The organism is Flavobacterium sp. S87F.05.LMB.W.Kidney.N (assembly GCF_004366435.1).
Taxonomy (GTDB): Bacteria; Bacteroidota; Bacteroidia; order Flavobacteriales; family Flavobacteriaceae; genus Flavobacterium.
Genome location: NZ_SODX01000008.1, coordinates 1 through 57671 on the forward strand (window position 1 = coordinate 1; position 57671 = coordinate 57671).

The window sequence follows — 57671 nt, forward strand, 5'->3', positions numbered from 1 at the left end:
CATAACTAAAAACCTTAAGGTGGTTATTGCGGCGGGGCTCACCTCTTCCCATCCCGAACAGAGTAGTTAAGCCCGCCTGCGCAGATGGTACTGCATCATTGTGGGAGAGTATGTCGCCGCCTTTTTTAAAAAAAAATCCTCATCATTATTTGATGAGGATTTTTTGTTTTATATGCATTTTATTATTCTATCTTTTATTTTCTTTTGTTATTCAATAATTTTTGCATTATCTATCTCTAACTTTGTTTTGTAGGAATTCGCTCTTAAATTGCTTAAAATTTCGATCTAGTAATGGAGTCAATTGATAATGCTTTTTAGATTTTATTGGATGTTAAACTTAAATTAGATTTTAATAAATACTAATTTTGCTCTGCAATTAATTTAAATTGTATTTAAAGCAGTCTCTAGAACGCGATAAAATTATAAACTTCATTAATGATTCCAAAAGAGGGATTATATGAATATCGATTTTAATTTTAGTAAATTAAATTTTTAGGTATTATGACTACTTACAGTGTAAATTCTAAAGTTGATTTTTATTTTGAGAAAGAAGAAAAATGGAAAGCTGAATTGGAACAATTACGTGCTATTGTTTTAGATTGTCATTTGGCAGAAGAGTTAAAATGGGGAGTTCCTTGCTATACTTTTGAAAAAGCAAATATTGTTTTAATCCATACATTCAAGGATTATTGTGCTTTACTGTTTTTTAAAGGTGCTTTGATGAAGGATCCAGATAAGATATTACTTCAACAAACAGAAAATGTTCAAGCAGCACGTCAAGTTCGTTTTACTAATCTTAAAGAAATAGAAAGTAAAAAAGAGGTGCTTAAACAATATATTTATGAAGCTGCTGAAATTGAAAAAGCTGGTTTAAAAGTAGAACTGAAAAAAGTTTCTGAATTTGAGATTGCGCAAGAGTTTCAAGTTAAACTAGATAGCGATCCTGATTTGAAAAAAGCTTTTCATGCTCTAACTCCAGGCAGACAGAGAGCTTATTTGCTCCATTTTTCGCAGCCTAAACAATCTAAAACAAGAGAGGGAAGGGTAGAGAAGAATATCCCAAATATTCTTATTGGAAAAGGTTTAAATGACTAGAGAAAATCTTAAAAAAAATAAAGAGAAACGACCTTGATTAAAAGTGCTTTTTTTTGATTGTCATATGAATTTTAATAAAAATAAAGTGCCCGCGAACTTATAATTGTTTGTGGCTTACTAAATCTTATTTAGATTTGAATGTTAATTTGTAGAATTTGGGATGCTTGACTACTTAATAATTGGGTCTAATACTAATAGCAAAGAATATTATTTTAATGAATGCTGTCAAAACTGACACAGCCATTCTCTAACAACATTTTGAAATTCTTGACGGATCACGAGGAGTAGCTGCATTTGCTGTATGGAATAGTATATATAGATTCTAGTAAGAATTTTATAGGTCATGGTTTTTTAGTGGTAGATTTTTTCTTTTGTCTCTCTGGTTTTGTGATAGACTACGCTTACGATGATCGCATGCTAAAATGGGAATTTTATAAATTTTTTGTATCCAGAATTTTTAGATTATATCCTTTTGTAATTGCAGGTTCTACTATAAAATTTTTAATTCATTTCTTATGTTTTAAAAGCAAAAAGAATTAGTATATTTGAAAGGGTAAAGTGTAGACTATACTCTATACTTTGTTGTTTTCTTTTAAAAAAATAGAACTATGCTTGTAAACGAATTATCAAAAAAAACGGGATTATCAATTCATACTATTAGATACTACGAAAATTTGGGAATGATAAAGGGATTGACTGACGAAAAGGTGACATCTAATAACTATAAACACTACGATGCTAATACTATTGAGCGTTTAGAAATTATCATAGAAGCAAGAGAAGTGGGATTTACTCTAGCAGAAATAAAAAAAATATTGAAAAGCTGGTTCGAAAGCACTGATTCAAAACCAGAAACATTAGAACTTTTTCAAGCCAAAATAAAAGAGATTGATGATAAAATGAAATATTTCAAACAGACTAAAAGTCTTCTCGAAAAAGTATGCGAGAAAATAAAAAGCAATAAAGATTGATGGTTAAAGTTTAAAATGTGTAGAAAACCCCTTAAGAGCTTAAGGAGTTTTTTTTCGGATTTGATTTTTATTGTAAAATGATGAACTACTGTAAAGAGCACCATTTGATTAATTCGGGATACAATTTATCAATCTTATTTTCTTGTTTTTCTTTCTGAGACTTTTTAATTCCGTGTTAAATTCTTTCATTTTAACGAAACCTCTTTCAATCATTACGGCTTCTACTTCATTATTAATGTCCAAAAGTAGTTTATGTCATTCTTATAAATTTCCTCAGCATACAGTATAAAAACGGCAAAAAAAAACTCCTTAATTTCTTAAGGAGTTTCTTGGTGGGCGATGAGGGGTTCGAACCCCCGACCCCCTCGGTGTAAACGAGGTGCTCTGAACCAGCTGAGCTAATCGCCCTATTTTACTAGGTTGCTATCGTTTGTGATTGCGAGTGCAAATATACGCTAGTTTTTGAGTTCTGCAAAGAAAATCGAATAAAAAATAAAACTTTTTTTAAAATAATTTATATCTCGCTGTTTATGAATTTGTTATTAAAATGATTTTTTTGAAGTTGTTTCTAGATTCAAAGTATATTTTAGTTCAAAGGCAATTCGGCAACGACAAAAGTACTTCCGCCAACATAAATAAAATCATTTTCCGAAGCATTTTTTTTGGCTTCCGCGAAAGCGATGGCGACAGAATCATATTTTTCTCCAATCAAATCGTGTTTTTTTGCTTCACTTTGTAAAGTTTCGGCTGGCAAAGCCCGTGACGAATCTGGATGGCAAAAATAATATTGCGCTTCTTTTGGGAAAAGTGGCAAAATAGAATCTAAGTCTTTATCATTTACAACACCGAAAACAATATGAAGCTTTTCAAATGCTTCATTTTTAAGCTGATTCATTACAACTTCTAATCCGTGTTTGTTATGTGCCGTGTCACATATTATTTTCGGGTTTTCTCCCAATTGTTGCCATCTTCCTTGTAAACCAGTATTTTTTACAACATGCAATAGACCTTCTTTTAATTGTTCTATTGAAATTTTAAAATCAGTTTCATTATTAAGAATTGAAATAGTCTGCTGAACCGTTTTCTTATTGTGGAATTGATAATCACCAACTAAATCAGATAAATAAATTTGATCAATCAAATCAGAAGCAAAATAAATCGGAGTATTTTTTTCCTCAGCTTTAGCTAAAAAAACAGGTTTGGTTTCTTCGGTATATTCTCCAATTACAACTGGAACATTCGGTTTAATAATTCCCGCTTTTTCACCTGCAATCGCTTCCAATGTGTTTCCTAAAAACTGCGTGTGATCTAAACCTATATTGGTAATTACCGAAACCAAAGGTGTAATGATATTTGTTGCGTCTAATCTTCCGCCAAGGCCGACTTCAATAATAGCAATATCAACTTTTTCAGCTGCAAAATAATCAAAAGCCAATCCAACCGACATTTCGAAGAAGCTCATATCATTGGCTTCAAAAAAAGATTTGTGCTTTGCAATGAATCCGCAGACAAAATCTTCGGAAATTTCTCTTCCGTTGATTTTAATCCTTTCTCTAAAGTCTTTTAAGTGTGGAGAAGTATACAATCCTACGTTGTAACATGCCTGCTGTAAAACCGAAGAAAGCATATGCGAAGTAGAGCCTTTTCCATTTGTACCCGCAACATGAATGCATTTCAAATGATCCTGAGGGTTGTCGAGATGAGCTGCTAATAACTTAATATTAGTCAAATCTTCTTTGTATGCTGAAGCACCTTGCAATTGGTACATTGGAAGTTGATTAAACATCCACTCGGTAGTCTCTTGATAGTTCATTTATTTTGGATAAAATGGTTGTTGATTGAAATAAATTTCGATTTTTGTAGTTTAATATTACAGCGAAAATTATCTTTATTGCAAATTTCAAATATTTTTTAGAATTAATTATTAAAAACCAGAATTAATATATGTTTAGTTTTATTCAATTACAAACAGATACAATCGCACAGGCTTCAAATGTAGTGATCGAAAAGATCGCACCGCAAAATGAAATTTCAATGTTTGGCTTTATTATGAAAGGAGGAGTCTTCTTGATTCCGATTGCGATTCTATTGTTTTATACTATTTATGTAATCTTTGAACGTTATATGTACATCAGCCGAGCTTCGAAAATTGACGGCAGATTAATGCAGGATGTTGGAGATAAATTGCATTCTGGAAATATTGAATTGGCACGAACAATTGTAGAAAGAAATAATACTGCTGCTGGAAATATTTTAAAAGAAGGAGTTTTGGTAATTGGACGACCAATTGCAGAAATCGAATCTAATATGGACCGCGCCGCAGATATCGAAATTGGTGAAATGGAAAGACGTCTTGGGCATCTTGGACTTATCGCTGGTATTGCGCCAACACTTGGTTTTATCGGAACAATTTCTGGGGTAATTAAAATTTTCTACAGTATTTCGGTTACAGAAAATATTAGTATCGGAAACATTTCTGGAGGTTTATATGAAAAAATGATCAGCTCTGGTTCTGGATTAATTGTGGGGATTATTGCCTATAGTGCATATCACTTATTAAACGGAAAAATTGATGATTTTGCTTTAAAAATTCAAAAGCAGATTTTAGAATTTGTCAACATAATTCAAAGAGCATAAACTATGTCTATTAAACGAAAAAGAAGATTTCACGCCGAAGTAGCGACTTCATCTTTGAGTGACATTATGTTTTTCCTGCTGTTGTTTTTCCTAATTATCTCAACACTGGCAAATCCGAATGTTATTAAGATGACATTGCCAAAAGCGAAAGCGAATGAAAAAACCAATAAACAATTAATTAGTTTGTCGGTTACAGAAGATAAAAAGTTCTACATTGACAAACAAGAGGTTGATTTTGAAAACCTGGAAACAAGTTTAATGTCTAAAATTGGAACAGATAAAGAACAAACAGTTGTCGTTCGAATTCCGTTTAATTTGCAAGTACAAGACTTAGTAGATGTTTTGCAGATAGGAGTAAAGAATAATTTGAAGTTTGTCATTGCAACAAGTCCGAAGTAGATTTACAATTAGGGCGTGACCCCAAAAAAAAAATGGGCAAATCAGCATAACGTTGATTCGCCCATTTTTTTATTGTGGTCGGGCTATCCGCGCTACTTCGGTAGCTTGCTTCTATCCCTCACGCAACACAATATAAATTTTACATAACAATATGTCATCCTGAGCGAAGTCGAAGGATATACAAGTAATTCCTCAAGGAGAATCATCAATCTTTTTCGCGCGTCTTGCGTGTCCTTCGACTTCGCTCAGGATGACAAACTAATCGTAAGTAAATAGATAGAAACTAAAAAAGGCTTTCTAAATTTTCAGAAAGCCTTTTTTTATGTTTAATTATAATTTGTGTAAATCTGTGCAATTCGTGTTTTAATCCAAACTAAAATTATAAATAATTTTCCCCACTTGTTTGGCTGCAGCATTTGCATCTGCAGACCATTTTGTATTTAATGCTGCAATTTTAGCTTGTTCTAATAAACAACTTGCTGTATTGGTTGTTCCTTTTATTCCAGCTGTAGCGCTTATAGTTTTTCCATTTTGGTCAACAGTAACTTCTACAACCACTTTTCCTTCTTCATTGCAAGTATATTTTGGTGCAGGTTTAGATAATGCTTTTCTTCCGTTTAGAGAATATCCAGATCCTCCGCCAGAACCACCGCCACTTCCAGCTCCGTAACCGCTTCCTGTTCCAATACCATTTCCGGTTCCGTTACCGCCTCCCGTTCCTCCGCCAGAACCACCACTTCCATAATAACCGTTAGAGTTTAAGCTTCCGTTGGCTTTTCCTTTATTTCCAGCTGCTTTATCATCTCCGTCACCACCTTTATTTGAACCTTTCATAATGCTTGCTAGTGCATCGTTTGTCGAATTAGAAACTTTTGGTTTTTCAGGAACAGGTTTTTGTATAGGTTTTTCAACTGGGACAGGTTTCTTAGGCTTTTCTTTTGTTGGAATTATGACGTCATTATCTGTAGTTGTATTTTCTTGCGTAATAATAGCTTCTTCTGGAGTTGATTTTGCAGGTGCTTGTTTTATATTGTTTTTAACATCCAGAACTTCACTTTTATAATTAGCACCAGAACCAAGATCACTATCACCAAAATTTACAGTAACGCCACCGCCACCTCCGCCGCCATCTGCAAGTGCTACATTATTTTCTGGATTATAAGGAGGCCAAAAACGTATGAATAAAAGCAATAGAATTAGTACAGCATATATTGCTGTGGTGAGTAGTAATGATTTCTTTTGATCTGAAGAAATAGTGGAACTCATTTTGATTCTGAATTTGAAATGTATTATTTTAAAAACGTTTAAAAGTACTAAAAATTGTTTAGAATGTGCGAGAGAATTTGACCGCAAAGTTCGCAAAGATTTGTGAAAAGAAACGCAAAGTTTCATTTGTCTCAAATTTGAGCAAATCTCCGATTAAGTTCGAAAAGCTAGATTTACACAAAGCTTTGCGAACTTAATATTTAGATATTGCTTGCGCTGTGAATTAAACTATCTTAGCGTGCTTTGCGTTAAAAAAAAGGCTTGTAATTATAACGCAAAGTTCGCAAAGATTTGCGCAAAGAAACGCAAAGTTTCATTTTTCAAATTTGAGCAAATCTCCGATTAAGTTCGCGAAGCTAGATGTACACAAAGCTTCACGAACTTAATATTTAGATATTGCTTGCGCTGTGAATTAAACTATCTTAGCGTGCTTTGCGTTAAAAAAAGCCTTGTAATTATAACGCAAAGTTCGCAAAGGTTTACGCAAAGAAACGCAAAGTTTAATTTATCTCAAATTTGAGCAAATCTCCGATTAAGTTCGCAAAGCTAGATGTACACAAGCTTTACGAACTTAATATTTAGATATTGCTTGCGCTGTGAATTAAACTATCTTAGCGTGCTTTGCGTTAAAAAAAGGTTTGTAATTATAACGCAAGGCTCGCAAAGATTTACGCAAAAAAACGCAAAGTTTAATTTATCTCAAATTTGAGCAAATCTCCGATTAAGTTCGCAAAGCTAGATTTACACTAAGCTTTGCGAACTTAATATTTAGATATTGCTTGCGCTGTGAATTAAACTATTTTAGCGTGCTTTGCGTTAAAAAATCTACGAGAAACAAAAAAAGGACCAAATTTAAATTTGATCCTTTTAATATTATAATAGAAAAACTACACTAATTGTTTCAATGCAATTTCAAAAGCAGTTGCACTAATATTTGTTTTTGACGAATTCAAAGCGTGAGCTTTTACAATCGCATTTTTTATAATTTCAGAAGTATCGTTAAAAATAGCTTCGTCTGTCATTTGAACTTTTTTCTCCATGAAATAAGCAAAAACTCTCGCCATTCCGCAGTTTGAAATAAAATCCGGGATCAAACTTACTTTATGATCTACTTCTTCCATAATAGAACCAAAGAAAATTTCTTTATCAGCAAAAGGAACATTTGCACCGCAAGAAATAACTTCTAATCCATTTGCAATTAAGCTGTCAATTTGAGTTTGAGTTACCAATCTTGAAGCGGCACAAGGAGTGAAGATTTCAGCACCAATAGTCCAGATTTTAGAATTAATCTCTTCAAACGGAATCATATTATCGGCAACTAATTTATTTCCGTCTTTATTTAAAAACAAAGATCTGATTTCTTCAAAAGAAAAACCTTCTTCTTTAATCAATCCGCCGTCGCGGTCAATAATTCCGATAACTTTTGCTCCCATTTCAGCTAAATAAAAAGCTGCTGCAGAACCTACATTTCCAAAACCTTGAACGATTGCTTTTTTACCTTTTATGTCTCCGCCATAAGTCGCGTAAAAATGACGAACCGCTTCTGCAACACCAAAACCAGTAATCATATCTGCTACTGTATATTTTCGTGTAACGTCTGGTGAGAATTTTGGGTTTTCAATAACTTTAATTACACCTTGACGTAATTGACCAATTCTGTTGATTTTATCAGCTTCAGTTGGTTTAAAATGTCCGTTGAAAACACCTTCCTGCGGATGCCAAACACCACATTCTTCTGTCATCGGAATAACTTCGTGAATCTCGTCAACATTTAAATCTCCTCCAGTTCCGTAGTAACTTTTTAATAAAGGAGAAACCGCTTTGTACCAACGCTGCAAAACACCTTTTTTACGCGGATCGTTCGGGTCAAAATTTATTCCAGATTTAGCACCGCCAATTGCAGGGCCGGAAACAGAGAATTTAACTTCCATAGTTTTAGCCAGTGACAAAACTTCGTTCATGTCTAAACCTTTTCTCATTCTTGTTCCTCCACCCGCAGCTCCTCCACGAAGTGAATTAATAACAGTCCACCCTTCGGCTTCTGTTTCTGAATCTTTCCAATTGAAAACAATTTCAGGTGCCTTGTTTTCAAATTGTTGTAATAAATCTTTCATTTTGTTGTGATATGTTTATTTTGCGTAAATGTATAAAATAGAATAATGCGAATAATGTATTTGGATCCAAATTTATAAAACAAAAAAATAAAGCCGAAAACAAATTGCTTTCGGCTTTAATATTATATTCTATTTTGGAAATTACATTCCTAATAAATTCTTTTTCAAAGTTTCATCAACTGGTTTATCAGAAAGCCAGATTCCAAATAATGCTTTTTTGAAATCAAATCCCTGGATTTTTCCCTTTAAAACTTCATTTTTATAAACATTTAAAGTTTGATCAAGCGGATTGTAAGCTAATATAAATACATCTTTTTCTGTAATAGCATCGCTTAAAAATGACTTGAAAGTTTCAATTCGAGGACGAAGTTGGTCAAGATTTGCACCAGCAGATTTTTCAAAACCTGCATTCATGGCTTTTGTTAATTTATTAGAAGAAACCATAGAAGATGTAATTTCAATTCTGATAGCCATTTCTGTGTCGCTGTCAATAATAAATTGAGGATCTTGACTTAGTTGAGATAAATACAGTGCTTGCACGTAAACTTCTAACCACATTTTTGATCTTCCGCCTGCTCCATTAAGTTGTAATGTTTTGCCCTGATATTCTATTTTTCTAGGAACTGTTACACCATTAACATCGATTTGGGTTTGTGCCGAAACGGTCGAAAATTGTAAGCTTAAAAGGAGAGTAAATAATAGTAAAATCTTTTTCATGTTCTGTCAATTTTTTATTTTTTGGGTAAAAATAATGCTAATTTGTCAATTTTTGATGTATGAAGAGAATGTTTTTTTCGAGAAAAGATTTCGTTTGAAATTTGTATAGTATTAAAAATCAAATTAGTAAGAGATATTTTACGTAGTTTTACGTATTTTAAGGATTGTTTAATCTTTCTTTCGGGAAGATTTGTCGATTTTTCCGTTGTTTTTTCGATTTAAATGGTAGAATTTGAATTTTAAATTTTAGAAAATTTGCTGCAATATTAATGCTCATTTGAAAGAAAACCTAAATTATTACGAAAACGTTATCGTTATCTTTGTAGATCTATTAATTTTATATGCGTGCATTGTAAAATTGACTTTTAAAAAGTATCTTTGGAAGCCTTGAATTAAAAATTCAGGCTCCGAAAAACAAAAACAAAACTAACATCATCAACTAAAATGCATTATTTTTTGGTTGAAAAACATTTAAAGTAAACTACTATGGATTTTAATCTTACCGAAGAACATTTAATGATTCAGCAGGCAGCAAGAGATTTTGCTCAAAATGAATTACTGCCAGGAGTTATTGAACGCGACGAAAAACAAATTTTTCCAACAGAGCAAGTAAAGAAAATGGGAGAATTAGGTTTTATGGGAATGATGGTTGATCCTAAATATGGCGGAAGCGGCTTGGATGCTATTTCATACGTTATTGCAATGGAAGAAATTTCTAAAGTTGATGCATCTGCTTCAGTAGTGATGTCAGTAAACAATTCTTTGGTTTGCTGGGGATTGCAGGAATTTGGTACAGAAGAACAAAAACAAAAATATTTGCCAGGTTTGGCATCTGGAGAAATTCACGGGGCTTTTTGTTTGAGTGAGCCAGAAGCAGGAAGTGATGCCACTTCTCAAAAAACAACGGCAATTGATATGGGGGACCATTATTTGGTAAACGGAACTAAAAACTGGATTACAAACGGAAACACAGCATCGGTTTATTTAGTAATTGCACAAACACATCCTGAATTAAAGCATAAAGGAATTAATGCTTTGATTATGACTAAAGATATGCCAGGTTTCTCAGTTGGTCCTAAAGAACAAAAAATGGGAATACGTGGTTCTGATACACATTCGCTAATGTTTTCTGATGTAAAAGTTCCAAAAGAAAATAGAATTGGAGAAGATGGTTTCGGATTTAAATTTGCAATGAAGACTCTCGCGGGAGGTAGAATTGGTATCGCTTCTCAAGCATTAGGAATTGCATCTGGAGCTTATGAATTAGCATTAAAATATTCTAAAGAACGTAAAGCATTTGGAACAGAAATTTGCAATCACCAAGCAATTGCTTTTAAATTGGCAGATATGGCAGTTAATATCGAAGCAGCACGTCATTTATGTATGAAAGCGGCTTGGGATAAAGACCAAAATAAAAATTACGATGTAAGTGGTGCAATGGCAAAATTATTTGCTTCACAAGTTGCAATGGATACAGCCGTAGAAGCAGTTCAAATTCATGGTGGAAACGGATACGTAAAAGAGTATCATGTTGAGCGTATGATGCGTGATGCAAAAATTACCCAGATTTACGAAGGAACTTCAGAAATTCAAAAAATTGTAATTTCAAGAGCAGTTATTGCTGGATAGATTTTCGATAAATATATTTAAATACCCTTTCTGCTTTTAGTTTGAAAGGGTTTTTTTATGATTATTCTTTTAGTTTTCATAAGTTTATGCTTTCAAGTAAATCTCATTCTTTTTCAATACTAATTCAACACCAAAATATTATGAAAAAACTATACTTTCTACTTCCTTTTATTTTTTTAGCTTGTAAAACGAGTACTATAACAACGGTTGAAAAAGGATCTCAGTCAAATTCAAAACCAATTGCGGTTAACTATAAAGTCAGCGAAACTGAAATTTCAGATTTCTTAAAATATCTTTCTTCAGATGAATTGGAGGGACGTGAAACAGGAACTAAAGGAATTGAAAAAGCAGCCGTGTTTTTAGAAGATTTTTTAAAGAAAAATAATGTCAAGCCCTATTTTAAAACCTATCGTGATACGTTGACTAATTTTAAAAGCCCAGCCTTTAATATTGTTGGAGTTATTGAAGGAACAGATCCAGAATTAAAAAAAGAATATGTTGTTTTAAGTGCTCATTACGATCATATTGGTATAGAGAAAAAAGAACAGGCAGATAAAATAAATAATGGAGCTAATGATGATGCTTCGGGTGTGACTTCTGTTGCAGCGATGGCGAAATATTTTAGCGAAACCAAATCTAATAAAAGAAGTATTTTAGTCGTGTTTTTTGCTGGAGAAGAAAAAGGTCTGCTGGGTTCAAAAAGTTTAGTTGAAAAATTAAAAAAACAGAATTTTAATCTTTACACGCAATTAAATATAGAAATGATCGGTGTGCCGATGAAAAGAGATTATCTAGCTTATATTACAGGTTTTGATAAATCGAATATGGCAGATAAAATAAATGAATACACAGGAAAAAAGACAATCGGATTTTTGCCAAAAGAAGCAGAATATCAATTGTTTTATAGATCTGATAATTATTCTTTTTTTCAGGCTTTTGGAAAACCATGCCAATCTATAAGTACCTTCGATTTTGAAAATTTCGATTTTTATCATCATGTTTCAGATGAATTTAAGTTAATGGATATTCCACATATTACTGCATTTACTCAGGAATTATTGCCGGCAGTTACCAAAATAGCAGTTACTCCAACGCAAGAAATAACCATGAATAAATAAGAGGTCATTTTACTGCATTTGATTATTTTTGCTTCATGAAAAATATTATTGTTACCGGAACGAGTAGAGGAATTGGTTATGAACTAGCGTTGCAGTTTGCAAATGCAGGAAATCAGGTTTTGGCCATTTCAAGAAAAATACCAAAAACACTTTTGGAACACCAAAATGTAACTTGTTTGTCGATTGATTTAGCCGATGAAAAAGCTTTAGCAGAAGTAGATCAATTTCTTTCTTCGACTTGGAAAAAAGTAGATGCAGTTGTTCATAATGCAGGAGCTTTACTTTTAAAACCTTTTGCAGAGACTACACAAGCCGATTTTGAAAGCATTTACAAAGTGAATGTTTTCGCAGTTGCTAATCTTACTAGAATATGTCTGCCTTATTTGCAAAAGGGAAGTCACGTTGTCACGATAAGTTCAATTGGCGGCGTGCGCGGAAGCCTTAAATTTGCAGGATTGGCTGCTTACAGTTCAAGTAAAGGAGCTGTAATTACTTTAACAGAATTATTAGCAGAAGAATATAAAGAGCAAGGTATTTCGTTTAATGTACTGGCTCTAGGTTCTGTTCAAACTGAGATGTTAAACGAAGCTTTCCCTGGTTATCAGGCTCCAATTTCTGCTGAAGGAATGGCGACATACATTTATGATTTTACTCTTAACGGAAATAAATACTTTAACGGAAAAGTGCTTGAAGTTTCATCAACAAATCCGTAAATTAAATTCCAAAATAAAAAAAACAAATTCCAATTTTAAAACGTCTAACATCTAACAAATAACATTTAATTTTAAATTGAGCGACACTCTAGCTAAATATATTCCCGAACATGCGGTAAAACCCGTTTTTGATTTGATAGTTGCCAATCAGGTGCACTTGAAAATTGTAAACGAACGTCAGACTCGTCATGGTGATTATAGGAGAGGACCGAGCGGGAAACATGAAATTACAGTTAATGCGAGTTTAAATAAATATAGGTTTTTAATTACGCTGATTCATGAAATTGCACATTTGGTTGCTTTTGAAAAATTTGGGCGAAATATAAAACCTCACGGAAATGAATGGAAATATACGTTTCAGCGCTTAATGGTTCCGTTTATAAGACCAGAAATATTTCCAGGTCACATTTTGCCTTTACTGGCAAGACATTTTAAAAACCCTTCTGCAAGTAGCGATACAGACACCACTTTATCCTTAGCTTTAAAACAGTATGATAAAGAAAATGATAAAAATTACGTTTTCGAAATTCCTTACGGAAGTATTTTTAGAATCAAAAACGGTAAAGTTTTTAAAAAAATAGCTGTTAGAACAAAACGTTTTGAGTGTTTAGAAATCAGTTCTGGGAAAACTTACCTTTTTAATCCAAATGCAGAAGTTGAGTTGATTACTTTAAAATCTCAATAAAAAAAACAAATCCCAATCATAGGGAAGAAATTCCAATAAAAAAATTCCAAATTCCAATACTGATCTACAGTTGGAATTTGGAATTTTAAATAAAGGTTTTAACCCTTCAAATAAGCTTCTCTTACTTTTTTGAATAAGTTTGAAGAATAAACAAACTTCACAATATCTTTATTATCAGTTCTAAAGATTTCCTCTTTTGTTCCCTGCCAGGCTTTTAATCCTTTTTTTAAAAAAACAATATTCTCTCCAATTTCCATTACAGAGTTCATATCGTGAGTATTAATTACGGTTGTAATATTGTATTCTCTCGTAATTTCCTGAATCAAATTATCAATCAAAGTTGATGTATTTGGATCAAGACCTGAGTTTGGCTCATCGCAAAACAAATATTTTGGATTATTTACAATCGCGCGGGCAATAGCCACACGTTTCTGCATACCACCTGAAATTTCAGAAGGCAATTTTTTATGTGCTTCAACTAAGTTTACTCTTTCTAAAACAAAATCAACACGTTCTTTGATTTGTGCCTTAGAGTTATTTGTGAACATTCGCAATGGGAAAGCTACGTTTTCTGCAACTGTCATCGAATCAAACAAAGCACTTCCTTGAAAAACCATTCCAATTTCTGTTCTTAGCGCTCTTTTTTCATCTGGATCCAAGTCAGAATAAACTCTTCCATCGAATTCAATTGTTCCAGAATCTGGTGTATGAATTCCTAGTAGCGTTTTAAGTAAAACCGTTTTTCCAGATCCACTTTGTCCAATAATCAAGTTGGTTTTTCCAGTTTCAAAAACGGTCGAAACGCCTTTTAAAACTTTACTATCACCAAATGATTTTTCTATGTTTTTTACTTCTATCATTATCCTAATAATAATTGAGTTAATATATAATTAAAAAGAATGATACAAACTGATGTCCATACAAACGATACCGTACTTGCTTTACCAACTTCTAATGCGCCACCTTTCATATAATAACCATGAAAAGACGGAATAGTTGCCAATAACATTGCGAAAATTAAAGTTTTAATGAAAGCATAAGTAATATGGAAAGGAATAAATTCCATTTGCGCACCTTGAATGAAATCCTGACTAGTCGAGAATCCTCCGTATGCACAAGCAAGCCATCCTCCAAAAATTCCTAAAAACATACTAATCCCGATTACAAAAGGGTACATTAATAAAGCTACGATTTTAGGGAAAACAAGATAGTTTAATGAATTAACACCCATAACTTCTAAAGCATCAATCTGCTCTGTAACACGCATTGTTCCGATACTTGAAGTAATGTAAGATCCCATTTTTCCAGCCATAATAACCGAAATAAAAGTAGGAGCAAACTCCAAAATTACAGATTGACGTGTAGCAAAACCAATTAAATATTTTGGAATTAATGGATTAGTTAAATTAAGAGCAGTTTGAATGGCTACAACTCCACCAATAAAGAAAGAAATAAAGCAGACAATTCCAAGAGAGTCAATAATTAAATCATCGATTTCTTTGAAAATCAAATTTTTCATAACAGGCCATTTGGTCTGTTTATTGAAAATTTCTTTAAGCATTAAAAAATATCTTCCTATTTGGGATAAATAACGAATTAGCATCATAAGTTTTACAAATATTGGCTAAGGTAAAAAGAAGTTATGAGTTTTGGGTTATGAGTTCAAGTTTTTCGGTCGTTTTAGGGATCAAATTAACTTTTCTTTCATTTTTTGCAAACGATAATTTCTAATAAATTTAGCTTGTTCAGGGTTAACGAGTAAGGGAGTTTTTGCTTTTTTTGCTTTCAAAAAACCTTTAATATAATCTAAAAATAGGAATGGCTTTTTCTTCATCATCGCTAATTTTGCCGATGCAATTGCGGTAATCCAAAAACCATATCCTAAAGTATAAAAAGCTTCGCCTTGTTTATAACGAGCTGTTTTATTGTAATTTGCACCAGTTGGTTTCAAATGTTTTACGTGTAAAGACTGGTCTGTAACAATTTTCCAATTGTAAAATTTGCACAATAATTCATCTACAGTATCCCAGCCCATTGCAGGTTTTAACCCGCCAATTTGCTGAAAAGTTTCTTTTCTGTAGGCTTTCAGCGCGCCGCGAATGTGATCTTTATCGGTAAGGTTTTCTAAAACCCATTCGCCGTTTTTATCGATATAACAAAATCCGCCAACCATTCCGATTTTAGGATCAGACTCGAAATGTTTAATGATAGTTTCGAAATAATTTGGTGGAAAAATTAAATCGCCATCTATTTTTACAATAATATCATAATCCGAATCCAAAGTTTCAAAACCTTTTTGAAAAGCCTGAATGACTTTGCTTCCCGGAAGATGAATCGCATCTGAAGTTTTATTCACAACAGAAATAAACGGATTCTCCTTTGCAAAACTCAATACAACTTCTTCTGTTTTATCCGTAGAATTGTCGTTTACCACAACAACTTTTGACGGTAAAACAGTCTGCGAAACCAAAGATTGTAAAGTCAAGCCAATTAAATCTTGTTCATTATGTGCGGGAATGACGATGTAATACTTCATTTTAAATTCCAATTTTTTTAAATTCCAAATTCCAATTGATGAGAATAATCCCAACTTTCTAAAATTCCAAATTCCAATTTTAACCATGTCGGTAAAATTGGAATTTGGAATTTAATATTGGAATTTTATTTTATTTTTTCAGCAGCAACAATATAATATCTTGGAGTGAAATATCTTAACAGGGGTCTGAATCCAAATTTTTTCACAGGGTGTGTAAATTGCAGACGATCTGTGATTTTCCATCCTGTTTTTTCTAAAAGCCAGTCTAACTGCCAGTCTTCAAACTCATGATAATGTCTGTCCCACATATCTGTTTTAGAGCGATAAGCTGGTGAAAACCATAAACGTAACGGAATTGAAATTAAAAGTTTATCACATTTTACGTTTTGTAAAATTGTATATGGATTTAGCAGATGTTCGAAAATTTCAAATGCTGTAAAAACAGTATATTCTTCTGTTTGTAAAGCCGTTTGATCGTTGTCTAAATCTTCTCCTTTTGTATTTTTTACCGTATATCCATTTTCTTCCATTATTTTAGAAAACGGATTTGGTACGCCAAAATCAAAAATGGTTTCTGATGTGTTAACGTGCTTTTGTAAAAATTCTAAAGTAAGTTTGAATCTTTTATTCGGAAACGTTTTTTCGTACATAGTAATGCGAGGAACGAAACAATCTCTCGTTCTTGATTTTAATTAGGTCGCAAATATACTAAAAAGTCCGCATTTTAAGATGCGGACTTTTTTAAGTTTTCAGTTTTGAGTCGCAGCTTACAGTTTGTCGGACTAATTATTGTGACTGATTACTGTGACTAAATACTAGTATCTATAAACAAATGCATTAACATTCATTCCAGCTCCAACAGAAGCAAAAATAACAACGTCTCCTTTGTTTATTTCGTGATTTTCTATTTTTCCCTGCAGAATCAAATCATATAAAGTTGGAACAGTTGCAACACTGCTGTTTCCTAAATCGTGAATGCTCATTGGCATTATATCTTTAGGAGATGTTTTGTCGTATAATTTGTAAAAACGTTCGATAATAGCTTCGTCCATTTTTTCGTTTGCCTGATGAATCAAGATTTTTTTAACATCGTCAATTCCAATACCGCTTTTGTCTAAACAGCTTTTCATAGCCAATGGAACCTGACTTAATGCAAATTCGTAAATTTTACGACCATACATTTTAATGTATTTGATATCTGGATCTAAGTCTGGATTATACGATTTTCCGAAATAAAGATAATTCGCTTCATCGTTGGCAAAAGTGGCGCTTTCATAAGATAATAAACCAGCTTCATCAGTAGAAGCTTCTAAGATTGAAGCACCAGCACCATCAGAGTAAATCATCGAATCACGATCATGATCGTCTACAACTCTAGATAAAGTTTCGGCTCCAATTACTAAAACTCTTTTTGCCATACCAGATTTGATAAAAGCATTTGCCTGTAGAACACCTTCAATCCAGCCCGGACATCCAAAAAGAATATCATAAGCAACGCATTTAGGATTTTTAATACCTAATTTATTTTTAACACGAGTTGCTAAACTTGGTAAAATATCCGTTTGATGTGTTCCAGTTTTAACATCACCAAAATTATGGGCAAAAATAATATAGTCTAGAGTTTCAGCATCAATTCCTGCACTTGCAATTGCTTTTTCTGCAGCAAAAAAGGCTAAATCAGACGCATTATATTGTGGTTCGGCGTAACGGCGATTTTCAATTCCAGTAATACCTTTAAACTTTTTTATAACAACTTCGTTAGGGTAACCAAATGGAGTTCCATCTTCATTTAAAAAAATATGTTTATCAAAATCTGTATTCTTTACTTCTAAATTAGGAATGTAACTCCCAATACCAATAATTTTTATTTTCATTTCTTTCCTTAAATTATCCGATAAATTTCATGCTAAAGTATAAATAAAAATATGATAACTATCATAAAAAATACTATGCATGCATATAATTATGAATAAATGATTTTTTACAAGATATATTGTTTATTTTTTAATGATTTTTTAATTTTTCCGAGATTTCAAACGATTGAAGGAAAAGTGAGGAAAAAGTTTTTTTGTTTCAAGTTTCAAGTTGCAGTGTAACGTTAAACCTGAAACTTGAAGCAAAATTAAAAAACAAAACCCGATAGTTTTTAAAACGTATCGGGTTTGAATATATTATAGTGAAACTAATTTCTTAGCTCTCCATATAAGCTTCAATAGGAGCACAGCTGCAAATTAAATTTCGGTCACCGTAAGCATCATCTACACGACGAACAGATGGCCAGAATTTATTTTCAGCGATGTAATCCAATGGGTAAGCTGCTTTTTCTCTAGTATAAGGGAAATCCCAAGAATCAGTAGTTAACATTGCTAATGTATGAGGTGCATTTTTCAATACATTATTTTTATCATCAGCAGTTGCAGTTTCAATCTCTTTTCTGATTGAGATAAGAGCATCACAAAAACGATCTAGCTCTGCTAAATCTTCAGATTCAGTAGGTTCAATCATTAAAGTTCCAGCAACTGGGAAAGAAACCGTAGGAGCGTGGAAACCGTAATCCATCAAACGTTTTGCGATATCACCAACTTCAATTCCGTTTTCTTTAAATGCACGACAATCTAAAATCATTTCGTGAGCAGCTCTTCCGCATTCTCCTGTGTAAAGAATTGGGTAGTGACCTTCAAAACGAGATTTCATATAGTTAGCATTCAAAATCGCATGCTCTGTAGCGCTTTTTAATCCTTCAGCACCCATCATTGTGATGTAACCGTAAGAGATTAAACATACTAAAGCAGATCCGTAAGGTGCAGATGAAATTGCTGTAATAGCTTGTTCACCACCTACTTTTAAGATTGGGTTTGTTGGTAAAAATGGAACCAGTTTTTCGTTCACACAAATTGGTCCAACACCAGGTCCGCCGCCACCGTGAGGAATAGCGAATGTTTTGTGTAAATTTAAGTGACAAACGTCAGCGCCAATTGTAGCAGGGTTTGTTAATCCAACTTGCGCGTTCATGTTGGCACCGTCCATATATACTAATCCGCCGTTTTCGTGGATTAATTTTGTGATTTCAATAATTGAAGATTCGAAAACTCCGTGAGTAGAAGGGTACGTTACCATCAAACAAGATAAATCATCTTTATGTTCAATTGCTTTTTCTCTTAAATCTTCAACATCAATGTTTCCTTCAGGAGTAGTTTTAGTAACAATGATTTTCATTCCGGCCATCGCTGCAGAAGCAGGGTTTGTTCCGTGAGCAGATGAAGGAATTAAACATACATTACGGTGACCTTCGTTTCTTGATAAGTGGTAAGCACGAATCGCCATTAAACCAGCATATTCTCCTTGAGCTCCAGAGTTAGGCTGTAAAGTTGTTCCAGCAAAACCTGTAATTACATTTAATTGTTGCTCTAATTTTTTAAGCATCGTGATATAACCTTCAGCTTGCTCAACTGGTGCAAACGGGTGAATGCTATTCCAGTTTGGCATTGAAAGAGGTAACATTTCTGAAGCTGCGTTTAACTTCATCGTACAAGAACCTAATGAAATCATCGAATGATTCAATGATAAATCTTTACGCTCTAATTTTTTGATGTAACGCATCAACTGACTTTCTGAATGATGATTGTTGAAAACATCATGCGTCAAGAAAGAAGATGTTCTTTCTAATGAAGCAGGTAATTGACTTGCAGTCGCTAATTCAGAAACAGTAAAAGTTTCTTTTCCTAAAGCTTCAGCAAAAATGGCAATAATTTGGTTGATGTCAGCAATTGAAGTCGTTTCGTTTAATGAAATCGAAATTGTATCGGCATCAACATAAAAGAAGTTTACTTCGTTTTTCTCCGCAGCAGCTTTTACTTTTTGAGCGTCAGCTTTTACCAAAATAGTATCAAAGAAAGCTGTGTTGGTTTGGAAAACGCCTAATTTATTTAAAGCTTCAGCAGTAGTAACTGCAGATGCGTGAACTTTGTTTGCAATATATTTCAAACCTTGTGGTCCGTGATAAACCGCGTACATTCCAGCCATAACGGCTAATAAAACCTGAGCAGTACAAATGTTAGAAGTAGCTTTTTCACGTTTAATGTGCTGCTCACGAGTTCCTAGCGCCATACGTAAAGCACGGTTCCCGTTTACATCAATAGAAACTCCGATAATACGACCCGGCATTGATCTTTTGTACTCATCTTTAGTTGCAAAAAAAGCAGCGTGAGGACCTCCGTAACCCATTGGTACACCAAAACGTTGTGAAGTTCCAACAACTACTGCAGCTCCCATTTCTCCAGGAGAAGTTAAAGCCGCTAGTGACAAAATATCAGCAGCAAAAGCTACTTTAATTTCGTTTTCTTTTGCTTTAGCAACAAAAGCACTGTAATCATTTACCTGGCCATATTTACCTGGATACTGTAAAATTGCTCCGAAAAACTCATTTGAAAAATCAAATGTTTCGTGATTTCCAACCACTAATTCAATTCCAATTGGAGTTGAACGCGTTTGTAAAACCGATAAAGTTTGAGGTAAAATTTCTTCAGAAACGAAGAATTTATGTGTATTGTTTTTCTTTTGATCTCTTGTACGAACATCAAATAATAAAGCCATAGCTTCTGCCGCCGCCGTTCCTTCATCTAATAAAGAAGCATTTGCGATTTCCATTCCAGATAATTCGATAACCGTAGTTTGGAAATTCAAAATAGCTTCCAAACGACCTTGAGCAATTTCTGCTTGATAAGGCGTGTAAGCCGTATACCATCCCGGATTTTCAAAAATATTTCTTTGAATTGGAGCCGGAACGATAGTAGGGTGATAACCCAATCCAATGTATGATTTGAATGTTCTATTTTTCTTTCCTAAGTCGCGAATATGATTGGCATATTCGAATTCTGTCATTGCAGGATCTAAATTCAAAGGCGCTTTTAAACGAATATCGTCCGGAAGGGTTTCATAAACAAGTTGTTCAATCGAATCAACTCCAATAGTTTTCAGCATGTGCTGAAGATCAGTTTCTCTTGGACCAATGTGTCTTAAAGCAAAAGCATCTGTTTTCATGTAGCTATCTAATGTTTTTAATTTATGTGTTCGTGCACCATTTGCTGTACGAATCACATTTAAAAGTAAATGTGTTGTTTTTTTGTGGCGCAAAATTAAGTATTATTAATAATTTAATGGGTATTTTTAACTTCAATTTTTATCAAATTTCCAACTAAAGAGTTGATTTGTTACCAATTGATTAGATTTGAGGCATGAAACTTTTAAAACAAATTTTCGATTTTTATTTAAACAGCAGTATTCACGTGGCTTTATCGTGTTATGCTTTGGTTCGAATTACTTTTTATTTCTTTCATCTTCAATATGATGAGCCAATGGCTTTGTTCGTTTTTTTTGGAACAATTGTAGGATATAATTTTGTAAAATACGATGCCTTAGTTCGGGTAAAGAAAAAACCAATCGGAAATCAGCTAAAAATTATTGCTGTTTTAAGTTTTATTTCGCTGCTTTTAGTCGGCTATTATTTTTTCCATTTAAAACGAATTACACAAATCGTTTCTGTTGGAATTTTTGCCATAACCGCACTTTATACTCTGCCATTTTTTCCGAATAAAAAAAATGCGCGAAACTGGGCAGGCGTAAAAATTTATATTGTTTCGCTTTGCTGGGTTGGAGCAACTTTGGTTTTGCCCTACATAAATGCCGAAGTTCCTTTTACAGCCAATTTTTTTATAAAATGCCTGCAGCGTTTTGTCTTAGTTTTTGTGCTGATTTTAGTTTTTGAAATATTAGATTTAGCCAACGACGATCCGCATTTGCAAACCGTTCCGCAGACAATAGGCGTAAAACGAACAAAGATTTTAGGATTTTCGCTCCTAGTTCCGTTTTGGGTTTTAGGAATTTTGACTTTTACCCTTCACGATCTCATCATCAACCTCGTTATGGTTGTGACCTTAATGTTGTTTATTCTGTTTGCCAATACAAACCGCTCCAAATATTACACTTCTTTTTGGGTCGAAAGTGTTCCGATTTTTTGGTGGCTGATGATTGCGTTTTTATAAAAAGACGAATAAAAATTTCGTAAATAATTTGGGCGTGCCCCTCCGGGTCGGGCTATCCGCTCCAAGTCCTCGCACTTCCTTCGTCAGGCTGTGGGCTATCCGCTTCTATCCCTCACGCAAACTGTAAAACAAGAAAATTCATTTTCAACACAAAAATATTGAATCAGTTTAATTCTTGAATTGCCTCCAGCTTTAGCTGGAGGTGAAAAATTAGTCTCCAACCTGGCTTTAGCCAAACTTTATCATTTGGCTAAAGCCAAAAATATTCTCTCTCATATTTCATCCTCCAGCTAAAGCTGGAGGCAATTGAAATTAATATTTTAAAATCTGCTTAAATCTGCCAAATCTGCGTGAAAAAACAACTATTGATATTGTTTCAAAATCTAACCAATCTATTTTGTTTTTGCTTAGCAAGAGCTTTCTTTTTAATTCTATTTTTCAGAAACCTGTTTCAGAACTTTATTTCTCTCTAAAAGAAAATTCGTTAAGTGCCTTTTCAGAAATAAAAAATCAAATAATTTCCCGAAAAAACCAAAAGGAGTTTCATATTGCATTTTATCTTTCATGATCGTAATTCCATTTTCTTCTTCAAAAAAATGTTCATGTTTGAACGATTTGAATTTGCCTTGCTCCATTTCATCCACAAAATAATCATACAAATTCATTGTAGTAATTCTGCTTTTGTGCGTGAGATAAAATCCAAAATGTTTGCCTCGCCACGTTACCGTTTCGTTTAAATTTATCAACCCAGAGGTCACGCCGGCAATTGCCTTTTCGTTTGTAGGACTCGTTGATTGTTGATGAATATCGATATTTCTTGAGGCATCAAACACAATTTGTTTGGGAGCATTTATTTTGGTTGTGAGATGAATTGTTGTCATGATTTTATATTATTTTTTACGGAATATCATCGGGATCGAACTTTGTCAAAGTTTTAAACTTTGACAAAGTTGCTAGCGAAGTAAATCTCTAAAAACCTCATCAATATCTCCAAACTTAAACTGAAACCCATTTTCCAAAAGTCGTTTCGGAATCACATTTCTGCTTTTCAAAACCAATTCAGTTTCGGTTCGAATAAAGAAAGATCCAATTTCCAAAAAGAATTGATTCATCGGAATTCCGAAAGGAAAACCAACTGCTTTTTGAAGTTTTTGCATAAAATCAACATTTCGAATGGGTTCAGGAGAAACAATATTGATAACACCAGTGATTTCTTTTTCAATAATAAAATCAACAGCATTCGCAAAATCATCTTCATGAATCCAGCTTATAAACTGATTGCCGCTTCCCTGTTTTCCTCCAAAACCAATTTTCGCCAAAGTCTTTAACGGAATAAAAGCACCGCCATCTTTCCCCAAAACAATTGAAGTTCGCAAAGCCGTTTTTAAAGTCTTTGGCGTTTCAGTTTTAAAGAAGGCTTTTTCCCAAGAAAGCGCCACATTTATCGAAAAATCATTTCCAATTTCGCCGTCAATTTCATCCATTTGTTTGTCTAATGAAAAACGATAAATGGTTGAGGTTGATGAATTCAGCCAATGTTTCGGCGGATTCTGGCAATTTAAAACCGCTTTGTTTATAATTTTGGTACTTTCAATTCGAGATAAAAGAATCTCTTTTTTATTTTCTTTAGTATACCGACAATCAACAGATTTTCCGGCAAGATTTATTAAAACCGCTGCGTTCTCCAATTCCTTTTCCCAGCCGGAAAAAGTTCTGGCATTCCAGTTTACATATTTAATTCCGTTAATTATCTGAGATTTTCCACGGGTCAGAATTACAATTTCTTCAAATTTATTTTTGAAATGATTTACTAAAACCTGTCCTAAAAATCCGGTTCCGGCGGCGATGATAAGTTTACTCATTTTGATAGTTTTTCGGGTTAAACCTAACAGGTTTTTAAAACCTGTTAGGTTTCTGTAGAGAAATTAATTTAAAATAAAAAGCAAAGCAAGAATTCGGTATAAAATCCAGGTGTAAGATAAATAAAAGGGAAGTTTTAAAACTTTTACCCTTCTAAAATGTTCTGCACACATAATGAAAACCGTAATTCCAAACCAACCTAAAACCAACATTTCCGGAAGATTGATAAACTGATTCAGAATCAAAATCGGAACTAAAATCAAAGATCCCATTAAAGAAACAGTCATTAGATTTCCGACATAATTGATTATGGTTTTTCTGTCATAGTTTAAAAGAAATAAACTTTGAAAAACAATTTGTCCCAAAGCCAAAATAATTTCTCTCGCCATATTTGAATTCGGTAAAATCGGAATCAAATTAGAATATCCAAATAAAACCAAACTCGTAATAGTTAATGCGAATCCAATAAAAATAAATCTGTATTTGTAATCGAAATCAGGCGTGCATTCTAATTTATTTTCTTCTTTTACAGTTCCCGGAATAATTACTTTTCTGTTATAAGAAACAAAAGAATACATTTTTTTTAGAACAAAATGAATCGGTTTTACCGTTGCAATTTTTTCTATTATCGGAAAAGAAAATCCAATCACTTTTATTAAACTATCAATTCCGTAAGTGACTGTTTTTGTTTTATTATTAATCAACGCAATTTCATTTGGCGCTCGTTTTAAGTCTACAAAACTTTGTTCTTCATCAGAAAGTTGACAATAAGATTTTCTTCCGTTTTCATCTAGCATTCCGCTTTTTACAAAGCCGGTTGTGTATAAACTGCAAAGCGGACAATCTTCGTCATAAAGTAAGGTTTGGTTTTCGAGCGTTTTCATGATTTTTGGTTTTTAATTGATTAATACATTTCTTCTAAAGCTGGAATTGATTGCAGTTTTCTTTTATTCTTAACTGTAATTTTTGAACCTTTTGCTAAAAAAACTGAAGTTGGTTTTGCATCTTGAAGAAATCCAAAATCGTTTCCATAAATTTTTTCGAAATCAATTTCAATATGGTGATTTAGAACTTCCAATTGTTCCCATCTCAGATGTTGAACTTCGTATTCAAAAGTAGTTTCTTCGTCGATTTTGGTATATCCAAAATAATGTTCCGTAATGAATTCAGCTTCAGAATCGACTTCAATTTCTTTTAAAACATTTGCAGTTTCCAGTTGAATGGTATTCCACTTTTTATCATTTTTCCATTGATAAATAAAAGTGTTGGTGTTTTTATTCTCAATGATTTCATGTCGCATTTTCTGAGTTTCATAATGTTCCTGATACAAAGTATTCGCAATAAATGTGATCGCTTTTTTAGGGACAATTTCTTTAATGAAAACTACACCGCGTTTCCATTCGCCATTTTCAAAACGTTTTACGTAGAATCTCAAATTGACTTCTTCAAAATCGACATGAAATGGCACTTTCAATCCTAAGACTTTGGTGTTTTTAAACATAAAACCAACTAAGCTTACGTAACATTTGTTGTTCCAAATATCAATTTCGGTTCCTGCGGGAAGATATTTTTCTAAAATTTCGGCATCAACTTCATAATTGAAAAGTGCTAAATTTTTCCATTCTGCTTTTAAGAAATTCATTTGTGGGCTTTTTTATAAGTTATAATAGAAAAGAAGATTGCAAGTATGATTGGCATTGTAAATAAGATGAAATAGATCATTTGATAATTTAGAAAAACACCATTAGTAATCCATAGTGCAAAAAAGAAAACAACTCCTTTTATGTAATATTGGAGGTTTTTATCTTGTGGCTCATCTATTAACATTTTTATACCGAAAATTACTTGAAACAAACCTGTTAGTATTAAAAATAAGAATCCGCTACCAGTAATATTTCCTGTACTTTCATTAGTCAATATGCCAATGACAACTAATAAAATTGGCATGCTGACAAAAAAGTAATTGAGGTAATTAATTGCTTTCATAGTTATTGATTGTTTTAAACTTTCAGAAAAAAATGAAAGTTTTAATTAAATTTTTTTATTTCATGATTTTTAAAACAAGCTTACCAAGCCAGTTATCATTAAATTCGGTCATTTTGTCTAACATATTATCTGCTTTTAAAACGAAATCATACAATTTGGTTGTTTGATCTACAAAATGCTTTTCTTCTGCTGAATCTTTTGCTTCGATAGTCGAAACTTCTTTTAAGATTTTAAGCGCAGGTTTAATTTCTCTTTTGCTTCTTTCTCTTGAAATTTTAACTGCTAACTCGTCTAAATCTTTTTCGGCTGTAAAAAATTCTCTTCTTTCTCCGGCTTTGTATTCTTTATAGACAATTCCCCAATCCATTAAAGCTCTCAGGTTCATACTGGCGTTTCCGCGGGAAATTTGTAATTCATCCATAATATCTTCCATAGAAACAGCATCGTTTGAGACCATTAATAAAGCGTGGATTTGTGCCATCGTTTTATTAATTCCCCATTGAGAACCTAACGCTCCCCAGGTTTGTACAAACTTATTTTTTGCTTCTTTGAATTCCATGAAACAAATGTAATTAAAAGTTTTTAAACTTTCAAAAATAAATGAAACTTAATTTTGTAATTATAAAGTTATGTTAATTCAGGTCTTGAAATTTTCGATTAAATAATGAGAAGGATATTTTTGTAAAAATCACATTTATGGAATTATACTACACCTTTTCAGTACTTATCGTGCTGGCATCTTTCTTCGCCTATTTAAATTTAAGATTTTTAAAACTTCCGGGAACGATCGGAATCATGATTATCGCCATGTTGGTTTCCGTTGGAATTCGTCTTTTGGGAGATTCTTATTTTCCTGCAACTACAAAACATTTTTTTGATTTAATCAAAGAATTCGATTTCAACGAAATTTTAATGGGAGCAATGTTGAACTTTCTTTTGTTTGCCGGCGCGCTTCACGTAAACATGTCAGATCTTAAAGAACAAAAAGTTCCTATTATAATTTATTCTACAGTAAGTGTCGTATTGTCGGCATTAATCATTTCTCTGCTGCTTTACTATATAACACCAATTTTAGGAATCAAAATTCCTTATATATTTTGTTTGGTTTTTGGAACCTTAATTTCTCCAACAGATCCAATTGTGGTGTTGGGCGTTTTAAAACAAGCCAAAGTTCCTAAAAGAATAGAAACCAAAATTGTTGGTGAATCATTGTTTAATGATGGAGTAGCAGTTGTGATGTTTGCTGTGGTTTTAAAAATGGCAACCGACCCCACTTTTGATATGAGTTTTGGTTCTATCGCGTGGCTGTTTGCAAAAGAGGGAATCGGCGGACTTTTATTAGGAGCCGTTCTCGGATTTACAGCATCAAGAGTTATGAAGAAAATTGATGATTATAAAGTTTCGGTTTTAATCACACTATCGATTGTTATGGGAGGGTTTTTGATTGCCCAAAGTTTACACGTTTCGAGTCCGTTAGCAATGGTAGTGGCCGGATTAATTATTGGAAATTATGGTAAAAAAGTAGCTATGAGCGAAGTGACTCAAGATTATCTAGGAAAGTTTTGGGAACTTATTGACGAGATTCTGAATGCTATTTTATTTTTGTTTATTGGCTTTGAATTATTATTACTGCCAGATTTAAATAAACAATTGCTGACAGGGTTGGTAGCTATCTTTATAGTACTTTTTTCGAGATTAACATCAATAGTTCTGCCTTGGAAATTTTTCGATATTTTTAAATTTTTCGGAATCAAATCTGCCTACAATAAAGGTTCTTTGATGGTTTTGGTTTGGGGAGGAATTCGTGGAGGAGTTTCTATTGCACTGGTGCTTTCTATGCCTGAGGGAGAATACAAAAACCTTTTACTTGAAGTAACCTATATTGTGGTGTTGTTTTCAATTGTAGTTCAGGGATTGACTGTTGGAAAATTAGCCAAAAGAGTTTTAGAGAAAGAGTAGAAAGAACATAGAACATAGAATAAAGAGTAAAGACTTAAGATTTTTTTTCTTTAGATTATAGACTAAATATTTAAAAAAAACCTGCAAGATGTTCTTGCAGGTTTTTTTTATCGTTTGTCTTCCTTGGAATAATTTGATTCTCCATTAATATTAATTTCTCTGCCTAAAAAGCGAGGTTGTCGATTTCTCAAAACATCAAAAAAAGATTTGAAGATTGAACCATATTCTCTAAAGCAAACATATTTATAGCCAAGATATTCTCCTTTGTTCGCCGAATATCCAACAGATTTAATTCCGAGTTTTTGTCCGATGTAAATAGCGCGGTTTAGATGATATTCCTGAGATATTAAAGTAGCTCTTTTAATTTTAAAAATATGTTTGGCGCGATACATTGTAGAATAGGTATCGAAACCGGCATAATCAATAAATATCTTTGTTGTGTCAACTCCGTGATTAAAACAGTAATTTTTCATAACCGTTAATTCGTCATATTCTTCTCGGCCGTTATCGCCAGAAAGTAAAATTTTATTAATACGTTTTGCTTTCCAAAGCAGAATCCCGGCATCCAGACGGTCTCTTAAATATTTACTTGGCTGATCGCCCTTAATTCCTGCGCCAAAAATAATTCCGACATCATTTTTAGGAAATTTTTTTAAGGAATAATAAATGTGCTTTTTGGTTGTAGATTTTACATAGTAATTTACAGAAACAATGGCAACTAATCCGATGATTGCAAGCAGAAGGAAGATTTTAAAATATTTTTTCAATTTATTTTTTGTAAGATTAAGATTTAAAAATGCTAAGATAACTAAATTTAGTTGCAGACAAAATCAAATAAAAAACCGAAGCAGAAATGCTTCGGTTTTGTCTAATATTCTAAGAAGTCTAAAAATCTAAGAAAGTCTACAAAAGACCTGCTCTCTTCAACAAAGCTTCCGGTTTTGGTTCCTGACCTCGAAAACGTTTGTATAAAGTCATTGGATGTTCTGTTCCTCCTTTTGAAAGTACATTATCTTTGAATTTCTTCGCCACTTCTTCATTAAAGATTCCCTTTTCCTGGAAATATTCAAAAGCATCAGCATCTAAAACTTCTGCCCATTTGTAGCTGTAATATCCAGAAGAATAGCCACCTTGGAAGATATGCGAAAAAGCCGTACTCATTGCATTTTCTTTTACATCTGGATACAATTGTGTGTTGGCAAATTGTTCCGTTTCAAAAGCTTTTAAGTCTGTAATATTAGTTGGATCTTGTCCGTGCCAAGCCATGTCTAAAAGTCCGAAACTTAATTGGCGTAAAGTTGCCAATCCTTCTTGGAAACTAGCACTTTCCTTAATTTTCTGTACATATTCAATCGGAATAATTTCTCCCGTTTCATAATGTTTAGCGAATAAAGCTAAAGCTTCTGGTTCGTAACACCAGTTTTCCATAATCTGACTTGGTAATTCCACAAAATCCCAATAAACAGAAGTTCCTGATAAACTTGGATAAGTGGTGTTGGCTAACATTCCGTGCAAACCGTGTCCAAATTCATGGAATAATGTTGTTACTTCATTAAAAGTCAATAATGAAGGTTTTGTTTCTGTTGGTTTTGTAAAGTTGCAAACGTTCGAAATATGTGGTCGCTCGTTTACGCCGTCTTTTACATATTGTGATTTGAATGAAGTCATCCAAGCGCCGTTTCTTTTTCCTTTTCTTGGGAAGAAATCGGCATAGAAAATCGAAACCAAATTGTTTTCGGCATCTTTAACTTCATAAGTCGTAACTTCTTCGTGATATTTATCAATATCAAAAACCTCGGTAAAAGTTAAACCGTATAATTTTTTGGCAACCGTAAAGGCACCGTCCAATACTTTTTCTGACTGAAAATAGGGTTTCAGTTTTTCATCATCTAAATTAAAAAGCTGTTGCTTTAATTTTTCAGAATAATAAGCGCCGTCCCATTTTTCTAATTGTTCAATCCCGTCTAATTCTTTCGCGAAAGCGGCCAATTCAGCGAATTCTTTTTGAGCTGCAGGTTTTGCTTTTGCCAATAAATCATTTAAGAAAGAGAAAACTTTCTCTGGACTTTCGGCCATTCTTTCTTCCAGAACGAAATGTGCGTGTGTTTTGTATCCTAATAAATTAGCTCTTTCAAAACGTAATTTTGCAATTTTTAGAACATTTTCCTGATTGTCAAATTCATTATTCTGAAACGCTTTTGCACCAAATGCAATTGCCATTTTTTTACGTAATTCGCGATTATCGGCATAAGTCAAAAACGGAACATAACTCGGATGATCTAAAGTAAAAATCCAGCCTTCTTTTTCTTGATTTTTGGCTAATAACCTAGCGGCTTCGATTGTTCCTTCCGGCAAACCAGATAAATCTTTTTCATCTGTTAAATGCAATTCGAAATTATTGGTTTCTGCTAAAACATTTTCGCCAAACTGTAAACTCAGTTTCGATAATTCTTTGTCAATTTCTCTTAATTGATTTTTTTTGTCTTCAGGTAAATTGGCTCCGTTTCTAGAAAAACTTTTATATTTTTTGTCTAATAAAGTTGTTTGCTCTGGGTTGAGGTTCAAATTTTCTTTTTGATCGTAAACTGCTTTTACTCTCGCAAATAAATCGGCATTTAGGCGAATGTCATTTCCGAATTCTGAAAGCAGAGGTGAAACTTCCTGTGCAATTTTCTGCATTTCGTCATTCGTTTCAGCCGAATTCAAATTGAAGAAAATACTCGAAAGACGATCTAAAATATCACCAGAAAAATCCATCGCGACAATTGTGTTTTCAAAAGTCGGCGCGTCGGGATTATTTACGATTGCATCAATTTCGGCTTTAGCCAAAGCAATTCCTTCTTGAAAAGCTGGAACGTAGTCTTCGATTTTAATTTGAGAAAAAGGTGCGGTGTTATGTTTAGTTATAAATTTTGAAAGTAAAATACTCATTATGATATAAATTTTTTTATTAATTGAAGTCGAAATTTTGAATTTCAAAGATAGCAATTTATAAAAGTCTATTCATCTATATAAAATTGATTCTCGGCATAAAATCCTCTTAAATTGTGTTATAGATATGTTATTTATTCCTGCGGACGGTTTTAAAAGCGTAAATTGACAAAATAGGATTTGCATATAAAATGCCAGTCATAATTATAAAAATAAATAGGATGAATTATCAAGTTGTAATAAATAATATAGATACGGTAAATGAAGTAGAAGGATATTGGTCTGATGAAGATTTGATTGCCTTATTAGAAAAATTCAATTATCCTGATGGAGCGACAGCAGATAAATCGAGTCTGCCGGAATTATTAGAAATGGCAATTTCTGATTATGAGCCAAATGAAGCTGCGCAGATTGTTTTAGAATATAAATTAGGTGATCAATTAAGTGAAGGACAGATTGAGCAGATCTCCAATAATATGTTGATTGATAAAGTTTGTGAAGAATATCCAGAAATACACATGCAAGGGACTTTGTTTCATGTCAATCAATTGCTTTTTAAAGCTTACAACGGGAAATTTCCGAATGCAAAAGCTTCGATTGTTCATTTTTCTATGACACCAACTGAGGGCGAAGCGCAAAAGTTAACAGCCGAAAATGTATTGAAATTATTGAACAATGGTTTGTCTGACAGAAATCTTATTAAGAGATTATTTGAGAATCAAATCTCTCAAAATATTCCCTTTCCTGAGGCCGAAAGTATTATTTGGGAATTGAGAACAGAAGATAATACAAATTATGATTTGGTTACTTCAGAAAATTGGATCAATAAAGATGATATAGAGGAATCTGAATTTGAATCTGTTTTGGAAGAAGTTGAAGATGTAGCATAATTTAAGTTTTCAGTCACAGTTTTCAGTTACAGTTTATACTGAAAACTGTGACTGAAAACTAAAAACTACTTCAATCCTTCAGCCGCCTTGTTAACCGCAGCTTTCAATTCTTCTTTATAAGAAATAATAGTATCCAGCACTTTTTTATCATGACTTCCGATGATTTGTGCTGCTAAAATCCCGGCATTTTTTGCTCCGTTCAAAGCAACAGTTGCAACAGGAACTCCGCCTGGCATTTGCAGAATAGATAGAACAGAATCCCAGCCATCAATAGAATTACTAGATTTTACCGGAACTCCAATTACAGGAAGTGGAGACATGGAAGCCACCATTCCAGGTAAATGTGCTGCACCTCCGGCTCCGGCAATAATAACCGAAATTCCGCGCGTATGTGCGTTTTTACTGAAATCGAATAATTTCTCTGGCGTTCTGTGTGCCGAAACAATATCTACTTCAACTTCTACATTAAATTGTTTTAATATGTCGATGGCATCCTGCATAACTGGCATGTCTGAGATGCTTCCCATTATAATGGCTACTTTGCTCATTTTATTTTTTTGTTTATTTTGTTTTGTTTCAAGTTTCAGGTTTCAAGTTTCAAACTGATGACTGCGACTGAAAACTATTGAGAAATCACTCTAATAGTATTCTTAACATCCTCTGCAATTCGTCTTGCTTCAACCACATTTTCATTTACTATCGTTACGTGGCCCATTTTTCTGAAAGGACGAGTTTGTTTTTTACCGTAAATATGCGGAGTAACGCCGTTCCATCCTAAAATGGTTTCGATATTTTCATAAACTACATCTCCAGAAAAACCTTCGGCGCCTACTAAATTTACCATTATTCCGGCCACTTTACTGTCTGTGTTTCCTAACGGAAGATCTAAAATAGCACGTAAATGATTTTCGAATTGCGAAGTGTAACTTGCCTCAATTGAGTAATGTCCAGAATTGTGCGGACGCGGAGCAACTTCATTCACTAAAATCTCATCTTCGTTGGTTTGGAACATTTCAACAGCCAAAAGTCCAACGTGATTGAATTTTTCAGAAACATTTAAAGCAATTGCTCGGGCTTTTTCGGCTACTTTTTCGTCGATTCTCGCAGGGCAGATTACGTATTCAACCTGATTAGCTTCTGGGTGAAATTCCATTTCTACAACGGGATACGTTTTAATTTCTCCAGATGGATTTCTTACCACAATTACCGCCAATTCATTTTTGAACGGAACCATTGTTTCTGCAATACATTCTACATTTGGCAAGTCATCCATATCAGAAATCTGACGAATTACTTTTACACCATTTCCGTCATATCCAAATTCAGTGCATTTCCATACAAACGGAATTGTGATTTCATTGTTTCCAACTGATTTTTGCAAATGCAGTGGACTTTCAAATCGTAAATAAGATGCAGTTGGAATATTACTTTCGGTATAAAAATCTTTTTGAGTTCCTTTATTCTGAATTCCTTTTAAAGTTTTTGGAGACGGATATACTTTTACACCTTCGTTTTCCAATTGCGTTAAAGCTTCAAGATTTACCAATTCGATTTCAAAAGTCAAAACATCGACTTGTTTTCCAAAATTGTAAACCGTTTCATAATCCATCAAATCGCCCTGAAAGAATTTATTGCAGGCAATTTTGCTCGGTGCTTCGTCGCTTGGATCTAAAACATAAGTTTGTATGTCAAATTTTCTGGTGTCAGACAAAAGCATTTTACCTAATTGTCCGCCGCCTAATATTCCTAATTTAAAATCAGAAGAAAAATAATTCATTTTGTGTTGTGTTTTTGCAAAGATACCTTTTAATCTTTTTTAGCCAAAATTTAGTTTTTCCGCCACAGATTAAAAGGATTAAAAAAGATTTTTTTAAGCTGCCACGGATTACACGACTTTATACGAATTGCATTTTGTTAAAAATTTGTGGTGAAAAAAAGAAAGTATAAATCATTCTAATCCTTTTAATCTGTGGCTAAACCTATTTTATTTTTTTCAAAACTTCTTTTGCGACGGCTTTATAAGCGGCAGAATGATCTGCATAATCCTTGTCAATTATAACCTTAAGTTCTGGATGAATCCAGTCGTAGTGATTTCCTAAAATATATAAAGTACGGATTGAGTAGGCTTTTGTAGCAACTTTAACGTCGGTAATTAACCAGTCGAAAGAAGCTTCTATGCAGTCTTGAAGATTTTCTTCAGAAAGTTTAATGCAGTTTTCGTTTTTCTTGTAATGTGATTTTATAAGAAGCTGTACCACTTTTGCAATTGGGCGAAGCGAACTTTCATCTTTTAAAACTTTCAAATTGGAACAGAAAAAATCCAGATGCGGCTGAAGCCAAAGTAATTCTTCGTAAGAAACAAATTCTAAAATCCAGCAGGCTTTATGATTGTTTTTGTCTGATGGCGTAAAACAAATTGAAACCAATTCACCAAAAAGTGATGGGTTTTCTAAAATATCCTGTGCAGCTATGAGACGATTTTCCCGATAAGCATTTACATAATCCAATTTTCTTTGCAATTCAGACGGCATCTTTGTGGTATTAAATACTCTGCTAAAATAAGTAATTTAGTGAGATAATTCCGAAATAATTTATTGGCAATCCTGGATAATAAAATCTTGGCTGTGCATTTCCTACTGCGGTTGCGTTAGTCAGAATCATCGAAGCGTACTTTTCGTTTGTGACATTATTTACGCCAGCATCAATATGAGCTTTTAAACCAGATAAAATTTCGAATTGATAACCTGTTTTTAAATTTAATAAAGAATAAGAATCAGAAAAATCAGCGTTAGAATCATTTAGCGGAATTTTATCGGTAAACTGAAAATCGGCTGTAAAGTAAAATCCTGAACTCGTATTTAAAGTAAAACCAGCACTTGCTGTATTGGCGGGAACTCCAGTTAATTTGTTTCCAGAAAAATCATTTCCATTATCAACAAATTCCTTAAATTCATAATTTCCAATCGATGTTCCGATAAAAGAATTTAGATTAAAAATTCGATTAATTGGCCAATTGTGGTTGAGTGAAATTTCGATTCCTTCATGAAAAGTTTTTCCAGCATTTACACCTTCGTATTGATCGTCGCCAATTCTTTTCGCAACCAGTAAATCTTTAATTTCCATTCGGTAAACGGCAATTTGAGTATATAGTTTTTTGTTGAAGAAATGAAGTTTTCCGCCCAATTCAAAATTGTAACCTGTCTCGGGTTTAATGTTTGGATTGATGTTTCCAGTTGAGGTTAAAGTTTCTTCGGTTGCAGGAAGAGAAAATCCTCGGCTTACAGAAAAGTAAAAAGTTCGAACTTCATTCGGTTTGTATAAAAAAGAAAGCTGCGGTGAAAAAATTCCATCATAACTGTATTTTTCCTTCGGATCATTCGCGGAAGCGGGAAAATCATTTTGAAGTTCAAATTTTGTTTTGTTGTAATTTAATCCTGCTTGAATTTCAAATTGATCGGAAAGTAAAGTTCTAATTTGCGAAAAAATATTGTAAAAATGTCTTTTTTGATCGGTTGCCGTAAGCTGATCGCCTTGTAAACTTCCGTTTCCATTATTTTGCTGATAGAGATTTTCGAAAGTATTACCGCTGTAATTATCGTTGAAATATTCAATTCCGCCAATAAATTGATTTTTAATTTTTCCAATTGTAAAATCACCAGAAAATTGAGTTCTGACACCCGATGCAAAAGTATATTGGCGTAAAATATCAAAAGGACGTGGTTCGTTGCTGTCTTTATAATTGATAAAAACAGAAGTCGAATTGTTGAGGTGATCGTTTATTTTGAAATCATAAGCCAATCCCCCGAGAGTCGATTTGTATTCCTTAAAACCTTTCGAAGCAACCCAAGTTGGTGCGCCCAACTGCGGATTATTTTCAAAAGCCGTTTTGTTGATTGAACTCGGAATAAAAGCTTTTAAATAAGTATAGTTGGAAAAGTACGTCAACTTGCTATTTTTCTTTCGAAACAATTCTCCAGAAAGTGTAATTCCTTCCCGATTATAGGCGCTGTTTTCGCGCCAGCCATCTGTTTTTAAATTGTGATAATTCAGACTTACGGAAGCGTGTTTTTCATTCAAATCAAAACTCACTCTGTTTTTCAGTAATCCAAAAGAACCAAAAACAGAACTTACTTCAGCTTGATACTGCCCATTTTTTAAGGTTTGTGGTGAAATTAAAATCGCACCGCCCAATCCTGCTCCGTAAATACTCGAAAGCGGTCCCTTTATAACTTCAATCTGATTGATGTTTTGAAGATCGATATCGTCAATTACCGTTTCGCTGTTTCCAGATGTCAAAGGAATGCTTCCGTAAAAGGCCCTGATTTTATTTGTTCCGTAAGGAGTTCTGGCGCCAATACCGCGAATCGAAATTCGGGTTGTAGTAATATTTGACGATTGCATAAAAACGCCTGGAATAGTGTTAATGACATTACTGATGTCGGTAGTGTTATTTCGAAGTAATTCTTTTTCAGATAAAATGCCAATAGAAGCAGGGCTGTTTTGTAAATCTCGGTTAATATGAAGCGGACTTATTAAAACTTCATTCAGTTTTTGGGTTTTTACAGAATCAATATTTTGAGCTTCTTTTTCCTGTGCTAAAATGTTTTTAGAAATAAAAAGAATAAAGAAAAAAAGAAGGTATTTTTTGGACGGCATAAATGGAATGGTTAAAATGCAGTTTTATTTAACACATAGAAACATAGGTTTCATTGAGGCAAAAAGTCGTTTCACTTTTCCTAAAGTCACATAGCTATGTGTGAAAACGGGTTTTCTTTTTAATCTTAATCTACGAAACAAAATCTATGTCTCTATGTGTTTAATTTTTATAGTTTGGAATTTGGAATTTGGAATTTGGAATTTGGAATTTTTATTTTTAAAAACTTTATTTATTCGCAGTAACTTTCCAAATGGTATTTCCGCTGTCGTCATTTACCAAAAGCGATCCGTCATTCATAACTGTTACCGCGACCGGGCGTCCGTAAACTTCAGCTTTATTAGAATCAGAAATAAAACCAGTTAAGAAATCTTCTGGTTTTCCTGAAGGTTTTCCATCTTTAAAAGGAACAAAAAGCACTTTATATCCTGAAATTTTAGAACGATTCCAAGAACCGTGCTGACCTACAAAAGCTCCGTTTTTATATTTAGCAGGAAAAGCATTTTTGGTATAAAAAGCCAATCCCAACGAAGCAGTATGAGAACCTACAGGAACATCAGGAACAATTGCTTTTTCAACTAAATCTTTTCTTTCACCTTTCAATCGTGGGTCAGGAATACTTCCAAAATAAGAATACGGCCATCCGTAGAAACCATCTCTTTTTACACTTGTAATATAATCTGGAACTAAGTCGTCGCCTAATTCATCGCGCTCATTTACAGCAGTCCATAATTCTTTGTTGGCTGGATTCCAATCCATTCCAACAGGATTTCGCAATCCCGAAGCATAGATTTTTTCGCCTGTTCCGTCAGGATTAATTTCTAAAATAGCGGCACGACGAACTTCTTTGTCCATTCCGTTTTCGCCCACATTACTTCCAGAACCTACAGAAACATAGATTTTGCTTCCATCAGGACTTGCCAATAAATTTCTAGTCCAGTGGTTGTTGTAACCGCCGGCAGGAAGTTCAAGGATTTTTTCACCTTTTGTTTCCAATTTCAACGGATTGTTTTTATAAGGATAACGGTATAATCCGTCGGTATTTGCAATGTAGAAAAAGTCTTTAAGAACCAGCATTCCAAAAGGTTTGTTTAATCCAGATATAAAAACTTCACGAGTTTCAAATTTTCCGTCTTTATCTTTATCGCGTAAAACCGTAATTTGATTTTTGCTGGATCTTGTTCCGCTTTCGACAACAAAAATATCTTGGTTGGGCGCGATGTAAGTCCATCGCGGATTTTCAAATCCGTCAGCAAATTTAGTTACAGTAAAACCTTCTGGTGCTTTTGGTGTTTTGCCTTCAGACCAGCCTATAACTTTGCTATTGTTCGTTTTAGATTCAGTTGCGTAAGGCGGAGGAAGCGTTAAATCACCAATAGCAGTTTTTACAATAGTATTGGGTTGTTTGGCTAAAACTTCTTTTTCTTCTTTTTTAACTTGTCCGTTGCATGCGGTCATTAGTGCCAGTAATGATATAGAAAATAGTGGTAAGGATTTTTTCATTTGAATTCTTGGAGTTAAATATTTATATCACAACAATTTACTCAAATTAAAAATACCGTCAAAAAATAATTTGTAATTATTAACTGATATTTAACATTCGTAAAAAATATCGATATACAGTTTATTTTGATAGAAGCAGTTAAGTTGTAATTCTGTATCTTTGTGCATTATTTTAAAAAGAAAAATAATGATACAACTTCACGATAAACAATTTGTTCCGTTTATTTCGGCTAAAGAAATTGATTTTGCTTTAACTAAAATAGTGGCTCAGGTAGAGGATGATTTTGGAGATGATACACCAATTTTTATTGGAGTTTTGAATGGCGCTTTTATGGTAGTGTCAGATTTTTTAAAGAAATACAAAAAACCATGCGAGGTTTCATTTATAAAAATGGCATCGTATGAAGGAACTGAAACTACTAATTCGGTTAAGGAATTAATAGGAATTAATCAGGATTTGACTGGAAGAACAGTTATAATTATTGAAGATATTATCGATACTGGAAACACGATCGAAGAATTGAAACGTTTGTTTAAAGAAAAAAATGTCAAGCATTTTAAAATTGCCACTTTATTCTTTAAACCAGAAGCTTATAAAAAAGATATTAAGATAGATTACGTTGGAGTTCGTATTCCAAATAAATTTATTGTAGGTTACGGTTTGGACTACGATGGTTTAGGTAGAAATTTAACCGAAGTCTATAAATTAGCAGAATAAAAAAACACAACTATATATTCATTTAAAAACTTCTGACAAAAATTAGAAGTAACAACACTCATTTCAATTATGATTAACATTGTTTTATTTGGAAAGCCTGGTGCAGGAAAAGGAACTCAGGCAGAATTTTTAAAGGAAAAATATAATTTAACACATCTTTCAACAGGAGATATTTTTCGTTTTAATTTAAAAAATGACACAGAACTAGGTAAAAAAGCAAGAGTTTTTATGGATAATGGAGAATTGGTTCCATGCGAAGTAACAACTGCAATGTTAATTGATGAGGTAAAAAAACATCCTGATACAGCAGGATTTTTGTTCGACGGTTATCCAAGAACAATTAATCAGGCTGAGGCTTTAGATAAATTTTTGCCAACAATTGGGTCAAGCGTAACAGCAACAATTGCTTTAGAAGCAGATGACGAAATTTTGGTAAAACGTTTATTAGAAAGAGGAAAAACAAGCGGAAGAGCTGATGATCAAGACGAAGAAAAAATTCGTGTGAGATATCAAGAATACAATGAGAAAACAGCTCCGCTAATTGGATATTATAAAGAACAAAATAAGTTTCATGCCGTAGACGGTATCGGAACTATTGAACAAATTACAGAGCGCTTAACGTCAGTTATAGATAATTTGTAGAAGCTTTTTCCAGCTGTACGTTACAAGTCCTCGCTAAAAAAACTATTTTTCCAAACCCTAAAACGAGCTTCCGCTGGTCGCTGTTTTATGGCAGGAAAAATTAGTTTTTTTAGCTCCGGGCTTTTCACTTCCATCTGGGCTAGAATAAATTGAGAGTACAAATTGCATTTAACAAGACCATTTTATAACGAATCCCCTATCAATTGGAAATACTAATTATATTTTTTCTAATTCTCTTAAACGGAGTTTTCTCCATGTCCGAAATCGCTTTGATTTCTGCCCGTAAAAACAGGCTTGAAACAGCAGCGAAAAAAGGCAATAAAAGTGCTAAAACAGCACTCGATTTAGCCAACTCGCCTAACAAATTTTTATCTACAGTACAAATCGGAATTACCTTAATCGGAATTTTAACAGGTATTTATTCTGGAGATAAAGTAACTGCAGATGTTGAAATTTTCGTTGCCGGTTTTGCATTTTTAAAACCTTATGCACACTCAGTAGCTGTTGGAATTGTGGTTGTAATTTTAACTTTCTTCTCATTGGTTTTAGGAGAATTACTTCCAAAAAGAATCGGATTAAATTATCCAGAAGCAATTGCAAAAATGGTAGCAATGCCAATGAAAGTAATTTCGATAATTACAGCACCTTTTATCTGGCTTTTAACATCTTCAACAGATTTTCTATTGAATGTTTTTCAGATAAAACCAACCGCCGACGGAAAAGTTACCGAAGAAGAAATTAAGGCCATAATTAAAGAAGGAACTGAAGTTGGGGAAGTTCAAGAAATTGAACAAGATATTGTGGAACGTGTTTTTCATATTGGTGATAGAAAAGTAAACTCTTTAATGACGCATCGCAAATCGGTTGACATGCTGCCATTAAAAGCAGATAAGGAAAAGATTAAAGAATTGGTAGTTCAGGATCTGCATACGGTTTACCCAGTTTATAATGATAATTACGATGATATAGTTGGAGTAGTAACTCTTAAAAATATTTTCGCTAGTATCGAAAATGATAATTTTGATTTATCAGCTATTGTTTCTGATGCGCCTTATTTAATGGAGCAGACAACAGCTTACAAAGCTTTAGAAAATTTCAAGAAAACTGGCGTTCATTATGCTTTAGTTTCAGACGAATATGGAGTTTTTCAAGGTTTGATTACGTTGAACGATATTCTGGAGGCTTTAGTTGGAGATGCATCTGAATTTTATAAAGATGAATTTCAGCTTATAGAAAGAGAAGATGGTTCTTGGCTGGTTGACGGACATTATTCGTTACACGATTTCTTAACTTATTTTGAGTTAGACGAGCTGACAAACGATTACGAAGTAAACACCGTAAGCGGCATGATTATGACGGAGCTTTCTCATATTCCAAAAGAAGGAGAAAAACTAGTCTGGCAGAAATTCGTCCTAGAAGTTGTCGACATGGACGGCGTAAAAATTGATAAAGTGCTTGTGAAAGCGCTTAAAGAGTAGAGAGAATTTGTTTCAAGTTTAAAGTTTCAGGTTTCAGGTTAGCGCAACGCACTTAACTTGAAATTTGAAACCTGAAACTTAGAAACTACACATAAACAAACAAAAATGACAGAAGGGAATTTTGTAGATTACGTTAAGATATATGTTTCTTCCGGAAAAGGAGGAAAAGGATCTACGCATTTACATAGAGAGAAATTTATTGAAAAAGGTGGTCCGGACGGAGGAGATGGAGGCCGCGGAGGGCATGTATATTTAGTTGGGAATAAAGGACTTTGGACATTATTTCATTTAAAGTTTGCACGTCACATTAAAGCTGGACACGGTGGAGATGGTGGTGGAGACCGCAGTACAGGGGCAGATGGAGAAGATAAAATTATTGAAGTGCCGCTAGGAACTGTTGTAAAAGACAAAGAAACTGGTGAAACACTTTTTGAAATTACAGAACACGGAGAAAAACAAATTCTTGCAAAAGGAGGAAAGGGAGGTTTAGGAAACTGGCATTTTAGAAGTTCAACAAATCAAACGCCTCGTTACGCACAGCCAGGTTTGCTTGGTATTGAGATGGATGTAATTTTGGAACTTAAAGTTCTGGCAGATGTTGGTTTAGTTGGTTTTCCAAATGCAGGAAAATCTACTTTATTATCTGTTTTAACTTCAGCAAAACCAAAAATTGCAGATTATCCTTTTACAACATTAAAACCTAACTTAGGAATTGTTGCGTATAGAGATTTCCAATCTTTTGTAATTGCAGATATTCCTGGAATTATTGAAGGTGCAGCAGAAGGAAAAGGTTTAGGTCATTATTTTTTAAGACATATTGAGCGTAATTCGACTTTACTGTTTTTAGTGCCGGTTGATACGCCAGACATTAGAGCAGAATATGATATTTTGGTTAACGAATTGACTAAATATAATCCTGAAATGCTGGATAAAGAACGTCTTTTGGTAATCTCGAAATGCGATATGCTGGATGACGAATTAAAGGCAGAGTTAAAAGCAGAATTGGATGTTACATTCAAAGATGTTCCATACATGTTTATTTCGTCGGTTGCACAGCAGGGTTTGACTGATTTGAAAGATAAACTTTGGAAAATGCTTAACGAATAATACAATACGTACCATTCTATAAATATAAAACCCGACAATTTCTATTGTCGGGTTTTTACTTTTTGTGCAGAAACAAAAAGTAGAAAGGATTTTACTCGTAACTAAATCCTCCAATTTATAATCCGAAATTTTTAGAAACTCCAATGTTTAAAGTTTTTCCAAAATCAAAACCTAAACGTTCTTGTCTTGGATCATTTTTTCCGTCAAGATTATCGTAGTTAATTCCTCCTATAGAAAAATTCAAACCAAAACCATTTTTCATATTGATAAATAAAGCAGGTGTTAAACTTGCATACATTCCTTTTGCATTGTTTAATGAAGTGTTTTGGTATCCAACACCTAAATCTGTGTAGAAAGAAAACATTTGAGAAAGTGGTGTTGAGTAACGTACAAAACCTCCAATTTTGTATTTTTCTGTTTTGTCCGCCCCACTAGTTTTTACATTCATGATTGAACCTTCTACTCCAGCTGTCCATTTTTCAGCAAATTGATATCCAACTCTCGGAGAGAATTCAAAATTTTCAAGTTTAGAATCACCAATTTTCTCAGAAGAGAATCCAACATTTCCACCTAACAAGATTGAGTTTTTTTGCGCACTCGCAATAGTTGTAACTAGTATTACAACTGCTAGTAATAATTTTTTCATTTTTAATTTCATTTATTTGGACAGCAAATTTAAACTAAAACATTTTGTAAGAAATACTTTAGTTAATTATTTTTATTATGAAAGTTAATTTTTACAAATAATATTGAGTTTTAATTTTTAAAATCATTTTTTTTGAGATTTTTAATTCTTTCGCTGTGTTTATGGTGTTAAATTTAAACTTTGCTATCATCTTAATAAAATTATGAATTTCGCAAAATCAAGTATTATTTAATTTATTATGTTTTGTTTTTTGGAGTTATGTTTATTTTTTTTGCGAAAATGAGTTATATTCGCATCACTTAAACAAAATAACATGAAAAAAGTAGTTTTATTCTTGACCATGTGCCTTATGGCTTTTCCAGTAAGAGCCGATGAAGGAATGTGGTTCTTGATGTTTATCGAAAGATTGAACCATAGAGATATGGAGAAAATGGGCTTGCAATTGACAGCCGAAGAAATTTACAGCATTAACAATCATAGTTTAAAAGATGCCATTGTGCAATTTAATGGAGGTTGTACTGCTGAAATAGTTTCAAACAGCGGATTGGTATTGACTAATCACCACTGTGGATATAGCGCGATTGCAGAACTTTCAACAGCAGAACAAAATCATTTGAAAAATGGTTTCTGGGCAAAAAATCGTTCAGAAGAACTAAAGCCTAAATCTTTATACGTTCGTTTCTTTGTTCGTATGGATGATGTTTCTAAAAGAATTTTGTCTAAAGTAAACGATACAATGACAGAAACAGAAAGAAACAAAATCATTCAACAAGAGATTAGTTTAATTGAAAAAGAAAATAGCGAAAACGGAAAATACACTGTTTCTGTTCGTCCTTTCTTTCAAGGAAATGAATACTACTATTTCGTTTATCAAGATTATACAGACGTTCGTCTAGTGGGAACGCCACCAGAAAGTGTTGGTAAATTTGGAGGTGATACAGACAACTGGGAGTGGCCTCGTCAAACGGGAGATTTCTCTATGTTTAGAGTTTACGCTGATAAAAACGGAAATCCTGCAGCATATTCAAAAGACAACGTGCCATTGCAGCCTAAACACTATTTACCTGTAAGTATTAAAGGGGTAAAAGAAAATGATTTCGCAATGATCTTAGGATATCCAGGTAGAACAAACCGTTGGATGCCGGCTGGCGGAATCGAACAAAATATTAAATATGCTTATCCTGCTTGGGTTGAAGGTGCAAAAACCGGAATGGACCAAATGAAAAAGTATATGGATAAGGATGCAACTGTTCGTTTACAATATGCTTCTAAATATGCTTCGACAGCTAATTATTGGAAAAACCGTCAAGGTATGATTGATGCGTTGACAAAAGCTGGAACTGTAGAAACTAAAACAGAACAAGAAGATAAATTCTATGAGTGGGCAACTAAACCTGCTAATAAAGAAAAGTACGAGAATGTAATTCCTACTATCAACGATTATTACAGAGAAACAAACTTAAAAGCACGTCACGATAATTATTTGACACAGCTTTTACGTACTTCTAGTTATGCAACTGGACCAGCGAACTTAGGAAATGCATTAATTGCTTACTACAAAGAAAATGATGCTAAGAAAGCTGAAATGCTTCCTAAAATTAATGCATTGGTTGAAAGTATATATGGTGAGTTTTATGCTCCATTAGAAAAAGACGTTTTAACAGCACAATTAAATTTATACGCTTCTAAAGCTGCTGAGTATGGACTTGCTCCAGAAATTGCAAAAATGAAAACTGCTAATAATGGTGATTTTACTGCAGATGTGGCAAAAGCGACAGAGATTAGTTATTTTACTAATAAAGAAAAAGTATTGGCATTTTTAGCAGATCCAAAACCATTGGCAATTGTACACGATCCGTTGTATATTATTTCTAATGATTTATTGACGAAATACCGTTCTAAAACTGACGATCAAGCAAAAGCTGATGATGGTTTTGCAACTGCTTACCGTAAATTGGTAGAAGGTTTAAGAGAATCAAAATTAAATGCAATTAAATATCCAGATGCAAACTCTACTTTAAGATTGACTTACGGAAAAGTTCGCGCTTTACCTGCAGATACTCGTAATGAAGATGCTAAAATTAATAACTATACAACAATGGAAAGTATGGTTAAAAAATACAAAGCAGGAGATCAAGAATTTGACTTGCCTTCTCGTTTATTAGAGTTGAACAAGAAAAAAGATTTCGGACAGTATGCTGATAAAGCTGGATACATGCCAGTAAATTTCTTAACTGATAACGATATCACTGGAGGAAATTCAGGTTCGCCGGTTCTTAACGGAAAAGGAGAATTAATCGGAATTGCTTTTGATGGAAACATCGAAGCTATGGCGGGAGACGTTATCTTTGATCCTAAATTACAAAGAACTATCAACGTTGATATTCGTTATGTACTTTGGATTATTGACAAATACGCTGGAGCTAAAAATATTATTGATGAATTGACGATTGTGAAATAATCTCATTTTATTTATAAATTAAACCCGACAGGTTTCTTCTGAAGCTTGTCGGTTTTTTTGTTAAATAATTTTAGTGCTAATCAATAATTTATTTTCAAAACCAAATGAAGCATTCAATATTTCCTTATTTTTGAAGAATAATTAACCGGTTTAATCGTTGAATTGTTTATTCGTTTAATCGAATAAACGATTCAACATATAAACGATTCAACGTATTCAATGAAAACACATTTCATCGCCATTGGCGGAAGCGCTATGCACAACCTTGCATTAGCATTACATAAGAAAGGATATCAGGTTACAGGAAGTGATGATGCTATTTTTGAACCTTCAAAATCAAGATTAGAGAAGAAAGGAATTCTTCCTGCAGAAATGGGTTGGTTTCCAGAAAAAATCACTTCAGATATTGATGCGATCATTTTAGGAATGCATGCAAAAGCAGATAATCCTGAATTATTAAAAGCGCAGGAATTAGGTTTGAAAATCTATTCTTATCCAGAATTTTTATACGAACAATCTAAAAATAAAACTCGTGTTGTAATTGGTGGTTCACATGGAAAAACTACTATTACTTCGATGATTCTTCATGTAATGCATTATCATAATATCGCTGTCGATTATATGGTAGGAGCACAGTTGGAAGGTTTTGATACAATGGTGCATCTTACAGAAGAAAATGATTTTGTGGTTTTGGAAGGTGATGAGTATTTATCTTCTCCAATTGATAGACGTCCGAAATTTCATTTGTATCAACCCAATATTGCCTTAATTTCTGGAATTGCCTGGGATCATATTAATGTTTTTCCAACCTACGAAAACTATGTAGAGCAGTTTGAAATTTTTATTGAAAAAATTACAAATGGAGGAATTTTGGTTTATAACGAAAATGATCCAGAAGTAAAACGTGTTTCAGAAGCAGCGACAAATCCGATTAGAAAAATTGCGTATTCAACTCCAGATTATTCTGTGAGTGATGGTGTAACTTTGTTGAAAACTCCAGAAGGCGATATGCCAATTGAAGTTTTTGGAGCGCATAACTTAAATAACTTGGCTGGAGCAAAATGGATCTGCCAAAATATGGGCGTAGACGAAGCCGATTTTTACGAAGCTATTGCAAGTTTTAAAGGAGCATCTAAACGTTTGGAGAAAATTGCAGAAGGAAAAGGAAAAGTAGCTTATAAAGATTTTGCACATTCACCAAGTAAAGTAGCTGCAACAACTAAAGCGGTAAAAGAACAATATCCAAACAGAACTTTAGTGGCTTGTTTAGAATTGCATACATACAGCAGTTTAAACGCCGAGTTCTTAAAAGAATATGAAGGAGCATTAGAATACGCTGATGTTGCAGTAGTTTTTTATTCGCCAGATGCAGTGAAAATTAAACAATTGGAAGAAGTTACTTATGAACAAATTGCAACCTCTTTCAATAGAAAAGATTTAATTATTTATACCAATCCAGCTGAATTTAAGGAATATTTGTTCAATTTAAATCTCGATAATTCTGCACTTTTATTAATGAGTTCTGGTAATTACGGAGGTTTAAACTTTGATGATGTAAAAGGGTTGATTAATTAGATAATTAGTCAATTTGAAAATTAGATAATATGCCAATCGCTTTATGCAGTTGGCATTTTTTTTATGCTTTAATTTAAATTTTCATATTTGAAATGATCAACAATCATATAACTAGTTGAAAGAAAATAGAACTAAATTTTGTAATTATTTTATTTTAGATAATTAATTTGAATATACTCAATTTAAAATTGATGTATATTTATTGAAAGATTTTTCTTGTTTTTAATATCTTCGTCCCTAATAAAATTATTCTAATTTATGGAAAAATCTAATTTTCCGATCACGGTTTGGTCCGAAGATGATAAGCCTCGCGAGAAATTAATGTTGAAAGGGAAGGAAGTATTAAGTGATGCCGAATTAATTGCAATCTTAATTGGTTCTGGAAGTCGAAATGAATCGGCAGTTTCTTTAAGTAAACGAATCTTATCAAGTGCAGGAAATCTGAATGCTTTAGGGAAATTGTCTATTTCAAGTTTAATGCAATTTAAAGGAGTAGGTGAGGCAAAAGCAATTTCTATTGTCGCGGCATTAGAATTAGGAAGAAGACAAAGAAGTGAAGATGCATTAATATTCAAAAAAATATCTTCTAGTAAAGCTGTTTTCGAGATAATGCAGCCAATTATTGGAGAACTTCCTCATGAAGAATTTTGGGTGCTTTTTCTTAATAATTCTAATAGCGTTATTTCAAAGTCTCAATTGAGTAAAGGAGGTATTACGGGAACTGTCGTAGACGTTAGATTAGTTTTTAAATTAGCCATGGAAAATGGGGCTACTGGTTTGATTTTGTGCCATAATCACCCCTCTGGAAACTTAAATCCTAGTGATGCAGACAAGCAAATTACCAAAAAAATAAAACTTGCAGGAGAAAGTCTAGATGTTAAAGTTTTAGATCATTTGATTATAACTGAATCAAAATATTATAGTTTTGTAGATGAAGGAATTTTTTAATACATGAATACCAAGATTACAGACATCTTTTTTGATTTAGATCACACACTTTGGGATTTTGATAAAAACTCAGAAATGGCTTTTGATCGTATTTTTAAAGAGAAATACGCGGAAATCCCTACCGCAGATTTTATTAAACAATATATTCCTATAAATCAGGAATGCTGGAGGTTATATCAAAATGATAAAATTACACATCAGGAATTACGTTACAATCGTTTAAAGTTTTCCTTTGATGCTTTAAATTATGTAATATCAGAAGAAAATATCTTTGAAATTGCTAATGATTACATTGAGTTTCTAACAGATAACAATTATCTTTTTGATGGCGCAATAGAAGTTTTGGAATATCTAAAACCAAAATACAAACTTCATATTATTACCAACGGATTTGCTAATGTGCAGGAAAAAAAAATAAATAATGCTTCGCTTGGAGGTTATTTTGCTACTATTACAAATTCGGAATTAGCAGGAGTTAAAAAGCCAAATAGTATTATATTTGATTATGCATTACAATTGGCCAACACTTCAAAAGAAAACAGTATTATGATTGGAGACGATTTTGAAGCCGATGTAAATGGCGCTTTAAATGCAGGCTTGGACGCTATTTTCTTTAATGAAAAAAAATTGGATGTTTCCGGAGATTATAAACAAATTAACCATTTATTAGAACTAAAAAAATATTTATAATGATGAAGATTAAACTTTTAATTACTGCAATTTTATGTTCAGTTGTTGGATTCGCGCAGTCTGTTAATGATTACAAAGCTGTAATTGTGCCTCTAAAATATGACTTTATAAAAACTGATAATCAATATCGTTTGGCAACTTTGAGTAAACAGAACTTACTTAAAGCAGGTTTCGAAGCTTTTTATACAAATGAACAACTCCCAGAAGGATATACAGATCGCTGTCAGGTTTTATACATTGATGTAACAAAAGATAGTGCTTTTTTGGTAACTAAACTTATTGTTCAATTCAAAGATTGTTTTGGTCAAGTTGTTTTTACCTCTGAAGTTGGAAGAAGTAAAGAAAAAGATTATGACTTAGCATACAGAGAAGCACTAGAGAATGCTTTTAAATCTGTTTATGCATTGCATTATAAATATAGCGGTACTCCCGTTACAACTTCTAAAACATCATCTGCCCCTGTAAGAACGAATGCTGCAACTGCAGCAGTTACAACAGTTGCCGCAGCTCAAGTTGTTGCTGCAACTCCATCTCCAGATTTAAAAGATCCAAATTTATTATATGCGCAACCAACAGAATCTGGTTATCAGTTAATAGATAAAACACCGAAAGTAGTAATGAAGCTTCTTAAAACTTCTCAAAGTAATGTTTTCATCGCCATAAAAGATAATGTTCAAGGTTCTTTAATCTTAAAAGAAGATGGACAATGGTATTTTGAATCGTACCAAAATGATAAATTGGTTTCAGAAAAAATTGTAGTTAAATTCTAAATTATAAAATACGGTTTAATAGCCATATTTATTTTTCCAACGGTTCTTTAAAAATTCTCGGTTGCTGTTCTCTCTAGAATTGTTTCCAGGATTATAAAGAACCGTTTCTTTTATTGCATCTGGCAGAAATTCTTGCTCCGCAAAATTATTAGCATAATCATGCGAATATTTATATTCATCGCCATATCCTAGTTCTTTCATTAATTTCGTTGGTGCATTTCGCAAATGAATTGGTACTGGTAGATCTCCAGTTTGTTTTACCAATTGCTGTGCATTTCCAATTGCCATATACGAAGCATTACTCTTTGGAGAAGTTGCAAGATAAATAGCGCATTGGCTTAAAATAATTCGGCTTTCAGGATATCCAATAGTTGTAACTGCCTGAAAAGTGTTATTGGCCATGATAAAAGCTGTCGGATTTGCATTGCCAATATCTTCGCTAGAAAGAATTAGCATTCTTCGAGCAATAAACTTCACATCTTCACCGCCTTCAATCATTCTAGCGAGCCAATAGACGGCACCATTGGGATCACTTCCGCGAATTGATTTTATAAAAGCTGAAATAATATCATAATGCTGTTCACCAGTTTTGTCATATAAAACAGTATTCTGCTGTACTAATTCTAAAACACGATCGTTGGTAATCGTTATTTCGTCACCTGAAGATGCATTAATGACTAGTTCAAAAATATTGAGCAATTTTCGGCCATCACCTCCCGATAGACGTAATAAAGCTTCTGTTTCTTTAAGATTGATGTTTTTTGTCAATAAATATGTATCGGTTTTCATTGCGCGCTGTAATAGCGCTTCTAAATCGGTCTTTGTAAAAGCATTTAGTATGTAAACTTGGCAACGTGACAATAATGCAGGAATCACCTCAAAACTTGGGTTCTCTGTTGTCGCACCAATCAAAGTTATCCAGCCTTTTTCGACCGCAGCCAAAAGTGAATCTTGTTGTGATTTACTAAATCTGTGAATCTCGTCAATAAAAAGAATAGGATTTTTAGCAGTAAACAAGCCGCCACTTTGCTTTGCCTTTTCGATAACATCGCGAATATCCTTTACGCCAGAATTAATTGCACTCAAAATATAAAAAGGTCTTTTTGATTCTTGTGCAATAATTTGGGCAAGAGTTGTTTTTCCTGTGCCCGGAGGTCCCCAAAAAATCAAAGAAGGGATTATTCCTTTTGAAATTTGTTGTGTTAAAGAACCAGTCGGACCAACCAAATGGTGCTGGCTAATATAATCTTCTAATTTTTGCGGGCGAATGCGTTCTGCTAATGGTGCTTCCATTCTACAAAATTACTATTTTTAGTTTTAGATTTTATTTATTGAAAGTTAAAACAATTGATACTAAGAAGGATTGTTACAATCTGAGACATTTTTGGGTTTTTCTTATATGACAAAATATCAGTAAAATATTTTTGGATAGTTTTTTGAGCTCTAACAATTGTTATTGATAAAAATATGAGCGACACAAATTTTAAATTTTCAAATTCTGTTATTGGACTTCCTTTATTTTTTGTCCTTTTTTTGTGGATTATATACTGGATGCAGATTCGCTTTGATTTTGATTTTTATCGATACGGAATTTATCCAAGAGACTTTTTGGGTTTGCGAGGAGTTTTGTTTAGTCCTTTTATTCACGAAAATTTAGACCACTTATATAATAATAGTATTCCGCTTTTAATATTATTAGCAGCGATACAGTTTTTTTACCCGAAACAGACATTTGGAGTGATTGCTTACGGAATATTGTTTTCTGGATTAATTACCTGGGTTGTTGGAAGAGAAAATTTTCATATTGGTGCAAGCGGATTAATTTATGTTTTGGTAAGTTTTATTTTCTTCAAAGGAATTCAAACAAGATATTATAGATTAATCGCTTTGTCACTAACTGTTATTTTGCTTTATGGTGGAATGATATGGTATGTTTTTCCTGATGTTGATCAATCTATCTCTTGGGAAGGACATTTGGCAGGGCTTATTACAGGTTTTGCTCTAACATTGTTTTACAGGACACCAGAATATGCAAAACCAATTGTTTACGACTGGCAGCGTCCAGATTTTGATCCAAATCAAGATCCGTTTATGAAGCATTTTGATGAAGATGGTAATTTTGTGAACATTTCGAATGATGAAGAAGAAAGCCATATAGAATATTTTTCGTCTAGTTTTCCAGTCAATTACATTGTTACAAAAAAAACTGAATTGGATGACGAAATTTAATTTGATAGTTTTCTTGGCTAAAAAAGATTAAATTTGTTAGTGTAACAATTTAATTTCAAGCAACATGAAGAAAATAATGTTTTTAATTTTGTTGTTTTGTTTTGTTTGTAATAGCAAATCTAATGCTCAATGTGAGATTAAAAATAGGATACAGCCAGACGGTAGTATGCAATATTATTTTGATCCTGCTGTATTTTATACAACAAAATCAAAGTCTTTGAAAATTAACATCGTTACAGATAAAGAACATTACTTTGTAGCGTTACAGCCAACTCCTTTTCCAGATAAGAAAATTGGAAAAAAGATCAAAGACGATTTAATAATTCACCTAGCAGACAACAATACTTATAAGCTAGTTCATTATGATACCCAATACCGAAGAAATGATTCGATTATGCAGGTCCTTTATTTAATTGATGAAAAAGATATTGAAGCATTCTCGAATTACGAAGCTGTCATTGCAGAAATTAATATGCAGGGAACCGAGTTTGTGAGAAGTTACAATTTCAAACTACATAAGAGTGCGATTATTGAGCAACTTAGATGCTTTTTGAAAAAAGAAGAAAATTAGTTATTCTTCTTCATCTTTCGGACTATGATTATTGGCAATTCTCTTTTGAAGATTTCTGAGAAGATTATTAAAGCTGATTGTTACCGATGCCGCATTGGTAATTTGATTTCCACTGTTTCGAGGCAAAAACTCATTGCAGTACATGAGCTCAATCTGAATGTCGTCTGAAAATAAATATCCTGCCCCAACATTTAGTCTATTGCGATCAAAAAAACTTTCTCCTGTAACTTTTGTTCCAGATTTTAGATAAATTTCATCAGAAGCAACTGCATATATTACTCCTTCTCTTAAAACTTTGCTGTTTATTGGTTGTATGTATTTTATTTGTTGACGGTATCGAAATACATTTTCGTAGTCATCATCTTGATTTTTCATGTGACGAAATTCCGTTCGCATTCTAGTACTCAAAGTGTAGCCGGTTTTATGAAAGTAATAAATTCCTTGAAGAGCAAAACGCCATTCTGGAGATTCAAATTGTCCAATTTCAGGCACGTCTTTGTTATTGTAATGAGCTATAAAAGTTGAAAATTTCCATCTAGGCGAAAAGTAGTAATGTGCCCAGCCTCGTATAGATCTTTGAATTGTATTTTCGAATAAATTTGAAGAAGATTCAGTATTGCTGTATGCAGCACTTAAGTCTATTTCCGTAGACCATTTTTTGCTGAGAGTCTGATTAAATTGAATCTCATTCCAAAACTGATTGTATGTAGTGTTTTGTCCGTAGCTGTTTGTAATCATGAAGACTACAAACAAGCATCGGAGTATAGCAATTATTAATTTTGGATTAGATTTTGAAAGCATTAATTAAATTTTTAATTATTCATTCTAATCTTATTCTCAATTTTGATTTAGCTTCTTTGACGAACAGCTTCGTATAAAAATGCGCCACAAGCAACCGAAACATTTAAAGATCCTATTGAACCAAACATTGGTAGTTTTGCTTTCTCATCTACTATTTTTAAAACAGAAGGATTTATTCCTCGATCTTCAGACCCCATGATTATTGCTAATGGAGAATCTAGTGCTATATCATAAATATTTTGATCGGTTTTTTCAGTTGCAGCTACTGTTTTAATGCCAGAGCCCTGCAAATAGAATATTGCATCTTTTATATGTTCTACTTTACAAATCGGCACATTAAAAACAGCACCAGCCGAAGTTTTAACAGTATCACCATTTACAGGTGCAGAACCTGCTTTTTGTACAATGATACCGTTTACACCTGTACATTCAGCTGTTCTAATTATAGCTCCAAAATTTCGAGCATCAGAAATTTGATCTAATATTAAAAATAATGGTTTTTTCCCAGATTCAATAGTTGATTCCACAAGATGTTCCAAATCGATAAAACCGATAGGAGATATGGTGGCAACTGCACCTTGATGATTATTTGGAGTAAGACGATTTAGTTTTTCTACAGGTACATAAGAGAAGTTAATGTTAGCACGTTTCATTACCTTCATTAAATCTTTCATCAACTCACCAGAAATCTCTTTCTGAATGAAGACTTTGTCTACTTCTTTTCCTGCCTGAATTGCTTCTATGATGGCTCTAATGCCAAATATTTGATGTTCTTTTTCCATTAGGCAAATATAGGTATAATGTTTATATAAAAAAACCGCTCTGAATTAACAGAGCGGTTTAATATTGGCATACTTAAATATTAAGTATTAGTGTTCGTCTTCATAGAAACCAGTTCTCTTATAACCTTTGATCTCATAAATAGTTCCTGGATCATCTGAGAATTCAGCTTTAAAAGAGATTCCGTCAACAGTATGACCTCCAGTCGATGTAGCACCATTCTTAGTGATTTTACCTTCTGTTATATTCACATTGATATCGTATCCATCAACGCTACTTGCTAAATTACTTCCTGCAAATGATAATGCGCTAAGAGTTACAGGTGACTTAACTTTAAAGTCCCATACGTGACCATGATCATCAATCCACATCTCTTTTCCATCATTTGCTGATGTATTGTAAGTAGAAATAAGTGCATAGTCTGCTACTACAGTTCCATTAACTAATGTTTGAACGTACCAGTCTCCAGACATATCCTTTGTAGATGTTCCTCCTGGATTAGTATCGCCAACTTCATCACAAGCTGCAAACGACGTAAGCACAAGTACAGCTGCTAGAATACGTGTTATATTTTGTTTTAATTTTTTCATTTTAATATTTTTAGATTAACGTTTGAATATTCTATCAGCAGTACCGAAGAATGCAGTAGCAGTAATTGACCATTTCCAGTTGTTCTTGTCTGTAATTGTTCCAATGTTACTTTCTGCATCAATACCTGTATCTGAAGCGTCTGCCTTGAAAGGTGCGTAAACTTGTTTGTCATCTATATTATAGAATTCCATCTTTAATACGTTTGGGTCACCTACAGTATATCCAGTTGCGTTGTCTGTAAAATAGTGTCTGTCTCCACTTCCTACTCTAGTTACATTATTAGCGTTACCGCTTCTAAAAAAAGTACCTGTTAAATCAATTGTGCTTGGTTTGTTGCTCAATACAATTACAGTACGTGTAAGTGAAGCAGGAAAGCCATCGCTATTTACTGCAGAATATCTAAGTTTGTAAACTGTAGGTTTGCTAGTATCAACTGTACCGTCAATCGTTACTGGAAGAACTTGTCCGTTAGCTTCAGCTTCTACGCCAGCTTCTGTATATGTTTCTCCTTGCGTAAGAACAACTAGTGCATCACCATTCATTGTCAAGTTAGCGTATGCAGTTACTTTTGAAACTCCATCGGTAGATTCTTCACATGAAGTTAATAATAGTCCTGAAACTACCATTAAGGATATAAATATTTTTTTCATTGTTTTAATTTTTTTAGTTAACATCCCACCATACTGGAGCAGTTATTTTTGCTAAAGCTGGAGCGTTTGGATTTCTTGTTTTTACAGTATTTGGTAAAACAATTCTTCTAGGGAATAATCCACCTGTTACATTTTCAACAGATACTCTAAATTGTCCAGGGATGTAGTCTTCATCATCTTGAGGAACAGCAGATTCTTTAGGGAAGCCTGTTCTGTTTTGCTCTAAGAAAGATTCGTAACCATTTCCAGGGAAACTAGCAATCCATTTTTGAGTGATAATAGCCTCGATTTGAGCAGCTGTTCCTGTTGCTGGAAAAGCATATTTTCCTCCAGGAGCTAAGAAAGCTGCTGGGCTTCCAACCGCTGGAATAGTAGTTGTGCCAAGTAGAGATGGGCTATTGTATTTAGCGAAATTTGCTTCAACTCCTAAATCATATTTTGCTTTTGCTCCAGCACCACCATAATATCTTGTTAATGCTTCAGCTTGTAAGAAATAGCTTTCTTCCGCGCTTAAGAAGTAAACTGGAGTTTTTGGATAAAGAGTTACTAATGAAAGTCCAGTCGCAGCATTTTCAAAATCACCTTGGTTATTTGGATTTCCTGGCCCATAATATTTATTTAAACGAGGGTCTAAATTTGACTGTAAATAAGTATATAAAGTTTTACTAGCTCTAAGGTTTAGAGTTGTGTTCAACTGTCTTCTGTCAGTTTCATATAATGGGTTACTTCTGTCTGCAGCATCTTCAAATTGAGTCATTGCGGCATCAACATCCAAGAATTGAGCACCAGAATTAATTAAGGTAGTAATTCCTGATTGAGCTAAAGCAGGATCAACTTGCGTTAATCTCAAATGTAATTTTAATAATAAAGTATTACCAAATTTCGTCCAGTTTTCCATGTTACCATTGAAAATGAAATCGTCTTTTGCTGGTGCCGTACCTACTGAAGAGCTTAGATTCTTTGATAATGCTAATTTTAAATCGTCTATCATCAAAGTATAAACTTCTTTTCCAGTATTGAATTTAGGTTGCAAAATACTTGCATTATTTGCTTCAGCATAAGGAATAGCATCATATAAGTCAGTCATTACTTGAGAAGCTTCTACTTCAAGTACAGTTGCAATTAAGTAATAATTCCAATTTCCTTCTTTTTCAGCTTGTGCTTTTACAACTCTAATGTCATTTAAAGCATCAAACATTGCAGTGTAGCCTGTTTGGTAATCATTGGTTCCAATACTATATTGATCAATGTCTTTGTATTGATTCGAAGTAGTGTTTTGTGTCCAAAATTGAGACCAGAATCCGCCAATAAGTGCGTAGTATGATCCTTGCGCACCTGCTAGACCTGCAATACCTGCAGGTAAAATAGTGCTATTAGCTTGTCCAGGAGGTAAAGAATCTGGATCTCTATTAATGTCAAATGTTTCATCACATGACACTAATAAGAAAAGTGCTGCTATTATTGTTGTTATTTTTTTCATTTTTCTATATATTATTTTAGAATGATAATTTTAAAACTCCACCTACTGATCTTTGTGATGGGTTAGATGCAAATTCTCCAAAATCAGAGATTACGCCTGTACCGTAAGTTCCAGTTTCAGGATCTGTATATGGGTTTGCTCCTGGAGTCCACATGAAAAGGTTTCTTGCGTAAACTCCAAGTGAAATTTTGTTTAATCCCATATTTTTAGTAACTGAAGAAGGGAAGTCATAATTAAAATTAATCTCTCTTAATCTAACAAAAGTTTTGTCAATTACGTGAGTTTTTTCAATACCAGGGTTGTTTGTAGTATTGTAGAAATTAGTAACAGTTTCGAATGTAAGCGGAGTTGTGTTTTCAGTATAAGTAACATTTCCTGCTGCATCTACATTTTCGTTAACTGAGTTAGGAACGATAAATGGGTTTCTATCATTATAAGTAGTTTCGATACCATTTCCTACGAAATGAGAAAGTCTTTTAGTATAGGAATAGAATTCTCCACCTTGTTTCCAGTCTAATGAGAAAGCTAAGTTAAAGTTTTTGTACTTGAAAGTATTTTGTAATCCCATTACGAAATCACGTTGTGAATTTCCAATTTTTTCAATATCGTCACTTACTTCGTACATACCAGTTGATGCATTTACAATATATTGTCCAGCTGCATTTGTTTTTGGAACTTGAGAATAGAAAGTACCGATTGGCTCTCCTTTAGTTGCTCTAAAAGTTACACCATAAGCACTTGTTAAATCAACATAAGAATTTCCTCCAGTTAATTCAGTAACCTCATTAAGGTTTTTAGTGAATGTATAAGTTAGGTTCCAAGAGAAATCCTTGTTTTTAATTGGGCTACCAGTTACAGAAAGCTCAATACCTTTGTTTACCACGTCTCCAGCATTAATAGCTTTAATTGTGTAACCTGTAGAAGGATCTAAAGGTAAGTTTACAATTACATCAGAAGTTGTTTTGTGATATAATGCGATATCATAACTAATTCTGTTTTTGAAGAAAGATCCCTCAGCTCCAACTTCATACTCTACAGTACTTTCTGGTTTTAAATCAGGATTTCCAAGTCTTCCAGAAGCTTCGAAGAAACTTACTCCTCCAAGTGGAGATGCTAGTATACCAAAGTTTGCAGCTGCAGAACCTGAAATATAAGAATCTTCAGTTACATATGGTGAAGTGTCATTTGCAATTTTAGATGCAGCACCTCTTAATTTTAAGAAAGTACTTCCGTTGTCAATTACAATTGCACCAAGTGATAAAGATGGGTAGAAATATGCGTTATTACTAGTTGGTAAAGTAGAAGTTTTATCTTCTCTTCCTGTAATAGTAGCAAAATATCTGTTCTTGAAAGCAAATTCAGCAGAAGCATAAACTGCACCAGTTCTTCTTAATGAGTTTGATTGTGTAATTACTGGTCTAAGAGCTGAGTTCGAAAGCTCGTAGAAACCTGGAATTCCTAAGTTAGTAACAGTATTGAATAATTGGTCAGATTCTCTTTTGTTGTAGTTCAAACCTCCCAAAAGATTTAATGTCCAGTCTTCGCCTAAGTTTGTGTTATAGTTTATGTTGAAGAAAGTATCGAATTCGCTGAATTCTGATCTTCCTTCTGTAACTCCTCCAACTACTGGGTTAGCACCAGCTACAGCCTGAGGAGTACCTGGAAGGTAATCTACGATCGCTCCGTAGCTTTTAAGTCTTTCAGTTCTATAGTTACCACCAATTTGCCATGTAGCTGTAATCTTATCAGTTAATTTATAACTTAAGTTAATGTTACCAAAAAGGTTGTTTCCAAATATTTTTGTGCTGTTCTCGTTAATTGAGAAATATG

General features: G+C 33.4%; 53 protein-coding genes, 1 tRNA gene and 1 rRNA gene (1 of these 55 running past the window's edge). 23 read left to right on the forward strand and 32 right to left on the reverse strand.

Annotated features, from left to right (window positions below; all coding sequences use genetic code 11):
• The first annotated feature begins 15 nt into the window (after positions 1-15).
• The 3 genes from rrf (at position 16) to EDB96_RS20225 (ending at position 2066) form a co-directional block, all read left to right on the forward strand.
• Positions 16-125: ribosomal RNA gene (gene rrf / locus EDB96_RS20210) — 5S ribosomal RNA — on the forward strand.
• A gap of 376 nt (positions 126-501) precedes the next feature.
• Positions 502-1095, forward strand: a complete 594-nt coding sequence (locus EDB96_RS20215) for a YdeI/OmpD-associated family protein (RefSeq protein WP_134142804.1) — start codon at positions 502-504, stop codon at positions 1093-1095.
• Positions 1096-1703: 608 nt separating this feature from the next.
• Positions 1704-2066 carry a MerR family transcriptional regulator gene (locus EDB96_RS20225; protein WP_057114993.1) on the forward strand — a complete coding sequence of 121 codons (363 nt, stop codon included), beginning with the start codon at positions 1704-1706 and terminating at the stop codon, positions 2064-2066.
• A 330-nt stretch (positions 2067-2396) separates the two neighbouring features.
• On the opposite strand, the gene EDB96_RS20230 is transcribed toward EDB96_RS20225, so the two are convergent.
• Positions 2397-2474 (reverse strand) — tRNA-Val (locus EDB96_RS20230).
• 178 nt (positions 2475-2652) lie between these two features.
• Positions 2653-3879, reverse strand: a complete 1227-nt coding sequence (locus tag EDB96_RS20235; protein ID WP_134142806.1) for a bifunctional folylpolyglutamate synthase/dihydrofolate synthase — start codon at positions 3877-3879, stop codon at positions 2653-2655.
• A 131-nt stretch (positions 3880-4010) separates the two neighbouring features.
• Between EDB96_RS20235 and EDB96_RS20240 the strand changes: the two genes are divergently transcribed.
• Together EDB96_RS20240 and EDB96_RS20245 are read left to right on the forward strand one after the other, a co-directional pair.
• The gene (locus EDB96_RS20240) at positions 4011-4703 is read left to right on the forward strand and encodes a MotA/TolQ/ExbB proton channel family protein (protein ID WP_057114972.1); all 693 of its coding nucleotides are present in this window, start codon (positions 4011-4013) and stop codon (positions 4701-4703) included.
• Between the two features lie 3 nt (positions 4704-4706).
• A complete protein-coding gene (locus tag EDB96_RS20245; protein ID WP_008464192.1) occupies positions 4707-5102 on the forward strand; it encodes an ExbD/TolR family protein in 396 nt (131 codons plus the stop codon).
• Positions 5103-5465: 363 nt separating this feature from the next.
• Here the strand turns inward: EDB96_RS20245 and EDB96_RS20250 are convergent, their stop codons facing one another.
• The 3 genes from EDB96_RS20250 to EDB96_RS20260 all read right to left on the reverse strand — a co-directional run bounded on the left by EDB96_RS20250 (position 5466) and on the right by EDB96_RS20260 (position 9199).
• A complete protein-coding gene (locus tag EDB96_RS20250; RefSeq protein WP_134142808.1) occupies positions 5466-6368 on the reverse strand; it encodes an energy transducer TonB in 903 nt (300 codons plus the stop codon).
• An 887-nt stretch (positions 6369-7255) separates the two neighbouring features.
• Positions 7256-8482 carry a Glu/Leu/Phe/Val dehydrogenase dimerization domain-containing protein gene (locus EDB96_RS20255; protein ID WP_134142809.1) on the reverse strand — a complete coding sequence of 409 codons (1227 nt, stop codon included), beginning with the start codon at positions 8480-8482 and terminating at the stop codon, positions 7256-7258.
• Between the two features lie 141 nt (positions 8483-8623).
• Positions 8624-9199: a chalcone isomerase family protein gene (locus tag EDB96_RS20260; protein ID WP_134142810.1), complete on the reverse strand. Its 576-nt coding sequence runs from the start codon at positions 9197-9199 to the stop codon at positions 8624-8626.
• 486 nt (positions 9200-9685) lie between these two features.
• Here EDB96_RS20260 and EDB96_RS20265 point away from each other — a divergent pair, with 486 nt between their 5' ends.
• The 4 genes from EDB96_RS20265 to EDB96_RS20280 all read left to right on the forward strand — a co-directional run bounded on the left by EDB96_RS20265 (position 9686) and on the right by EDB96_RS20280 (position 13344).
• Positions 9686-10828: an acyl-CoA dehydrogenase gene (locus EDB96_RS20265; RefSeq protein WP_134142812.1), complete on the forward strand. Its 1143-nt coding sequence runs from the start codon at positions 9686-9688 to the stop codon at positions 10826-10828.
• A 140-nt stretch (positions 10829-10968) separates the two neighbouring features.
• Complete coding sequence (locus EDB96_RS20270) at positions 10969-11946, forward strand: M20/M25/M40 family metallo-hydrolase (protein ID WP_134142814.1); 978 nt, start codon at positions 10969-10971, stop codon at positions 11944-11946.
• A 35-nt stretch (positions 11947-11981) separates the two neighbouring features.
• Positions 11982-12659 carry an SDR family NAD(P)-dependent oxidoreductase gene (locus EDB96_RS20275; protein WP_134142815.1) on the forward strand — a complete coding sequence of 226 codons (678 nt, stop codon included), beginning with the start codon at positions 11982-11984 and terminating at the stop codon, positions 12657-12659.
• A 76-nt stretch (positions 12660-12735) separates the two neighbouring features.
• On the forward strand, positions 12736-13344 hold the full coding sequence (locus tag EDB96_RS20280; RefSeq protein WP_134142816.1) for a SprT-like domain-containing protein: 609 nt from the start codon (positions 12736-12738) through the stop codon (positions 13342-13344).
• A 98-nt stretch (positions 13345-13442) separates the two neighbouring features.
• Here the strand turns inward: EDB96_RS20280 and EDB96_RS20285 are convergent, their stop codons facing one another.
• The 6 genes from EDB96_RS20285 to gcvP all read right to left on the reverse strand — a co-directional run bounded on the left by EDB96_RS20285 (position 13443) and on the right by gcvP (position 20920).
• Positions 13443-14204, reverse strand: coding sequence for an ABC transporter ATP-binding protein (locus EDB96_RS20285; protein WP_057114964.1), 762 nt, complete (start codon positions 14202-14204; stop codon positions 13443-13445).
• Positions 14204-14950: an MlaE family ABC transporter permease gene (locus EDB96_RS20290; protein WP_053470782.1), complete on the reverse strand. Its 747-nt coding sequence runs from the start codon at positions 14948-14950 to the stop codon at positions 14204-14206. Before EDB96_RS20290 ends, EDB96_RS20285 begins: the two co-directional genes overlap by 1 nt.
• A gap of 81 nt (positions 14951-15031) precedes the next feature.
• Positions 15032-15880, reverse strand: a complete 849-nt coding sequence (locus EDB96_RS20295) for a glycosyltransferase (RefSeq protein WP_057114992.1) — start codon at positions 15878-15880, stop codon at positions 15032-15034.
• A gap of 125 nt (positions 15881-16005) precedes the next feature.
• Positions 16006-16530, reverse strand: coding sequence for a methyltransferase (locus EDB96_RS20300; RefSeq protein ID WP_057114963.1), 525 nt, complete (start codon positions 16528-16530; stop codon positions 16006-16008).
• Between the two features lie 165 nt (positions 16531-16695).
• Positions 16696-17754, reverse strand: coding sequence for a 3-oxoacyl-ACP synthase III family protein (locus EDB96_RS20305; RefSeq protein ID WP_057114962.1), 1059 nt, complete (start codon positions 17752-17754; stop codon positions 16696-16698).
• Between the two features lie 316 nt (positions 17755-18070).
• Positions 18071-20920, reverse strand: coding sequence for an aminomethyl-transferring glycine dehydrogenase (gene gcvP, locus EDB96_RS20310; protein ID WP_134142855.1), 2850 nt, complete (start codon positions 20918-20920; stop codon positions 18071-18073).
• 194 nt (positions 20921-21114) lie between these two features.
• On the opposite strand from gcvP, the gene EDB96_RS20315 reads away from it, so the two are divergent.
• On the forward strand, positions 21115-21921 hold the full coding sequence (locus tag EDB96_RS20315) for a hypothetical protein (RefSeq protein WP_134142817.1): 807 nt from the start codon (positions 21115-21117) through the stop codon (positions 21919-21921).
• A 431-nt stretch (positions 21922-22352) separates the two neighbouring features.
• Here the strand turns inward: EDB96_RS20315 and EDB96_RS20320 are convergent, their stop codons facing one another.
• The 6 genes from EDB96_RS20320 to EDB96_RS20345 all read right to left on the reverse strand — a co-directional run bounded on the left by EDB96_RS20320 (position 22353) and on the right by EDB96_RS20345 (position 26326).
• Positions 22353-22802, reverse strand: a complete 450-nt coding sequence (locus EDB96_RS20320; RefSeq protein WP_134142818.1) for an SRPBCC family protein — start codon at positions 22800-22802, stop codon at positions 22353-22355.
• A gap of 72 nt (positions 22803-22874) precedes the next feature.
• A complete protein-coding gene (locus EDB96_RS20325) occupies positions 22875-23783 on the reverse strand; it encodes a TIGR01777 family oxidoreductase (RefSeq protein ID WP_134142820.1) in 909 nt (302 codons plus the stop codon).
• A 63-nt stretch (positions 23784-23846) separates the two neighbouring features.
• Entirely contained in the window at positions 23847-24665 is an 819-nt protein-coding gene (locus EDB96_RS20330; protein ID WP_134142821.1) for a hypothetical protein, read from the reverse strand.
• Positions 24666-24685: 20 nt separating this feature from the next.
• Positions 24686-25423 (reverse strand): YqjF family protein, encoded by a 738-nt coding sequence (locus tag EDB96_RS20335; protein ID WP_134142822.1) that lies wholly within the window; start codon positions 25421-25423, stop codon positions 24686-24688.
• Positions 25420-25767 carry a hypothetical protein gene (locus EDB96_RS20340; protein WP_134142824.1) on the reverse strand — a complete coding sequence of 116 codons (348 nt, stop codon included), beginning with the start codon at positions 25765-25767 and terminating at the stop codon, positions 25420-25422. Before EDB96_RS20340 ends, EDB96_RS20335 begins: the two co-directional genes overlap by 4 nt.
• Positions 25768-25822: 55 nt before the next feature.
• The gene (locus tag EDB96_RS20345; RefSeq protein ID WP_134142825.1) at positions 25823-26326 is read right to left on the reverse strand and encodes a GbsR/MarR family transcriptional regulator; all 504 of its coding nucleotides are present in this window, start codon (positions 26324-26326) and stop codon (positions 25823-25825) included.
• Positions 26327-26463: 137 nt separating this feature from the next.
• On the opposite strand from EDB96_RS20345, the gene EDB96_RS20350 reads away from it, so the two are divergent.
• Complete coding sequence (locus EDB96_RS20350) at positions 26464-27726, forward strand: cation:proton antiporter (RefSeq protein ID WP_134142826.1); 1263 nt, start codon at positions 26464-26466, stop codon at positions 27724-27726.
• A 107-nt stretch (positions 27727-27833) separates the two neighbouring features.
• Here the strand turns inward: EDB96_RS20350 and EDB96_RS20355 are convergent, their stop codons facing one another.
• Together EDB96_RS20355 and EDB96_RS20360 are read right to left on the reverse strand one after the other, a co-directional pair.
• Complete coding sequence (locus EDB96_RS20355; protein ID WP_134142827.1) at positions 27834-28493, reverse strand: vancomycin high temperature exclusion protein; 660 nt, start codon at positions 28491-28493, stop codon at positions 27834-27836.
• Between the two features lie 136 nt (positions 28494-28629).
• A complete protein-coding gene (locus tag EDB96_RS20360) occupies positions 28630-30657 on the reverse strand; it encodes a M3 family metallopeptidase (protein ID WP_134142828.1) in 2028 nt (675 codons plus the stop codon).
• A gap of 221 nt (positions 30658-30878) precedes the next feature.
• Here EDB96_RS20360 and EDB96_RS20365 point away from each other — a divergent pair, with 221 nt between their 5' ends.
• Complete coding sequence (locus EDB96_RS20365) at positions 30879-31547, forward strand: hypothetical protein (protein WP_134142830.1); 669 nt, start codon at positions 30879-30881, stop codon at positions 31545-31547.
• Between the two features lie 65 nt (positions 31548-31612).
• On the opposite strand, the gene purE is transcribed toward EDB96_RS20365, so the two are convergent.
• From purE to EDB96_RS20390, 5 genes are all read right to left on the reverse strand, one after another.
• Positions 31613-32095 carry a 5-(carboxyamino)imidazole ribonucleotide mutase gene (gene purE, locus EDB96_RS20370; protein WP_057114953.1) on the reverse strand — a complete coding sequence of 161 codons (483 nt, stop codon included), beginning with the start codon at positions 32093-32095 and terminating at the stop codon, positions 31613-31615.
• 74 nt (positions 32096-32169) lie between these two features.
• Positions 32170-33324, reverse strand: a complete 1155-nt coding sequence (locus tag EDB96_RS20375) for a 5-(carboxyamino)imidazole ribonucleotide synthase (protein ID WP_057114952.1) — start codon at positions 33322-33324, stop codon at positions 32170-32172.
• A 202-nt stretch (positions 33325-33526) separates the two neighbouring features.
• On the reverse strand, positions 33527-34078 hold the full coding sequence (locus tag EDB96_RS20380) for a hypothetical protein (RefSeq protein WP_134142831.1): 552 nt from the start codon (positions 34076-34078) through the stop codon (positions 33527-33529).
• 22 nt (positions 34079-34100) lie between these two features.
• On the reverse strand, positions 34101-36203 hold the full coding sequence (locus EDB96_RS20385; protein WP_134142832.1) for a TonB-dependent receptor: 2103 nt from the start codon (positions 36201-36203) through the stop codon (positions 34101-34103).
• A gap of 226 nt (positions 36204-36429) precedes the next feature.
• A complete protein-coding gene (locus EDB96_RS20390; RefSeq protein ID WP_134142833.1) occupies positions 36430-37704 on the reverse strand; it encodes a PQQ-dependent sugar dehydrogenase in 1275 nt (424 codons plus the stop codon).
• Positions 37705-37891: 187 nt separating this feature from the next.
• Between EDB96_RS20390 and hpt the strand changes: the two genes are divergently transcribed.
• The 4 genes from hpt (at position 37892) to obgE (ending at position 41649) form a co-directional block, all read left to right on the forward strand.
• Complete coding sequence (hpt, locus tag EDB96_RS20395) at positions 37892-38422, forward strand: hypoxanthine phosphoribosyltransferase (protein ID WP_057114948.1); 531 nt, start codon at positions 37892-37894, stop codon at positions 38420-38422.
• Positions 38423-38491: 69 nt separating this feature from the next.
• Entirely contained in the window at positions 38492-39064 is a 573-nt protein-coding gene (locus EDB96_RS20400; RefSeq protein ID WP_057124310.1) for an adenylate kinase, read from the forward strand.
• A gap of 203 nt (positions 39065-39267) precedes the next feature.
• Entirely contained in the window at positions 39268-40542 is a 1275-nt protein-coding gene (locus EDB96_RS20405) for a hemolysin family protein (RefSeq protein ID WP_113676555.1), read from the forward strand.
• 105 nt (positions 40543-40647) lie between these two features.
• Entirely contained in the window at positions 40648-41649 is a 1002-nt protein-coding gene (gene obgE, locus EDB96_RS20410) for a GTPase ObgE (RefSeq protein WP_113676554.1), read from the forward strand.
• A gap of 115 nt (positions 41650-41764) precedes the next feature.
• Here obgE and EDB96_RS20415 read toward each other — a convergent pair whose 3' ends face one another.
• Positions 41765-42295, reverse strand: a complete 531-nt coding sequence (locus EDB96_RS20415; RefSeq protein WP_134142835.1) for an outer membrane beta-barrel protein — start codon at positions 42293-42295, stop codon at positions 41765-41767.
• Positions 42296-42608: 313 nt separating this feature from the next.
• Between EDB96_RS20415 and EDB96_RS20420 the strand changes: the two genes are divergently transcribed.
• The 5 genes from EDB96_RS20420 (at position 42609) to EDB96_RS20440 (ending at position 48739) form a co-directional block, all read left to right on the forward strand.
• Positions 42609-44756, forward strand: coding sequence for a S46 family peptidase (locus EDB96_RS20420; RefSeq protein WP_134142836.1), 2148 nt, complete (start codon positions 42609-42611; stop codon positions 44754-44756).
• A gap of 219 nt (positions 44757-44975) precedes the next feature.
• The gene (locus EDB96_RS20425; protein WP_134142837.1) at positions 44976-46331 is read left to right on the forward strand and encodes a UDP-N-acetylmuramate--L-alanine ligase; all 1356 of its coding nucleotides are present in this window, start codon (positions 44976-44978) and stop codon (positions 46329-46331) included.
• Between the two features lie 258 nt (positions 46332-46589).
• Positions 46590-47279 (forward strand): RadC family protein, encoded by a 690-nt coding sequence (radC, locus tag EDB96_RS20430; RefSeq protein WP_057114941.1) that lies wholly within the window; start codon positions 46590-46592, stop codon positions 47277-47279.
• A gap of 3 nt (positions 47280-47282) precedes the next feature.
• The gene (locus EDB96_RS20435) at positions 47283-47969 is read left to right on the forward strand and encodes a YjjG family noncanonical pyrimidine nucleotidase (RefSeq protein ID WP_134142838.1); all 687 of its coding nucleotides are present in this window, start codon (positions 47283-47285) and stop codon (positions 47967-47969) included.
• Positions 47969-48739, forward strand: a complete 771-nt coding sequence (locus EDB96_RS20440; protein WP_134142840.1) for a hypothetical protein — start codon at positions 47969-47971, stop codon at positions 48737-48739. The genes EDB96_RS20435 and EDB96_RS20440 overlap by 1 nt, the downstream gene beginning before the upstream one ends.
• A gap of 15 nt (positions 48740-48754) precedes the next feature.
• On the opposite strand, the gene EDB96_RS20445 is transcribed toward EDB96_RS20440, so the two are convergent.
• Positions 48755-50032 carry a replication-associated recombination protein A gene (locus EDB96_RS20445; protein ID WP_134142841.1) on the reverse strand — a complete coding sequence of 426 codons (1278 nt, stop codon included), beginning with the start codon at positions 50030-50032 and terminating at the stop codon, positions 48755-48757.
• 174 nt (positions 50033-50206) lie between these two features.
• On the opposite strand from EDB96_RS20445, the gene EDB96_RS20450 reads away from it, so the two are divergent.
• Both EDB96_RS20450 and EDB96_RS20455 read left to right on the forward strand, forming a co-directional pair.
• Positions 50207-50968 carry a rhomboid family intramembrane serine protease gene (locus EDB96_RS20450; protein ID WP_134142843.1) on the forward strand — a complete coding sequence of 254 codons (762 nt, stop codon included), beginning with the start codon at positions 50207-50209 and terminating at the stop codon, positions 50966-50968.
• Between the two features lie 217 nt (positions 50969-51185).
• Positions 51186-51539, forward strand: a complete 354-nt coding sequence (locus EDB96_RS20455; RefSeq protein WP_243839390.1) for a hypothetical protein — start codon at positions 51186-51188, stop codon at positions 51537-51539.
• Here the strand turns inward: EDB96_RS20455 and EDB96_RS20460 are convergent, their stop codons facing one another.
• From EDB96_RS20460 to EDB96_RS20485, 6 genes are all read right to left on the reverse strand, one after another.
• Positions 51540-52340 (reverse strand): DUF2490 domain-containing protein, encoded by an 801-nt coding sequence (locus EDB96_RS20460; RefSeq protein WP_134142846.1) that lies wholly within the window; start codon positions 52338-52340, stop codon positions 51540-51542.
• Between the two features lie 47 nt (positions 52341-52387).
• Positions 52388-53122 carry a 23S rRNA (guanosine(2251)-2'-O)-methyltransferase RlmB gene (gene rlmB, locus EDB96_RS20465; protein WP_057114932.1) on the reverse strand — a complete coding sequence of 245 codons (735 nt, stop codon included), beginning with the start codon at positions 53120-53122 and terminating at the stop codon, positions 52388-52390.
• A gap of 87 nt (positions 53123-53209) precedes the next feature.
• Positions 53210-53662 (reverse strand): lipid-binding protein, encoded by a 453-nt coding sequence (locus tag EDB96_RS20470; RefSeq protein ID WP_166669336.1) that lies wholly within the window; start codon positions 53660-53662, stop codon positions 53210-53212.
• Between the two features lie 63 nt (positions 53663-53725).
• On the reverse strand, positions 53726-54361 hold the full coding sequence (locus EDB96_RS20475; RefSeq protein ID WP_166669337.1) for a DUF5011 domain-containing protein: 636 nt from the start codon (positions 54359-54361) through the stop codon (positions 53726-53728).
• A 13-nt stretch (positions 54362-54374) separates the two neighbouring features.
• Positions 54375-55841 carry a SusD/RagB family nutrient-binding outer membrane lipoprotein gene (locus EDB96_RS20480; protein ID WP_134142849.1) on the reverse strand — a complete coding sequence of 489 codons (1467 nt, stop codon included), beginning with the start codon at positions 55839-55841 and terminating at the stop codon, positions 54375-54377.
• A 16-nt stretch (positions 55842-55857) separates the two neighbouring features.
• Positions 55858-57671, reverse strand: the 3' portion of a protein-coding gene (locus tag EDB96_RS20485; protein WP_134142851.1) for a SusC/RagA family TonB-linked outer membrane protein. It continues 1369 nt past the right edge of the window; the window shows 1814 of its 3183 coding nt (coding positions 1370-3183); its start codon lies beyond the right edge, outside the window — the gene reads right to left on this strand; its stop codon occupies positions 55858-55860.

Bases quoted from the DNA above. Each gene is read 5' to 3' on its own strand.
- gcvP (WP_134142855.1), bottom strand. From the start codon at position 20,920: ATGAAAACAGATGCTTTTGCTTTAAGACACATTGGTCCAAGAGAAACT.
- EDB96_RS20445 (WP_134142841.1), bottom strand. From the start codon at position 50,032: ATGGAAGCACCATTAGCAGAACGCATTCGCCCGCAAAAATTAGAAGAT.
- EDB96_RS20480 (WP_134142849.1), bottom strand. From the start codon at position 55,841: ATGAAAAAAATAACAACAATAATAGCAGCACTTTTCTTATTAGTGTCA.
- EDB96_RS20245 (WP_008464192.1), top strand. From the start codon at position 4,707: ATGTCTATTAAACGAAAAAGAAGATTTCACGCCGAAGTAGCGACTTCA.
- EDB96_RS20290 (WP_053470782.1), bottom strand. From the start codon at position 14,950: ATGATGCTAATTCGTTATTTATCCCAAATAGGAAGATATTTTTTAATG.
- EDB96_RS20415 (WP_134142835.1), bottom strand. From the start codon at position 42,295: ATGAAAAAATTATTACTAGCAGTTGTAATACTAGTTACAACTATTGCG.
- EDB96_RS20260 (WP_134142810.1), bottom strand. From the start codon at position 9,199: ATGAAAAAGATTTTACTATTATTTACTCTCCTTTTAAGCTTACAATTT.
- EDB96_RS20305 (WP_057114962.1), bottom strand. From the start codon at position 17,754: ATGAAAATAAAAATTATTGGTATTGGGAGTTACATTCCTAATTTAGAA.
- EDB96_RS20460 (WP_134142846.1), bottom strand. From the start codon at position 52,340: ATGCTTTCAAAATCTAATCCAAAATTAATAATTGCTATACTCCGATGC.
- EDB96_RS20300 (WP_057114963.1), bottom strand. From the start codon at position 16,530: ATGTACGAAAAAACGTTTCCGAATAAAAGATTCAAACTTACTTTAGAA.
- EDB96_RS20425 (WP_134142837.1), top strand. From the start codon at position 44,976: ATGAAAACACATTTCATCGCCATTGGCGGAAGCGCTATGCACAACCTT.
- hpt (WP_057114948.1), top strand. From the start codon at position 37,892: ATGATACAACTTCACGATAAACAATTTGTTCCGTTTATTTCGGCTAAA.
- EDB96_RS20350 (WP_134142826.1), top strand. From the start codon at position 26,464: ATGGAATTATACTACACCTTTTCAGTACTTATCGTGCTGGCATCTTTC.
- radC (WP_057114941.1), top strand. From the start codon at position 46,590: ATGGAAAAATCTAATTTTCCGATCACGGTTTGGTCCGAAGATGATAAG.
- EDB96_RS20375 (WP_057114952.1), bottom strand. From the start codon at position 33,324: ATGAATTATTTTTCTTCTGATTTTAAATTAGGAATATTAGGCGGCGGA.
- EDB96_RS20435 (WP_134142838.1), top strand. From the start codon at position 47,283: ATGAATACCAAGATTACAGACATCTTTTTTGATTTAGATCACACACTT.
- EDB96_RS20285 (WP_057114964.1), bottom strand. From the start codon at position 14,204: ATGATAGAAGTAAAAAACATAGAAAAATCATTTGGTGATAGTAAAGTT.
- EDB96_RS20360 (WP_134142828.1), bottom strand. From the start codon at position 30,657: ATGAGTATTTTACTTTCAAAATTTATAACTAAACATAACACCGCACCT.
- EDB96_RS20320 (WP_134142818.1), bottom strand. From the start codon at position 22,802: ATGACAACAATTCATCTCACAACCAAAATAAATGCTCCCAAACAAATT.
- EDB96_RS20385 (WP_134142832.1), bottom strand. From the start codon at position 36,203: ATGCCGTCCAAAAAATACCTTCTTTTTTTCTTTATTCTTTTTATTTCT.
- rlmB (WP_057114932.1), bottom strand. From the start codon at position 53,122: ATGGAAAAAGAACATCAAATATTTGGCATTAGAGCCATCATAGAAGCA.
- EDB96_RS20275 (WP_134142815.1), top strand. From the start codon at position 11,982: ATGAAAAATATTATTGTTACCGGAACGAGTAGAGGAATTGGTTATGAA.
- EDB96_RS20225 (WP_057114993.1), top strand. From the start codon at position 1,704: ATGCTTGTAAACGAATTATCAAAAAAAACGGGATTATCAATTCATACT.
- EDB96_RS20380 (WP_134142831.1), bottom strand. From the start codon at position 34,078: ATGCCGTCTGAATTGCAAAGAAAATTGGATTATGTAAATGCTTATCGG.
- EDB96_RS20325 (WP_134142820.1), bottom strand. From the start codon at position 23,783: ATGAGTAAACTTATCATCGCCGCCGGAACCGGATTTTTAGGACAGGTT.
- EDB96_RS20335 (WP_134142822.1), bottom strand. From the start codon at position 25,423: ATGAATTTCTTAAAAGCAGAATGGAAAAATTTAGCACTTTTCAATTAT.
- EDB96_RS20265 (WP_134142812.1), top strand. From the start codon at position 9,686: ATGGATTTTAATCTTACCGAAGAACATTTAATGATTCAGCAGGCAGCA.
- EDB96_RS20315 (WP_134142817.1), top strand. From the start codon at position 21,115: ATGAAACTTTTAAAACAAATTTTCGATTTTTATTTAAACAGCAGTATT.
- purE (WP_057114953.1), bottom strand. From the start codon at position 32,095: ATGAGCAAAGTAGCCATTATAATGGGAAGCATCTCAGACATGCCAGTT.
- EDB96_RS20255 (WP_134142809.1), bottom strand. From the start codon at position 8,482: ATGAAAGATTTATTACAACAATTTGAAAACAAGGCACCTGAAATTGTT.
- EDB96_RS20250 (WP_134142808.1), bottom strand. From the start codon at position 6,368: ATGAGTTCCACTATTTCTTCAGATCAAAAGAAATCATTACTACTCACC.
- EDB96_RS20475 (WP_166669337.1), bottom strand. From the start codon at position 54,361: ATGAAAAAAATATTTATATCCTTAATGGTAGTTTCAGGACTATTATTA.
- EDB96_RS20390 (WP_134142833.1), bottom strand. From the start codon at position 37,704: ATGAAAAAATCCTTACCACTATTTTCTATATCATTACTGGCACTAATG.
- EDB96_RS20400 (WP_057124310.1), top strand. From the start codon at position 38,492: ATGATTAACATTGTTTTATTTGGAAAGCCTGGTGCAGGAAAAGGAACT.
- EDB96_RS20240 (WP_057114972.1), top strand. From the start codon at position 4,011: ATGTTTAGTTTTATTCAATTACAAACAGATACAATCGCACAGGCTTCA.
- EDB96_RS20440 (WP_134142840.1), top strand. From the start codon at position 47,969: ATGATGAAGATTAAACTTTTAATTACTGCAATTTTATGTTCAGTTGTT.
- obgE (WP_113676554.1), top strand. From the start codon at position 40,648: ATGACAGAAGGGAATTTTGTAGATTACGTTAAGATATATGTTTCTTCC.
- EDB96_RS20270 (WP_134142814.1), top strand. From the start codon at position 10,969: ATGAAAAAACTATACTTTCTACTTCCTTTTATTTTTTTAGCTTGTAAA.
- EDB96_RS20345 (WP_134142825.1), bottom strand. From the start codon at position 26,326: ATGGAATTCAAAGAAGCAAAAAATAAGTTTGTACAAACCTGGGGAGCG.
- EDB96_RS20365 (WP_134142830.1), top strand. From the start codon at position 30,879: ATGAATTATCAAGTTGTAATAAATAATATAGATACGGTAAATGAAGTA.
- EDB96_RS20215 (WP_134142804.1), top strand. From the start codon at position 502: ATGACTACTTACAGTGTAAATTCTAAAGTTGATTTTTATTTTGAGAAA.
- EDB96_RS20235 (WP_134142806.1), bottom strand. From the start codon at position 3,879: ATGAACTATCAAGAGACTACCGAGTGGATGTTTAATCAACTTCCAATG.
- EDB96_RS20420 (WP_134142836.1), top strand. From the start codon at position 42,609: ATGAAAAAAGTAGTTTTATTCTTGACCATGTGCCTTATGGCTTTTCCA.
- EDB96_RS20295 (WP_057114992.1), bottom strand. From the start codon at position 15,880: ATGAAGTATTACATCGTCATTCCCGCACATAATGAACAAGATTTAATT.
- EDB96_RS20330 (WP_134142821.1), bottom strand. From the start codon at position 24,665: ATGAAAACGCTCGAAAACCAAACCTTACTTTATGACGAAGATTGTCCG.
- EDB96_RS20450 (WP_134142843.1), top strand. From the start codon at position 50,207: ATGAGCGACACAAATTTTAAATTTTCAAATTCTGTTATTGGACTTCCT.
- EDB96_RS20340 (WP_134142824.1), bottom strand. From the start codon at position 25,767: ATGAAAGCAATTAATTACCTCAATTACTTTTTTGTCAGCATGCCAATT.